Below are 57,091 nucleotides of genomic sequence, written 5' to 3'. Positions count from 1 at the left end.
GCGGAGGTGCGCGGCCACGCGACGGCACCGGCGGTCGCGGCCCGGGTGCTCACCCAGCCACTGCCCGAGCGCCTGGTCGCCGCGGACCTGCGGTACCTCGCCCACGTGGCGCGCGGAGTGCGGCGCTGGGTGCGGGCGGGGCGGATCGTGCCCGAACTGCATCGCGCCGACGGTGAGTGGTGGGTGCGCTGGCGGCTGGTCGGCGGGCAGCGACAGCGTGCGTGGCTCGCCGAACTCGCCGCGGCGATGCCCCCGGCACTGCGCGTACCGGACGCCCGGTCCGCGACGGCGGTGCTCGAGGACCTGGTCACCGAACTCGCCGATCCGCTGACCCGCATGGAGCTCTACACCCGCGAACCCGCCCATCCGCTGCTGGCCGCGCTGGTCGCCGATGTGCCCCTGGACGCGGGCTCCCATCGGGTCGCCTCGGTCCTCGAGCAGTGGCGCACCAGCCTCACCGCCGGTGAACCCGATCTGGTGCTGCGACTGCTGGAACCCGACGACGATCCCGACGACGACCCGCAGGCGATGGCCGCGCTGTGGCGCCTCGAGGTCTGTCTGCGTTCGGAAGGTGAAGCACCGCAACCTGTTCCGATCCAGGGTGATCCGGCCCTGATCCGGCTGGCGGGCGACAGGGTGGCCGCGGCCGTCCAGGCCTATCCGCGCCTGCAGCAGGTGCCGCGTGATCCCTACGGGATGGATTTCCTGCTGCCGACTCCGGTCGTGCAGGAACTGGTGGCGCATGGCGCGAACGCGCTGCGCGAGGCCGGGGTCCAGCTCATGCTGCCGCGGGCATGGCGCATCGTCTCGCCGACCATGCGATTGCGGGTGCGGTCACCGGCCGCCACCGAGACCGCGGTCGGGCTGAGCGGACTGCTGTCCTATCGGTGGGAGCTGGCACTCGGTGACACCGTGCTCACCGCCGAGGAGATGAGCCGGTTGATCCAGGCCAAATCCGATCTGGTCCGGCTGCGCGGTCAATGGGTCCAGGCCGATCAGCGCAGTCTGACCGCTGCCGCGGCCTATCTGGAGGGCCGCACCGACGACCGTCCCGCGACACTGACCCAACTGCTCGGCGAGATCGCGGCCACCCAGGTCCGCAATGTCCCGATCGAGGAGGTGACCGCCACCGGCTGGGTCCGCGAACTGTTCGACGGCGTCCACACCGGTGATCCCGTCGAACCACCCGCCGGGTTGAAGGCGCAGCTGCGCCCCTATCAGCTGCGCGGGCTGTCATGGCTGGCGACGATGAACCGCCTGGGCTGCGGTGCCATCCTCGCCGACGATATGGGTCTCGGCAAGACGGTACAGGTGCTGGCTCTACTGGTGCACGAGAGAGAGTCCGCCACAAGGGGTTGCGCCCCGGCGCCGACCCTGCTGGTCTGCCCGATGTCGGTGGTGGGCAACTGGCAGCGGGAGACCGAACGCTTCGCCCCCGGCCTGCGGGTGCTGGTCCACCACGGCCCGGGGCGGCGATCCGGCGCGGAATTCGATGCGGCCGTGCGTGATTCGGATCTCGTACTCACCACCTACGCGCTGCTGGCCCGCGACGTCGAGGAATTGAAACGACAGCGGTGGGAACGAGTGGTGGTGGACGAGGCTCAGCACATCAAGAACGCCGCCACCCGCCAGGCCCGCGCGGCCCGGGCGGTCGGGGCACGGCATCGCCTGGCGCTCACCGGAACACCGGTGGAGAACCGACTCGAGGAATTACGTTCGATTCTCGATTTCGCCGCTCCCGACATCTTGGGTAAGCCGTCGGAATTCCATTCCCGCTTCGCGGTGCCGATCGAACGTGAGCACGACGAGAACGCGGTGAGCCGCCTGCGCTCCATCACCGCGCCCTTCGTTCTGCGCCGGGTGAAGACCGATCCCTCGGTCATCTCCGATCTGCCCGAGAAGTTCGAGATGACGGTGCGGGCCAACCTCACCGCCGAACAGGCAGCGCTGTACCAGGCCGTCGTCGACGATATGCTCGCGCAGCTGAAGGCCTCGCGCGCAACGGGTTCGACCGCGGTGAACATGGCCCGGCGCGGCGCCGTACTGGCAGCGCTGACCAGACTCAAACAGGTCTGCAATCATCCCGCGCACTACCTCGGCGACGGGTCGGCGCTGATGCGGCGCGGTCGGCACCGATCGGGAAAACTGGCTCTGGTCGAGGATGTGCTGGAATCGGTACTGGCCGAAGGGGAACGGGCCCTGCTGTTCACCCAGTTCCGCGAATTCGGCGATCTGATCACCCCGTATCTGAACGAGCGGTTCGGCACCACCGTTCCGTTTCTGCACGGCGGTGTCGCCAAGAAGCGCCGCGACGGAATGGTCGAACGATTCGCCGAGGCCGACGGCCCGCCCATCATGGTGCTCTCCCTGAAGGCCGGCGGCACCGGGCTCAACCTCACCGCCGCCAATCATGTCGTGCACCTGGATCGCTGGTGGAACCCCGCAGTCGAGAACCAGGCCACCGATCGTGCGTTCCGCATCGGTCAGCGCCGGGATGTGCAGGTGCGAAAGCTGGTGTGTGTGGACACGATCGAGGAACGTATCGACGACATGCTCACCGGCAAACAGGAATTGGCGAATCTGACCGTCGGTGCCGGGGAGAACTGGATCACCGAGCTGAGCACCGACGAGCTGCGGGATCTGTTCGCACTCGGCGCGGAGGCGGTGGGCGAATGAATCCCGATTTCAGCGCCTACGGCACCCGCCGTCCGGTGCGCGGTGGTGTGGAACCCCGCAACCGGCGAGGCTCCTTCGCCCGGACCTGGTGGGGGAAGGCCTTCCTGGAGGCCGTGGAACAGGTCGCCGACGCCGGTCGCCTCTCCCGGGGGCGCACCTACGCTCGGTCGGGGCAGGTGGTCGACTACCACCTGGAGCCCGGTGCGGTGGCGGCCGAGGTCCAGGGCAGCCAGCCGCGCCCGTTCACCGCGGTTCTGACCCTGCGCGTGCTGCGCGACGAGCGGCTCGACGAGCTGGTCGACCAGGTCCGCGGCACGCCGGGCATGCTCGCCCAGCTCGCCTCCGGCGCCCTGCCGCAGGCCCTGGGCCCGCTGCTGTTGCCGAATACCGCCGCCGAACTGGATTTCTCCTGCACCTGCCCGGACGACGGCTGGCCGTGCAAGCACGTGGCCGCGTTGTGCTACATCGTCGCCGAACGGCTCGACGAATCCCCGGTGATCATGCTGACCCTGCGCGGACTGGATCTGGAGACCCTGATCCGGGGTGTTCAGGAGGACCAGGGGCCCACGGTCTCCGACGACATCTACGGCGAGAACCTCGTCCTGCCGGAACTGCCCGCGCCGCGGTTCCGGGCAGCGGTCGAGGACCTGGATCCGCAACCCCTGCGCCAAGCCCTGCGCATGACCAGCGAGGACGAAACGATGGCGGAGACGGGCCTGCGCGAACTCGATGCACTGTTCCGCGCGCTGGAGAGTTCGGGGTAGGCCCGGCTCGCGGACCTCGGGCGCGCGCCGCGTCGATGTCACTATTCTGGCGAGCATGAGCACCGGCCGGTTCGTCGACGATCTCGGGGTTCCCGTGGCGCTGCCGGAATCGGTGCGGCGGGTGGTGTCGCTGGTCCCGTCGCTGACCGAGGCGATCGCGGTCACCCGTCCCGGCCTGCTCGTCGCCGCCACCGAATGGTGTACCCATCCGCCCGGGCTCACCGTCGAACGAGTACGCGGCACAAAGAATCCTAATGTGCGCCGCATCGCCGAGCTGGCGCCGGATCTGGTGGTCTGCAATCAGGAAGAGAACCGCCGTCTCGATGTCGAACGATTGCGTGATGCCGGAATCCCGGTGTGGGTGACCAGGATTCGCACCCTCGACGAAGCCTTCGATTCGATGGCGCGGCTGTTCGCGGTCGCCCTCGACGGCACCGTCCCCGACTGGCTGAGCCGGGCACGCGAGGTCTGGTCGGCCCCGGCGCCGTCGCCGATCGCCGCCGTGATCCCGGTCTGGCGTGATCCCTGGATGGTGGTGGGCCGCGACACCTTCACCGCCGATATCGCCCGCCGACTGGGCCTGCGCCTGGTCCACGCCGAGGGCGGCGACCGCTATCCCACCGTTCCGGAATCCGAACTGACCCGTGGCGTCGAGCTGGCGGTACTACCCGACGAGCCGTATGTGTTCACCGAAACCGATGGGCCCGAGGCATTCCCGGGTATCGCGGTGGCACTGGTGAGCGGCCGCGACCTCACCTGGTACGGCCCGTCGCTCGTCGAGGCCCGCGCCCGCCTCACCGCTCAGCTGGCCGGAGTGCGCGACAGTTGAGCACCCACCGTGGCGAAGGTGTAGTCGCCGAGATCGAAATGCGTGGCCCGCCAGGCCGCTTCGACGGTACTCATCGGCTTCAACGGCACATCGCCGTGTTTGTCGAAGTAGTAACTGTTGGACAACGCGCAGCTGTCCTGCCGGAACACCTGTCCGTCACGCCGGTCGAGCATCTGCCGGAAGTAGCGTTCGTTGGCAGCCGCGGTGACCTCGATGCGATCCGCACGTTTGCTGCGGGCGTGCCGCAGCAGGCGCAGGATGTGCTGGGTCTGCATCTCGATCAGCGTGAAATACGAGGCGCCGTTGTAGCCGTACGGCCCGATGATGGAGAAGAAATTGGGGAATCCCGGCACGCTCACGCCCTCATAGGCCTGCAGCCGGTTCTCGTCCCACCACTTCTCCAGATCGCGCCCATCGACGCCCGTCATATCGAAGGTGGGCATATTGCCCGACTCCATCACCTTGAATCCGGTGGCGAGGATCAGTACGTCGGCCGGATGCTCGGTTCCGGCGGTACGTACACCGGCCGGGGTGATCTCGGTGATCGGATCGGTCTCCAGCGTCACATTGTCGCGATTGAACGTCGGCAGATAGTCGTTGGAGAATCCGGGTCGCTTACAACCCAGCGCATACCGCGGAGTGAGTTCGGCGCGAACCACCGGATCGTGCACCTGTCGCCGCAGATGCGCGAGACCACTGCGTTCGCCCAGCTTCGCCAGTGGCAGCGTCGAATAGTAGTGCGCGGACAGCGGGAAGGTGAGCTCGACGAACGTCTGGCTCGCCAGTCGTGAGATCGCCTGTCCGCCGGGCAGATACCGCAGCGCCCAGCGGGCCGGTGCGGGCAGTGCGCTGTCCGGCCGCGGCAGGCACCAGATCGGGGTGCGCTGGAAGACCGTCAGCTGTGCGACCTCCGGTGCGATCGAGGGCACGATCTGGACCGCGGAGGCGCCGGTGCCGATGATCGCCACCCGCTTACCACGCAGCGACTGCTCGTGATCCCACCGCGAGGTGTGCATCGTGATGCCCGAAAATGATTCCACACCAGGGATATCCGGTAGTTTCGGCCGGGTCAGTACGCCGGTCGCGCCGATCACGTAACGTGCGGTGAGCCGGTCGCCGTCGCTGGTGTGCAGGGTCCACGCCGCCGCGTCGGAATCGAACTCGGCGGCGGTGACCGTGGTGCTGAACCGGATTCGCGGTCGCAGCCCGTATTTGTCCACGCAGTGCTCGGCGTACTCCTTGAGCTCACGGCCGGGTGCGTAGACCCGCGACCACCGCGAACTCTGTTCGAACGAATACTGGTAGCTGAACGACGGAATATCCACGGCGATACCGGGATAGGTGTTCCAATGCCAGGTGCCGCCCACGCCGTCGGCGTCGTCGACGATGAGGAAGTCCCGGAAACCGGCCTCCCGCAATGTGATCGCCACGCCGATACCGGAGAATCCGGCACCGACGATGATCACCTCGTGATCGATGGTCATCGTTGCTCCTGTCTCCTGCGGGGCACCCGCACCCGGTCGCATCGATGACCGGCTGCGCGATTGTGGGTCATCGTTGCTCCTGTCTCCTGCGGGGCACCCGCACCCGGTCGCATCGATGACCGGCTGCGCGATTGTGGGTCATCGTTGCTCCTGTCTCCCGCGGGGCACCCGCACCCGGTCGCCGTGCGCGAAGATGATGCAGTCGACCCGGTGTTCGATGCCGTCGACCGTTCGGATTCCCAGTGGTGCGAGAGTGGCGATGGGCCAGGTCACCAGCCGGCAGTTGGGTTGCTGCAGGGCCCGGTAGTAGTGGCTGTGCCGCCGGATGTCGGTCCCGCCCTCGGGTGTCAGCTGACGCCGTACCCACTTGTCGCGGACCTGGATTCGCAGATTCGCCCGCGCGGCGCAGCGGCTCAGGCGCGCGGGAACGAAGGCGGACAGGCCTGGCATCGGCAACCGCGGCAGCATCCACACCGAATCGTGCTGGAACACCGTGACCTTGCCGGCCTGCGCGACCACGGCCGGCAACACCCGCGCCACCGCCGCGGCCGAACCGACGACAGCCACCCGCCGCCCCCGGAGATCGCGACGGTCGTCCCACCGCTCGCAGTGGATCCGCTCGCCGGTGAAGTCCGATCCGCCGCGCGGTTCGGACACGGCCGCGGCGCCGGTCATTTCGCCACCGGTTCGTAGGTCAGTTCCCGTGACCAGGACGGCGGCGCGCCGAACAGCCGGGCCGGGATACGGTCGATGCCGATATTGAGCACATCGACGGCCAGCTGCACCGGCTGAATCCGGTGAATGGTCATGCGCGCGTGGTAGCGGACCACGTGATACAGCGGCACCCGTCGAATCGCGGGTTTGCGATCACCGAGAGTTTCGTAGCGCCGCACCGCATTCCACAGCTTTTCCTCGTCCAGTCCCAGCGCGACGATATTGGCGGCCATCCGCGACAGCAGCGGTGCGTAGAGCACCGCCCCGAGCGCGAAGGACGGGCGCAGTGCGAATCCGGCCGTCTCGATCGCCAGTCGCCGCACCGGTCCGGCGCCGAGCTGCTCGAGCACCTGGAATCCGACGGCGAGATGGCGCGATTCGTCGCTGTTGATGTGCCGGAAGACCTCGTGGCACAGCGGATCGCGCACCTCGTCGAGCAGGAATTTCACCAGTGCGCCGTCGAGCGCGGTCTCCAGCGACGGGATCACGGTCCCGAGCACCGGCAGGGACAGATCATCGCCGAAACGATCGAGCCACTCGATCACCAGGCGAATATTGTTGTTGGGCACCGGCATCGCGGCGGGAGTGTCAGGCAGCATCCCCCAGCGCCGCATGAGCGCCAGCTCGGCATTGGCGTGCTTCTGCTCCTCGGCGTGGAAATAGCGGTAGATCTCGCGCAGGGCGCCCGGAGGCGCCTTGCGGGTCAGTGCCGCGAAACCGCGCGCTCCGACATGTTCGATCCACACCAGATCGGCCATGAAGGCCGCGAGCCGAGGCCGCTGTTCCGCGGTGATCAGCTCGGCTCCCGGTGCGTCCCAATCGATATCGGCCAGCGACCATTGCCGGTCCTGGACCGTTGCCAGCATGTCCGGATATGCGAACGCCATTGTCCGACCTCCTTGCGGCGGGCTACCGCATCATTCGTTCGAGTAGCCCGGTGACCTGCGTGTAGGGGCTGGGAAGCAGTCGTTTGGACTGCCAGATGAGCTTGGCCTCGATCTGCGGCACGACGTAGAGACGGCCGTGATCGACGGCATCGAGGGTGGTGCGGGCGATCGACTCCGGGGATCGTCCCGTCCAGCGCAGCATCGCATCGCCCAGCCGGGCGATGGTCGGGTCCTCGATCTCGACGCCGGTGAGGATATTGGTGCGCACCGCGGTCGGGCACAACGCCGTGACACTCACACCGGTACCGGCCAGTTCGGCGGACAAGGTCTCCGACAGCGCGAGCACCCCGGCCTTGCTGACGTTGTAGGCGCCCATTCGGGGTGCGGTGCCGAATGCCGCGGCCGAGGCGGTGTTCACGATCGCTCCACGTCCGGCGGCCCGTAGCCGAGGTGCGAAGACATGACAGCCGTGCACCACACCCCACAGATTGACATCGAGTACCTGATGCCACTGTGTCAGCGGAGCCTCGCCGATCACCTCGCCGCCCCGCCCGATTCCGGCGTTGTTGACGACCACCCCGGGCACCGTGCCGAACCAGTCCTCGGCGGTGTCGGCCAGTTCCTCGACCTGTTCGGCCACGCGTACATCGCAGGCGACGGCGAGGGCGTCCGCATCGGATGCCGTGATCTCCCCGGCGACTGCGGCGGCGGCCTCGGCGTCGATGTCGGCACACACCACCCGGCCGCCGCGGCGGGCCAGTTCGACGGCGAATGCCCGGCCGATACCGCTGCCGGCGCCGGTGACCACCGCATCCGCCCGTTCGGTGCGGCGGGGACCGCCGAAGGGATTGAGTCGCATGAGTGAACTCCCGGAGCCGTCGTTGGCCTGCGCGGCAAATTGGCCGCGCCTGCCACCAATTAGGCGCGCGATGGGGGAGAATGTCAACCATGAGTGCGCGACAATCGGCGCATACGTCCCGGCACGATCGGTCCGGCGACGGCAGTGCGCAGCGAGCCGAGACCACCCGCGCGGCGCCGCGTACCTGGGGTGGGCGCACACCGGAACAGCGGCGCGGGGAGCGCCGCGCCCGGCTGCTCGAGGCGGCCCTCGACATCTGGGACGAACACGGCTGGGCGGCGGTCACCATGCGGGGGGTGTGTGCCCGCGCGGGTCTCAACGATCGCTATTTCTACGAACACTTCGCCGACCGCGACGAACTGCTCGCCACCGTCTGGGACGAGGTGTGTATCGAGGTCTTCGGTGAGCTCACGGCGGTGATCGCGGAGAACATCGGCCGGCCGCCCCTGGAGATCCTGCGCACCACGATCGCCCGCGCGGTCGAATTGCAGTTCGACGGCCACGCCCGCATCCTGGCGGCCGACCACGCCGGCAGCGCGATTCTCGAGGCCCGCCGCTCGAAGATGCTCACCGACGCCACCGATTGGCTGATGGCCGCGGCCGAACCCTATCTACGTCCGGGCGTGGACCCGCTGTCACTGCGCATGAGCACGCTCATGGGAATCGGCGGATTCGTGGAACTGCTGTCGGCGTGGCGGGCCGGCACTCTCGATGTCGATGCCGAGCGGCTGGTCGAGCACACCGGTGCGCACGCGGCGGTGCTGTCGGCGCAATATCTGGAGATCACACCGCGGTGATGTGAGAGTTCCTGTGCGCTAAGGCTTTTCGGTCGCGTAGGCGCGCAGGAAGGTGTCCGTCGCGGCGTCGGCGATCGCCTCGAGTTCGCGCGCGCCGACCTTGCGGGTGCCCAGCCGCGAGCGGGCTTCGAGTGGTCCGGTCAGCAACGACAGGAACTGCTCGGCGGCGCACTCGGGATCGGTTCCGCGCAGTCGGCCGTCCAGGGCAAGGCGGGCCAGCCGATCGGCCAGGGCTTCGGCGAGATGCAGTGAGGTGCGTTCCTGGACGGCCAGCACCAGATCCGGGAAGGTGCCCAATTCGGCGTAGGTCAACGCCCGCAGGGCGTGTGCACGCGGACCGGCGCAGATGCGCAGCAGTTCGCGCGCGGTGGTGCGCAGGGCCGGCCCGGGGGCACCGTCGATCCCGCGCAGCGGCTCGATCGTTTGGGCGCACTGTGCGCCGATGTCGTCGGCGGCGGCGATCACGGTGTTGCGGAACAGCGTCTCCTTGTCCCGGAGGTGGTTGTAGACAGTGGGTTTCGCGACTCCGGCTTCGTCCGCGATCTCCTGTACGCAAGCGCGGTCGTAGCCGCGCCGGGCGAACACGGTGAAGGCGACATCGAGAATCGCCTGCCGTTTGTCGATTCGGCCGCGGGGAGCCGTCGCCTTCGTCACCGCCGCATCCTACCGCCGGGTTCGATCCGATGAACCATGTGAGGAGCTCTTGTGAACCTGCCGATCAGTTCACTAGATTGAACCAGTGAGTTCAAATAACAGGAGGGCTTCATGATCGTCCACACACTGCGCTTCGCATTCCGTGAGGAGGCCACCGCGGCGGACCGTGAGCAGGTGCTGACACTGATGCGCCGCACCGCAGCCGTCGATTCGGTGTCGTTCGCCACCGTCGGGCGCACCGTCGTCAGCGATCCGGACAGTGGTTACACGCACGCCTACTGTGTGGGGATCGCGGATCTGGACGCGCTCGAGCGGTACATGTACGACCCGGTCCACCTGGCCGGCGATCCCGAGATCATCCCGCATCTGGCCAAACTGCACATCGGCCCGGATGTTTCCGACGATCCCGACCCGGACCTGAGCGCCAAGATCCTCGCGATCAACGATCGCAAACTCGCGGCCCATCCCGAATGGGCGGAACTGATGGGCACCATCCCGGAGGTGCGCTTCGGCTGACCGGGGCCGCACCCGGGAGCGCTCAGGTCAGCAGTTCGGCGTCGATGCCGTACACCCGCTGGGCATTGGTGCGGAAGACCTGTTCGAGTTCCTCGATGCTGCCGTCCCGGTCGGCGAGGACGTCGATCACCGCCTGGGCACTGTTGGCGATTGTCGTAATCGGTTTGTCCACAGGGTAATTCGAGCCCCAGATCAAACGCTGCGCACCGAAGACATCGAAGGCGTGGTGCAGCAGCGGGGCGGTGCGGTCGAGCAACTCGGCCACCGAGGTGGTGCTGCCGCGCACCGGTACGGGGTGGCCCAGAATCGGCATGGCCAGTCCGCTGACCTTCGCCATCACATTGGGATGGGTTGCGAGCGTGGCGATATCGTCGCGCCACTGCACGAAGAGCTCGCGGCGGCGGCCCGGATTGGTGCCGGTGTCGCGGCCCACCGGTCCGAAGATCCCGGCCGGTGTGCCGAGGTGGTTGAGCACGATGGTCACCTCGGGGTACCGGCTCGCGAGCCGGGTCACCTCCGGGATCTGATGCGAGTAGACCCACGCCTCGAACGACAGTCCGCGTTCGGCGAGCACCGCGAATCCGTCGAGGAAGGCCGGCGCCGACAGCGCGCCCTCGGCCTTGCAGAACGATCGCACTCCCGAATCCGGATGATGGGCGACCATGGTGCGGATACCGCGGAACAGCGGTGACGCCGACTGATGCTTGTCGATCAGTTCCGCGAATCCGAGTGCCGCCGGATCGCCGCTACCCATGATCGCGCCCAGCGCCGGGGTGTCGACACCGAACGGCAGACTCGCCACCCAGCGCGTCTCGTCGGCCTTGGCGTCGGGCGCACGCCCGGCCCATTCGACCTCGATGTGTACCAGTGCCTCCACCGGGACATCGCCGATATCCGCCCGATAGTCCGCGGGCAGATACGGCCGCAGATAGGCATCGGGGTTTCCGACGAAGTCACGATCTCGCTTCGGCGCCAGCCGCGCGGCCCTGTCGACCGACAACGGCACGAACCGGAACAGTTTGGCCAGGGTGCTGAAGTCGCGCGGAGTATTCAGCGGATCCCACTGATGGATATGTGCGTCCACAACGCTGATACCGGCGAGGTCCATGACACCCTTTCGTCGCGGCAGACGGGTCCGATCAGCGCATTGTCACACGCTCGCGCACCCGTGCGGGGCACATCGGACCCCCTCGTCACACATTCCGGCGGTATTGCCCGCCCACGGTGAAGAAGCAGTCGGTGATCTGTTGCAGGGTGCACACCCGGGCGGCATCCATCAGCACCTCGAAGACATTCTCGTCACCGCGCGCGGCGGTCTCCAGCCGGGCCAGCGCCTCCTGCGCGCTGTCGCGATGAGTGGTGGCGAATTCCTCGGTGCGCTGCAACTGGGACTGTTTCTCGGCTTCGGTGCCGCGGGCCAATTCCAGTACCTGATGTGCCTCGCCGTGCGGATTGCGGAAGGTGTTGACACCGATGATCGGCAGCGTGCCGTCGTGTTTGCGGTGTTCGTATCGCATGGACTCGTCCTGGATCCGGCCGCGCTGATAGCCGGTCTCCATCGCGCCCAATACCCCGCCGCGTTCACTGATCCGCTCGAATTCGGTGAGTACCGCCTCCTCCACCAGATCGGTCAGCTCGTCGATGACGAAACTGCCCTGCAGCGGATTCTCGTTCATCGCCAGGCCCCACTCGGAGTTGATGATCAACTGGATGGCCAGGGCGCGGCGTACCGATTCCTCGGTGGGCGTGGTCACCGCCTCGTCGTAGGCATTGGTGTGCAGGCTGTTGCAGTTGTCGTAGATGGCGATCAGCGCCTGCAGCGTGGTGCGAATATCGTTGAAATTCATCTCCTGCGCGTGCAGCGAACGACCCGAGGTCTGAATGTGGTACTTCAGCTTCTGCGATCGATCGTTCGCACCGTATTTGTCACGCATGGTGATTGCCCAGATGCGGCGCGCCACCCGGCCGATCACCGAATACTCCGGATCCATGCCGTTGGAGAAGAAGTAGGACAGATTCGGGGCGAAATCGTCGATATCCATACCGCGTGCGAGGTAGGCCTCCACATAGGTGAATCCGTTGGCCAGGGTGAATGCCAGCTGGCTGATGGGATTGGCCCCCGCCTCGGCGATGTGATAACCCGAGATCGACACCGAGTAGAAGTTGCGAACCTTGTTGCGCACGAACCATTCCTGGATATCGGCCATCATGCGCAGACTGAACTCGGTGGAGAAGATGCAGGTGTTCTGTCCCTGATCTTCCTTGAGGATATCGGCCTGCACGGTGCCGCGAACCGTCGACAGTGTGCGGGCACGAAGTTCCGCGGCCTGGTCGGCATCGGGTTCGCGCCCGGTGTCGTCCCGGAATCGTTGCAGCGCCTGATCCATCGCGGCATTGAGGAAGAAGGCCAGGATCGTCGGTGCCGGACCGTTGATGGTCATCGATACCGAGGTGGTGGGTGCGGCGAGGTCGAAGCCGTCGTAGAGCGCCTTCATATCGTCGACGGTCGCGATGGAAACCCCTGAGGTGCCGACCTTTCCGTAGATATCGGGCCGGGACGCCGGATCGTGGCCGTAGAGGGTCACCGAATCGAACGCTGTCGACAGCCGCTTGGCCTCGGAATGCTCCGAGAGCACCTTGAACCGGCGATTGGTGCGGAACGGATCGCCCTCACCGGCGAACATCCGCGCCGGATCCTCGTTGTCGCGCTTGAACGCGAAGACACCACCGGTGTAGGGGAAATAGCCGGGCAGATTCTCCGCGCGCAGGAAACGCAGCAGCTCACCGTGATCGGTGAACCGCGGCAGCGCCACGCGCGGAATAGAGCTGTCGGACAGGGAGGTCCGGCGCAGTGCGGTACGGATCTCCCGATCGCGGACCCGTACGATCTGCTCCTCACCGCGGTAGGACTCCGCCAGCTGCGGCCAATTCTTCAGCAGCGTGGCCGATTCCGTGCTCAGCTCGCCGGTCGCCTCTTCGAGCAGCCGGGACAGCTCGCCGCGCGCGGCCGAACCTCCGCTGGCCGAACCCGATGTGCTCTCCGGCAACTCCGCCAGGACCTGATCGATGCGCTGCACTCGCTGCGCGGCGGCCACCTGGCGCAGCGTCTCGGCATGGTAATCGCGGACCGTTTCGGCGATCTCGGCCAGATACCGCACCCGGCCGGGCGGAATGATCTGTGCGAATCGCGTGGACGCCCGGGTCTCGACCCGCGGCAGCACGCCCTCCTGCACCGGCAATCCCTGCTCGTTCAGCCGGGTGGCCAGATACTGGTACAGCGCGGTCACACCGTCGTCGTTGAATGTTGCCGCACTGGTACCGAATACCGGCATGTCTTCCGGTGCGGAGCCGAATGCCTCCCGATTACGCACCAGCTGCCGCGAGACATCACGCAGCGCGTCCTCGGCGCCGCGGCGCTCGAACTTGTTGACGGCCACCACATCCGCGAAGTCGAGCATGTCGATCTTCTCGAGCTGGGAGGCCGCGCCGAATTCCGGTGTCATCACATACATGGACAGATCGACGTGATCGACGATCGCGGCGTCACCCTGCCCGATTCCGGGGGTCTCGAGGATCACCAGGTCGTATCCGGCGGCCTTGCAGGCCATGATCATCGCGTCGATGTTCGTGGGCAGTTCGTGGGAGCCCCGGGTGGCCAGTGACCGGAAGTAGATGTGGTCGGCGTCGAGCGAGTTCATCCGGATGCGGTCACCGAGCAGTGCGCCGCCACCACGACGCCGGGTCGGATCCACCGCGAGAATCGCCACCCGCAGTTTGTCCTGCTGATCGGTGCGCAGCCGCCGCACGAGTTCGTCGGTGAGCGAGGACTTTCCGGAGCCGCCGGTGCCGGTGATCCCCAGGACCGGGACACGGCGTCCGGCCGCGGTGGTCCGCAGTCGCTCCAGATCGGCCGCGGGCAGCGCATCGGCCTGCAGGCAGGTCATGGTGCGCGCCAACGCGAATCGCTCACCGGCCAGTACCGCCTCGATCGGCGCCGGATCGGTGGACAGATCCACATCGCAGGCCTGTACCAGTTCGTTGATCATGCCCGGCAGCCCGAGGCGCTGACCGTCCTCGGGGGAGAAGATGCGCACTCCGGCCGCGGCCAGCCGCTCGATCTCCTCGGCCACGATGACCCCGCCGCCGCCACCGAAGATCCGGACGTCACCCGCACCCGCCTCGCGCAACGCGGAGGCCAGATATTCGAAGTATTCGACGTGGCCGCCCTGATACGAGCTGACCGCCACGCCCTGCACGTCCTCGGCCAGGACCGCGTCCACCACCTCGTGCACCGCGCGGTTGTGCCCGAGATGAATCACCTCCGCACCCTGTGACTGCAGGATGCGCCGCATGATGTTGATCGCCGCGTCGTGGCCGTCGAACAGGGCCGCCGACGTGACGAAACGAACGGGGTGGACCGGAACGTGCAGCTCGGCCATGTCATTCTCCAACCAGGGGCCGGCGCGGACCTCCGCGCACCATCAGTTGGCGTCCCGACAGTAGGACGTCATAACAACTCTACTGTGGCGCATGTCGCCTTGCTATATGTGGGATGGATCACAGATAATCCAATACTTGGATGTCCAACTATATGGTGACCTTGTACCGCGTCGTTCCGGCATGGCGGCGGAATCCGAGCACAGGCATCGAGAACAGGACTGAGATGGTTCGCGAACTCAATCACTTCATCGGCGGGCAGCAGGTGCCCGGAACGTCCGGCAAGTTCGGTGACGTCTACGACCCGAGTACCGGGCAGGTGCAGGCGCGGGTACCGCTCGCGAGCGTGTCCGAAGTGGAAGCGGTGATCGCGAACGCCGAGCAGGCGCAGCAGGTCTGGGCGGCGTTCAATCCGCAGAAGCGGGCCCGGGTGCTGATGAAGTTCGTCGCACTGGTGCAGGACGAGATGGAATCCCTGGCCGCGCTGCTGTCCAGCGAGCACGGCAAGACCATCCCCGACGCCAAGGGCGATATCCAGCGCGGACTCGAGGTGATCGAATTCGCCATCGGCATTCCGCACCTGCTCAAGGGCGAGTACACCGAGAGCGCCGGCACCGGCATCGACGTGTACTCGATGCGCCAGCCGCTGGGTGTGGTCGCGGGTATCACCCCGTTCAACTTCCCCGCCATGATTCCGCTGTGGAAGGCCGGTCCCGCGCTGGCCTGCGGTAACGCCTTCGTGCTCAAGCCGTCCGAGCGCGACCCCTCGGTGCCGCTGCGGCTGGCCGAACTGTTCCTGGAGGCCGGGCTGCCGGCGGGTGTTTTCAACGTGATCAACGGCGACAAGGAGGCCGTCGACACGCTGCTCGCCGATGAGCGGATCAAGGCTGTCGGCTTCGTCGGGTCCACCCCGATCGCGCAGTACATCTACGAGACCGCCACCGCCAACGGCAAGCGCGCGCAGTGCTTCGGTGGCGCCAAGAACCACGCGATCGTCATGCCCGACGCCGACCTCGACGATGTGGCCGATCAGCTGATCGGCGCCGGTTACGGCTCGGCCGGTGAACGCTGCATGGCGATCTCGGTGGCCGTGCCGGTCGGTGAGCAGACCGCGGATCGGTTGCGCGTCAAGCTGCTCGAACGCATCGACAAGCTCAACGTCGGCCGGTCCGATGATCCGGGTGCCGACTTCGGCCCGCTGGTCGGCCGCGACGGCGTGGACCGGGTGAACAAATACATCCAGGTCGGTGTCGACGAGGGCGCGGAACTCGTCGTCGACGGCCGCGGACTGACGGTGCCGGGCGCCGAGAACGGATTCTTCGTCGGCGCAACCCTTTTCGACCGTGTCACGCCCGAGATGCGGATCTACACCGAAGAGATCTTCGGCCCGGTGCTCGCCATCGTGCGCGCCGCGGACTACGAGGAGGCGCTGCGGCTGCCGAGCGAGCACGAATTCGGCAACGGGGTAGCCATTTTCACCCGCGACGGCGACACCGCCCGCGATTTCGCGGCCCGGGTCCAGGTCGGCATGGTCGGCGTGAACGTGCCGATCCCGGTGCCGATCGCGTACCACACCTTCGGTGGTTGGAAGGCATCCGGCTTCGGCGATCTCAACCAGCACGGCCCGGACTCGATTCGCTTCTACACCAAGACCAAGACCGTCACCCAGCGCTGGCCACAGGGGTTGCGGACCGCGCCCGCCGCCGACGCGAATGCCGACCACTTCAGCATTCCGACGATGGACTGACCATGTTCACACTCGACGAGGACGAGAAGGCGATCGCCGATACCGCGCGAAGTTTCGCCGACGAGTTGCTCGCCCCGAACGCACTGGAATGGGACGAGCGCAAGCACTTCCCGATCGACGTACTGCGCAAGGCCGGCTCAGTCGGCCTCGGCGGCATCTACGTCGGTGAGGATGTCGGTGGTTCGGGACTGCGCCGCCTGGACGCGGTCCGGATCTTCGAACAGCTGGCCACCGGCTGCCCGGCCATCGCGGCCTACATCTCCATCCACAACATGGCCGCCTGGATGATCGACAGCTACGGCACCGAGGAACAGCGGCATCGCTGGTTGCCGGGACTCACCTCGATGGACTTGCTGGCCAGCTACGCGCTGACCGAGCCGGGTGTCGGCTCGGATGCGGCCGCCCTGAACACCAAGGCCGTTCGTGACGGTGACGACTATCTGCTCACCGGGGTGAAGCAATTCATCTCCGGCGCGGGCAGCACCGATGTGTACGTCCTGATGGCGCGGACCGACGATACGGGTGCGCGCGGCATCTCGGCATTCATCGTGCCGGCCGATGCGCCCGGAATCTCCTTCGGCGCCAACGAGAAGAAGATGGGCTGGAACGCGCAGCCCACCCGGCAGGTCATTCTCGACGAGGCCCGGGTGCCGGCGGCGAATCTGCTCGGCGGTGAGGGCAACGGGTTCCGGATCGCGATGAACGGCCTCAACGGCGGCCGGCTCAACATCGCGGCCTGCTCGCTCGGTGGCGGCCAGACCGCGCTGGACCGGACGGTGTCGTATCTGGCCCAGCGCAAGGCATTCGGGGCCCGGCTGCTCGACAACACCGCGCTGCAGTTCGACCTCGCCGATATGCGCACCTCGCTGGAGGCGGCGCGGACCCTGCTCTGGCGGGCGGCGGACGCACTGGACGCCGATGCCCCCGACAAGGTGGAACTGTGCGCGATGGCCAAGCGCTTCGCCACCGACGCCGGATTCGATGTGGCCAACAAGGCACTGCAATTGCACGGCGGCTATGGCTATCTGGCCGAGTACGGAATCGAGAAGATCGTGCGCGACCTGCGCGTGCACCAGATTCTCGAGGGAACCAACGAGATCATGCGGGTCGTGGTGGCCCGCTCGGTAGTCGGCGCGGCATGAACGGTCGGCGCCCGGAGAAGGCAGCGCGCGTAACCACGGAGGGCGCCCGTTCATGCCGAATCGCTACAGCGTGAAAGGAACCACCATGACCGAGGCGGAAGTCCTGTTCGACAAGCGTGACGGCGTCGGTACGATCACGCTCAACCGGCCCAAGGCCATCAACGCGCTCAATCATCCGATGGCACAGGAGATTCTGGACACCCTGCGGGACTGGGCCATCGACGACGAGGTGCGCACGGTGGTCCTCACCGGCGCCGGTGAGCGTGGCCTGTGCGCCGGTGGCGATATCGTCGCCATCCACACCGATGCGAAGAACGCTGTGGCCAACGGGGTTTCACAGCACGACAGCGCGGATTCGCCCAGCGGCCGGTTCTGGCGCGACGAGTACATTCTCAACGCGTTGATCGGCAACTATCCGAAACCCTATGTGGCCGTGATGGACGGCATCGTGATGGGTGGCGGCGTCGGTCTGTCCGCACACGGCAACCGCCGCATCGTCACCGAACGGTCGATGGTGGGTATGCCCGAGACCGGTATCGGATTCATCCCCGATGTCGGTGGTACCCATCTGTTGTCGCGCGCACCCGGTGAGCTCGGCACGCACGTGGCGCTGACCACCGCTCGGATGGGCGCCGGTGATGCCATCGCGGCCGGTTTCGCCGATCATTTCGTTCCCGCCGAACGGATTCCGGATCTGCTGGCCGAACTGCACCGCACCGATGCCGACACCGCGATCGCGGCCTTCGCGCAGCCCGCGCCGGCCTCCGATCTCGCGGCCCAGCAATCGTGGATCGACGCCTGCTACAGCGCCGGCACGGTCGAGGAGATCGTCGCCCGCCTGCAGGGCTACGACGCTCCCGAAGCGGCCAAGGCCGCCGGTGATGTGCTGGCGAAATCGCCGGTGGCGCTGAAGGTCACCTTGCGGTCGCTGCGCAACGCCCGCGCCGCCGTGAACCTCGAGCAGGCGCTCGACGAGGAGTACCGGGTCTCGGTGGCGGCGCTGACCACGCACGATCTGGTCGAGGGCATCCGCGCCCAGGTGGTCGACAAGGACCGCAACCCCCAGTGGTCGCCCGCGACTCTGTCCGAGGTGTCCGATGCGCTGGTGGACAGTTATTTCGCCGATCTGGGGGACAAGGAACTCGGGCTGAGCGAGACACAGCAGTAATGGTGATCGACAATCGCGCAGCTGGTCGCCGGTGCGACCGGGTGCGGGTGTCCCGCAAATTTCAGGAGCAACGGTGATCGACAATCGCGCAGCTGGTCGCCGGTGCGACCGGGTGCGGGTGTCCCGCAAATTTCAGGAGCAACGATGAGTGTGACGACAAAGGTGGCCTTCCTCGGGCTCGGCCACATGGGCGGCCCGATGGCCGCGAATCTGGTGCGGGCCGGCTATGAGGTGCTTGCCTTCGATCCGGTACCGGCGGCTCAGGAGCAGGCGCGTGCGGACGGCGCGACCGTGCTGGACACCGCCGCCGCGGCGACGGCCGAAGCCGACATCGTGATAACGATGCTGCCCAATGGGCGGATCGTGCTCGACGTCTACGCCGATGTGCTTGCCGCCGCCAAGCCCGGAACCCTGTTCATCGACTGCTCCACCATCGACGTCGCCGATGCCAAGCGGGCCGCGGAAGTGGCTGTGGCAGCGGGACATCGGGCGCTGGACGCTCCGGTGTCCGGCGGTGTCGGTGGTGCCACGGCCGGCACGCTGACCTTCATGGTGGGCGGTGAGGCCGAGGATTTCGGCACGGCGCAGCCGGTCCTGGACGTGATGGGTGGCAAGGTCGTGCACTGCGGCGGTGCCGGTGTGGGCCAGGCCGCCAAGATCTGCAACAACATGATGCTGGGCATCTCGATGATCGGGCTGTCCGAGGCGATCGTGCTGGGGGAGAAGCTGGGCCTGACCCACGACAAGTTCTACGACGTGGTGTCCACCGCCTCGGGCCAGTGCTGGTCGCTGACCACCTATTGCCCGGTCCCCGGCCCGGTGCCGGCCAGCCCGGCCAACAACGACTATCAGCCGGGTTTCGCGACCGCGCTGATGAACAAGGACCTCGGCCTGGCCGCGAATGCCTTGCGCGACAACGGGGTCGAGGGCCGGTTCGGCCTGCTGGCCGCCGATATCTACGAGCAGTTCAACCGGTCGGCGGGTGACAAGGACTTCTCCGCTATCGTCACCGATATTCGCCGCCGTTCCGGCGAGTAGCCGGCGAAAGCCCAGAAAGCACCCGGTATGAGCGGTCGGGGCCCGGAGGCGGCAGCATGCGTCACCACCAGGGCCCGGAGTTTCGTACCGAGAAAGGACACAATGTGACCGACTTCGAGACCATTCTGCTGGAGCGCACCGGACGTGTAGCGGTGATCACCCTCAACCGGCCGAAGGCACTCAACGCGTTGAATTCGCAGGTGCTCGTCGATATCACCGCCGCACTCGACGAACTGGAATCCGACCAGGGCGTCGGTGCGGTCGTGCTGACGGGGTCGGAGAAGGCGTTCGCCGCCGGTGCCGATATCAAGGAGATGCAGTCCAAGTCGTATATGGACATGTTCTTCAGTGATTTCTTCGCCGGCTGGGACCGGCTCACCGCGTTCCGTAAGCCGATCGTCGCGGCGGTATCGGGATATGCGCTGGGCGGCGGTTGTGAACTGGCGATGATGTGCGACATCCTGCTCGCCGCCGACACCGCGAAATTCGGCCAGCCGGAAATCAAGCTGGGCGTGATTCCGGGTATGGGCGGTTCCCAGCGGCTGACTCGCGCGGTCGGGAAGGCCAAGGCCATGGACCTCATTCTCACCGGCCGCAACATGGGCGCCGAGGAGGCCGAGCGGGCCGGTCTGGTGGCCCGTGTGGTGCCGGCCGCGGAATTGCTGTCCACCGCGATGCAGGTCGCCGAGACCATCGCGGGAATGTCGCTGCCGTCGGTGATGATCGCCAAGGAAGCGGTGAACCGCTCCTACGAATCGACCCTCACCGAGGGGCTGCGTTTCGAGCGACGCGTATTCCATTCGCTGTTCGCCACCGACGATCAGACCGAGGGGATGACCGCGTTCGTCGAGAAGCGCGCGCCGAACTTCGAACACCGCTGATCTCCGGATTCGACGAGGGGTCGCCCGGGCCGAGTGCCGGCCGGGGTCGACCCCTTGTCGCATTCCCGAGTGCCGACCGAGTTCGCGGCTCGAAACTACTTGCCCGGCATGGGGTCCGAGCTGGTACCCGCCACCTCCATCGGCCCGGAGGGGATGTCGTTGCGCCCCTGATGTGTCGAGTCGTGGCCCGTCAGCAACAGGCCGGTGACGGTCGCGCCGAGGGCCGTGGTGACCATCAGTGCGGCGACCACCTTGCGGCGCGGCACTCGTGAGCGCGGCGGTGGCGGCGCGAAGCGGATACCCCGCACCCGTCTGGTCGCGGGCTGTTCGGTGGCCATCAGCACCGCACCCCGGACCGAGACGTGATCCGGTTCCGGGTCGTAGACGACGGGCAGGTCCAGCAGGCGGGTGAGCGCTTCGCGGATCCCCGGACTGCGGGTGCATCCGCCCAGCAGTGCCACCGCCCGCGGCGGTACCCCGGTCTCCTCGACCAGCTGCCGCACATACGACACCGAATGATGGATTCCGGCGAGTACCAGATCATGGAAATCACTGCGGGTCAGCACGATCCGCTCTCCGGTGGCGGGATCCCCGGCGGTGAGGACGGGAGTGGAACTCAGTCGTTCCTTGTACGCGCGGCTGGTGCCGATGTCGATATCGACCCCGCTGTGCGCCAGGCGCCAGCGCAACAGCGCATCGTGGCCGTCACCGCCGAGCAGGGTGCTGTGGGTTCCGGCGAGGATGGCCTCGGTGCGGCAGTCGGCCTCGGTGAGGGTCAACCCGGCACTGCCGAGGTCGTAGAGCAGAACCGCCCCGTCGTCGGGGAGCTGCCCGGTGAACCGCAGATAGCGCAACTGCGCCACGGGTTCGTCGATCACGGTGAGCCGGCTGCGCCCGGCCGCGGCCCGGATGGCGTCGGCGTGCAGTGCGCACCGGGCGGTCACGGCGATGCCGGTGACGAACTCGTCGCGTGCGGCCGCGGAGTCGCGCATCGCCGTGATGGCCTCGAAGACCGGTTCCTCGACGCCGGCGCCCGCGCGCCGCGGCACCGCACAGCGATCGATCGGAGGCAGATGCGGCTGATCGGAGTGGGTGAGCATGGCGCGCACGCCACCGGCACCCGCCGACACGCCGAGGACCAGCACCATGCGCTCCATGGTGAACCTTCCGGCCGCCGATGGGAAGGCGGCGGACCGGGATGTCGCCGGCGGAATGCTGAGGGCCGTCAGAGCCAGCGGGTGGGTTCCTCGCCGGAGTCGAAGTCGCCGGCGTCGTGCCGGAATTCCGCCAGCAGGCGCAGGAGCTGTTCGACGCGATCCGGCGGCAGGCCAGGTCGGGCGAAGACCTTCGCGTTCAGTTCACGGGTGGCCGCGGCCGCCAGCTCGCGTCCCGCGTCGGTGATCTCGATGAGGGTTGCCCGGCGATCGCTGGGGTGTGGTACTCGTTTGACCAGTTGAGCGGCCTCGAGCCGGTCCACGGTATTGGTGACACTCGTCGGATGAACCTGCAACCTGGCGCTGGCCGTCGCCATGGGCAGGGCGCCCGACTTGCTGAAACCCAGCAGGGTCAGCAATTCGTAGCGGGAGAAGGTCAGCCCGGACGGGCGCAGAGCCTCGTCCACTCGCGCCATCACGATCTGCTGGGCCCGCACCAGGGAGGTCACCGCGGCCATACCGTCGGCGACATCGCCCCAGCCGTGCGAGGTCCACTGCCGGTGGGCCTCTTCGATGGGATCCAGCGGGAGCGGGCGTGGTGCTGCCATACCGCGAGTGTATTTGCCCGGCTGTCCGAATGGTGTGGTCCGCACTCTCACCACCGGTGAAATCAGGACAGCCCCGAAAGATCTCCGAGCACAACATGGTTGCGATCGGCGGTGGTGCCGAGGGTGTAATCCGGCATCAGGCCCACGTACTCGGCCCGGCTGCGGGTGCTCCAGCGGCGCGCGTCCGGTGTGCGCGTCTTGTGGAAATTGACCATGTAGCCGCCCTCGTACAGGCGCAGCAGGGTATATCCGCCCGGATATTCCTTGACCGCGCCCACTTCCAGAAATTCCACCCGTAGCGGGATATCCGGCCGGGTGCGGCGATTGCGATGAGTGTGGCCCGCGTGATGGAAGAACACCCCCGGTGCCGACTGGTACAGCTGCTGCAGAGTGAGCGCATCGGTTCGGTTCAGCACGAAACCCGGGCCCGCGATATTGGTCAGACCCGATTCGGCCGTCACCGGATGATGGCCGAACACGATCGTGGGCCGGTCCGGATCGCCGCGCAGCGATTCCCGGAGCCGATCGAACTGGCCGGGCCCGATACTGCCGCCGGAGCCGTCCGGTTCGGTGGTGTCGAGTCCGATCAGCCGCAGGCCGCCGAGCCGGTGCTCGGTGGATTGTCCTGGGGGAAGGAAGGATTCGCCCCAGCAGTCGTGATGATCATCGGCCACCACCGGACAGGCTGTGTAGTCGGCGCCGGTATGCGGCCGGTCGTGATTTCCACGCGTCGCGAACCAGTCCCGGCCCGCGACACCCCAGCCATCCAGATGCCGCCGCACCGCGCGGGATTGTTCCGGGGTGGCCTCGGCGGTCAGATCGCCGGCCAGCACCAGCTGATCGGCCGCGCGGTCGGGGCGGCGCAGATCGTCCAGCAGCGCCGTCAGCATCACCTCCGGATATGGCGGCAGTTCCGGTTCCTGATGGACGCCCGGCGGCAGTCCCGCGGCGATCAGGCCGCTGACTTCCTCGCCGAGGTGTACGTCGTTGCACAGTGCGAGGGTGCGCAGCAGCCGGCCGGGTGGCGGGGTGAGCGTGCCGAACTCGCCGGTGCATTCGGGTGCGCCGGGAAGATGGGTGACCAGATCGGCGGCCGGGGCCGCCCGGACGCCGTCCGACCATGCCTCGAAGCGGTAGCGACGGCCCGGTTCCAGTCCCTCGATCTGGGCGTAGTGGTATGGCGTGCGATCGCTGCCGGAGAACGACACCGGTCGCGGCGGTGTCACGGAATCGGCTGGGGCCAGGCGTATTTCGGTGCCGGCCTGCACCGGGACCGGGGTGCCGCCGGTATCGGCCGCCAGGGTGGTCCAGGTGAGCACGGCCGAGGTGTCGGTAACGGTCACCACCTCGAGATCGGTGGCGATCATCGAATTGGCCTGGGCCCGAGCGGAACCGGTGAACGGTACGACCGAGGTGGCCGCGGCGGCGGCGAGGGCGGCCAGTACGCGGCGGCGATCGGTTCCGCAGCAGGTCATCTCGGTGTTCCCTCCGGCGGTCGTGGTCGCGGTCCGCCGCAGACCCTACCGATGCCCGCACACCACGCTTCGACCCGAGCCGCCTGGACCCGGACACGGCCGGCCGGCCGGTGGGTGAGTCCGGACCGGACTAGGCCCCGCGCAGGTCGTAACGGTAGCGGCTGGTCGGGATCACATCGAGATCGCGATCGGCGCCGAAGGTGGCCACACTGGCCATCATTCGCTCGCCCCGGCGCCGCAACTCCTCGGCATCGCCGTCGCTGCCCCAGAACGCGTGCTGATCGGTCATCGCGGCCATCGGGAACAACTCCTCGACCAGGCCGTCCACCCGCGGCCCGGGTGTCACGGCCGCGACCACGGTGTTCTGGACGTAACCGAAGGTCGCCTGGGTTTCGATCGCCACGGTGGTGTGGCGGTCGTGCCAGTTCCGCAGCCACTGCTCGCGGTTCAGTTCGGCCGGAATTCGCAGCAGCGCGATATTGGCCAGCGCATCGTAGCGGGTGCCGTCCGGCGGGCGCGGGGTGTGCAGCGGTTCGCGTTCCTCCACGATCCAGCCGTCGATCCGTTCGGCGACCGTGTTCAGCGCCTCGGTGATCGGCCCGTTGTCGGCCTCACTCCACACGCTCACCACGGCGGCCACCGGTCGGTCGTAGGTGTTGATGCGCAATTGCGCCGCAGCCACATCGGCGTCACAGACGTTGATCTGCAGGTCCGTGGCGCCCGCCGCGGCCAGGCGCCGGTGCAATGCCGGCGCATGCAGCGCGTCGGCGGACTCCAGGCCCCAGAGCAGGTACATCAGTTTCATTCGAATCCTTTCACGGGCGGCGCTGCGCTGCGACGACGCTAGTGTCGTCTACTCCGGACCGCCGTGGATCCGACGCGCGGTCCCGCTCATCGGGACCGATATGCGCGCCGACTGCGCCTACAGTGAGACGTCCATTTCCATGAGAGGAGATCAGGTGCGCCGCATACTGTTCGCGATATCGCTGTGTGCACTCGTCCTGCCCACGTTCGCCTGCTCCGCCGACGCCGATGACCACAATGGCAATTCCGGCACCAGTGCCGCCGCCCCGAGCGCCACCGGTAAGAGCGAGGCCGGCGGCGACAACGGCACGATCGAGGTGGTCGCGACCCACGGTCCGGAGAAGTACGCCGCAGCCGGACTCGTCGTCGGTGTCACCAGCTGTCAGGCGGGTTCGGCGCCGACCACGCTGACCACCGGACGAGACGGTCACGTACACCAGGACTTCGCCGCCGACTGCTATCAGGTCCAGGTGACCTCGGTGCCGATGGGCTGCCGCTTGGGCACCGAAACCGTCCGCCAGGTCGATGTGGTGGCAGGTGGAACGGCCACCGCGGAATTCGGATTGACCTGCGCCTGAGTGTATTTCACCGGTTGGCCAGTTCGGCCATCCGGTAGGCCAGGGCGGTGCGGACCGGCCCGACGCGGGTCGCCAGCCGGATGACGGTGTTGCGCACCGCCCGCGCGGGTCGCTGCCGCAGCGTGGCCATCCGGGTCATGCGATCGGTGAACGACACCACGTCCAGGGCCACCGGCCGCCGGGTCCGCTCGTAGTCGTCGAGCAGCGCCTCGGGCTCGCCGCGCAGTACCCGGGCCAGCAGTGTGCCCAGCAGCGCCGCGTCCTGGATACCGGTGTTCATCCCTTGTCCGCCGGCCGGGCTGTGAACATGGGCGGCATCACCGGCCAGGAAGACCCGTCCCGCGCGATAGTGCTCGGCCAGCCGGTGGTGAACACGGAAACGCGAGCTCCACAGCACTTCCCGCACCCGCGCGCCCGGGCAGCGGTCGTCGAGCAGCGCCTGCACCTGCTCCAAGCTGGGGTGTTCCGGTGCCTCGGCGACGGTGGCCACGATGCGGAACCGGTCCTGTTCGGTATCGGGTAGCGGTGCCACCACGGTCACACCCCCTGGTGACAGATGCAGCGAGACCTGGTCCCGCGGCGCCGGCCAATCCATCCGGACATCGGCCAATATGAACGATTCCCGATAGGTGGCCCCGGTGAATCCGATCCCGGCCGCCTCGCGCACCTGGCTGTGCATCCCGTCCGTGCCGATTACGAACCGCGCCCGGATCGTTCCGGAATTGCCTGCCGGGTCGGTGAATTCGACGACAGCACCGTCCTCGGCCGAAGCGATCGCGGTGACCTCGCAGGGGCGCAGCACCGAACCTCCGGCCGTGTGCAGCCGATCCAGCAGCACCGCCTCGGTGGTCTCCTGGCCGATCATCAAGGTGTAGGGGAACGGTGTGGGCAACCCGGAGAAACCGACGGTCGCCAGCCGGTGGGTGCCGTCCTGCACGACGAAGTGTGAAACCTCGAGGCCCCGCTCCAGCAGAGCCGGGGTGACACCCAGGTCGTCGAGTACCTCCAGGGTGCGGGCGTGCACGACCGCGGCGCGTGAGGTGTTCGCCCCCGCGGCCAGCCGGTCCAGCACGACCACGTCGGCGCCGGCATCGGCGAGGACGATGGCGGCGGTGAGCCCGGCGGGACCGGCTCCGACGATGACGACCTCCGCGGTGGCGGGAACGGTGCTGGTCATGTCGACTCCTCAGTATTGCCAACAGGTGTTTGCCAACGAATGTTGACTTGAGTGTAGGACGGTTCGCGCTGGATAGTCAACAGTTGTTGGCCTACGCTTGTTGGCATGACTTCGGAAACTGTTCCGCGCCGCTCCGACACCACCCGGGCGGCCATCCTCGAGTCGGCACGCCGGCATTTCGCCCGCGGGGGATTCGGTAAGGCGACCATTCGCGCGATCGCCGCCGACGCCGGAATCGATCCGTCGATGGTGATCCGGTACTACGGCAGCAAGGACGGTTTGTTCGATGCCGCGCTGAACGTCGATCTGGGGCTGCCGGATCTGAGTGCGGTGGAGCAGGACGCCCTGGGTGAGACGATCGCTCGGCGCTTCCTGGAATTGTGGGAGACCGCGCCCGGAAATGAGCTGTTGCTGGCGCTGTTGCGCTCCTCGATCTCCGATGGCGCCGTGGCGCAACGCTTTCAGCGCGTCTTCGCCGAGCAGTTGATGCCGATGGTGACCGCCGTCGGTGATCCCGTGGACGCGCCCCGGCGGGCCGGACTGGTGGTCAGCCAGATCATCGGGCTGGCGGTGTGCCGCTATGTACTGCGGCTCGCGCCGGTGGTCGACTTGGCGCCCGAACAGATCGTCACCACGATCGGTGCCACGCTGCAGCGGTACCTGACCTCGTCGCCGGAGTGAAAGATAGTCGGTGGCAGGTCATTTCGGTCCGGATATGAAAAAGCCCCGAGTCCGGTGGGCCGGTCTCGGGGCTTTCGGGGACGACGTGCGGTTGTCGAGTGTCGGCGCACGGCATCTACCTCCGATCTGTCGGTGGAGCTCCTCGTCACGGAATCAGCTGGAGAGCCGGTCGACGAATGCGCTCAGATTGGTGCGCACTCGTTCGGCCTTCTGCTCATCGGTCAGATCCTCGCGATAGCGATTGCCCAGGGCCGGGCGCCGCTTGTTGCGCGCATACAGCGAACACGCGAGATCGGTGCACATGTAGATCCCGACCGTGTTGCCGCGCCGCCCGGACTCGCCGGTCTTCTTCGCGGTGAGCAACGACACCCCGCTGCCGGTGTGGGTGGTGAGGCAGATCGAACAGAGCTGGGCCCGGCCCGATCCGCCTGTTTCGTACCGCAGGGCGATGCCGACCAGCCGGTCTTCATGTGGGGTCACCAGGTAGGCACGGCCCGGCATCGACCGGTCGTTCCAGCCGAAGAAGTCCAGGTCGTCCCACGGTTGATCGTCGAGATCGCGCGGTACGGGCATGCGTTTGGCATCGCCCTTGGAGCAGTTCACGAACGACGAGCGGATCTCGCGTTCGGTCAGAGGTTGCATGGTTGTCACTCCCTTTCCGGATGGATGAATGGAAACGGAGCGAGGCTACGGCCTGCGGTGGTCGCGGGCAATCCAATATCGCGCGTGCCGGGTCTAGTCGCCGGTGCGCAGTCCGGCGAGGGTGACCGCGATGAGCCGGTCGGCGGCCTCGGGCGAGTTGTCGCACGCGACGCCGATGCCGTGGCCCAGTCGCAGCAGATCGCGCGGTTCGAGCTCGGGGCGAACCAGTCCGGCGTCCTGTGCCGGCCGCATCACCGCCGTCGCGGCCTCGGTGATGAGCTTCGAGCACAAGGTGAAGGCTTCCGAGCCGCGGTCGATCGCCGCCTTCAGCGTCACCGCCAGGCTTCGTTTGTCCATCACGTAATCCACCTGGGCGCGGAACCACAACTCCAACGCCTCGCGTGGCGGGTGGGTTTCGATCAGCTGGTAGGCGAGTTCGGCCAGGCCTTCGATGCTGGACCGGTACACGGCCTCGATGAGCGCATCCCGGTTGGGGAAGTGACGGTAGAGGGTGCCCGGCCCCACACCGGCCCGGCGGGCGACATCGTCGAGCGGAGCCTCGGGGCCGTGTTCGGCGAACGCCTCCCGCGCGCATTCGAGAATGCGCTGGTAGTTGCGCCGCGCATCCGCGCGCATCGGTCGTGGCCCCGCAGCGCACGCGGGCCCCTGTGTCGACGGTGCGTTCACGATTCCTCCATTGGAAACGGACGAACTCTCCGATTGGTTCGGCGGCAAGCGGAGAACTTCTCCACATGCTATCTCCATCAAAAGGGGAGACTTCTCTCCGTTTGTACCGCATGCGATGAAGCATCCTTGTCCGCCTTTGTGTCTGCTTCCACGATTTCGCGATCCGAACCGGCGGTGTCCGTCGGCCGCTCGCGGTGCGGGCGTGGTGACGGTCACGGTGCTGCCGTGCCGGCTGATGATCGTCCTCGACATCACGGTCATGAATGTGGCGCTGCCACGTATCCGGCGCGATCCGCACTCCAGCGCCACCGGACTGTGCTGGGTATCCGCCTGCCGCGCGCCGCCGCGTCCTGCCGCGCGCCGCCGCGTCCCGCCGCGTCCCGCCGCCACGCGTCCTGCCGCGTCCCGCTGCCCGCCGCCACGCGCCCGCCGCGTCCCGCCGCGCTCAGTCGGACGTCCCGGTGCGGTGGCCGCGCCCGGTGCGGTGGCCGTGCTGGTGTACGGCTTCATCGGCGCCGTAGTAGGGGCCGGGGCCACCTCGTCGCCGATTTGTCTCCGGCCCGATGGCCGGCACCTCCATGTTCCTCCACCTGGCCCAGTGCCTTTGGGAAGCATGCGGAATGAGCACGCTGGCAATGGGTTTCGCATTCCCACTGACAGCGGTGCCGATGTTCACCATGATCTGTCCGATTCCGGCTGTTGCTGCCGCGACGGGCTCCGCCACGCATGGCGGTCGTCCCGCGCTTCGTGCGCACCGGCCTCCGCGCCACTCACCGAAGATCAACTTCCGACATATCGGACTATTCGAGATTTGTTGTGCCACAGTTACTTAAGCGTTTCCGCGCTCACAGCAACCTTTGAGCTGGGCGTGCGAAGCTCCTCCGCGATGCTCACCTATTTCCAAGCGATGGTGATCGGCGCGGTGCAGGGTTTCACCGAGCTGTTCCCGATCTCGAGTCTCGGACATTCCGTTCTCGTCGCCTCCTGGCTCGGCGGCCGCTGGGCCCGGCTGCCCGGACGTAGTGGAACCGATGCCGCCGCAACCTATCTGGCCTTCGTCGTGGCATTGCATGTGGCGACCGCGGTGGCCCTGCTGATCTACTACTGGCGTGACTGGTACGCCATCGTCACCGGATTCCTGACCATGGTGCGCACCCGGCGGCTGGAGACGGTGTCGCAACGACTGGCCCGGCTGATCATGCTCGCCACCGTCCCGATCGCGGTCCTCGGCCCGATCCTCGGGCATCTACTGCACGAGTTGTTCGCGGCGCCGTTGTTCGCCGCGATATTCCTGACGCTCAACGGCGTGGTCCTGATCGTCGGCGAGGGATTGCGCCGCCGCAACGAACCCACCCTCGCCGAATACGGCCGCCGCTTCGCATTGGGCAAGGTCCACCGCGGAACCCGCACCGTCACAACGAGTTCGATCCGCCAAACCGACCGCCGCCTGGCCGCATTGGACGTGGACGACGCGCTGGCGATCGGCTTCACCCAGGCCGGTGCCCTGTTGACCGGATTCAGCCGAGCCGGTCTGACCATGGTCGGCGGTCTGTGGCGTGGCCTCGAACACGAGCACGCCGCCAAATTCGCCTTCCTGCTCGCCACCCCCGCCATCTTCGGCGCGGGCATCGTCGACCTTCCGGACCTGGTGACGCCGAAGGCCGAGGTGATCTGGGGCCCGATCCTGCTGGGCGCCATCGTCTCCGGCATCACCTCCTGGCTCGCGGTGCGCTATCTGGAGCACTACTTCCGGACCCGCACCCTGCTGCCATTCGCGGTGTACTGCCTGATCGCCGGGGTGCTGTCGATCGTCCACTTCGGATGATCACGGGTTCGTCCGCGTGCGGCCGGGGTCCGGTGGCGAGCGTGAGTTCGGCATCAATCCCCGTGAAATGGCTTGTGGCAGAACAGACATGGTGGCATGGGAGAGCTCGCTGACGGCGGACCGTCGTGCGGAACCGGCCGGGGTGCTGGGCGATGAACGCCGCCCCGGTTCTGTGACGGCCGGCCGCCGGTGGAACTCGGTGCCGGTCGCGGCTACTGGTCGGCCCAGGATGCGGCGGCCGGAGCGCCGGTCGCCGCATACGACGCCGAGCCACCGGACCCGGACCGACAATTCCTCGTTCACCCGGTCAACCGGACGTGTGGCTGCCCGTCGGCGACCGCGACGAGTACACGGCCCACCCGGCCGGCGCCCCCGACGTGCTGCTGTCCCGGCCTCCGGGATGGGGAAGCGCCATGGCATCGCGGGGGCCGCCGGATGGAGTCCGAGTTCCGAGGATCCGCAGTTTCGTGGGGGAATCTGCCGGACAGGGCCGAAGGCTGGGTGCGGAAGTAGGTACGTGCGCGAACCGCGGAACGAACTCGTGACATTCGGGCCGGCCGAGGTCGCAAACCAGCAAGGCCCCCGACCGGTGAATCACCGGTCGGGGGCCTTCGTCAACTGTGCCCTCGGCAGGAATCGAACCTGCGGCCTTCTGCTCCGGAGGCAGACGCTCTATCCCCTGAGCTACGAGGGCGGGGATTGGACCCGGTCGACATCGGTTTGCACGTCGTCCGATCGGGCGGAGAAAGCGTATCGCATCACACCGCGTGTACCAAAAGGCCGCTCCGAGCAGGGATGCAGCGGGTCCGAACGAGCGTGCACGCCGCGACGAATCGGGGAAAGGCCCCCACACGGTGGAGTTCGAACGGTCGGGTCGGTGAGAACGCAATGTCCGACCGGTGGCGCTGCTAGCCGGTGGGCATCGGTTCGCCGGGCATGGGTACGCCGGGCATACCGGGGATGCCGGGAATTCCCGGAATGCCGCCGGGAAGTTCGCCGTCCATCTGGCCGGTGGGGGACTGATCGGACTTGTCCTTGTCGGCGTGGTGGCGCGATTTCGGGATCAGATAGACCGCCAGCACGACGACGAGCGCCACGATCACCAGCACCGCGCCGATCAGCCACCAGGGGATGCGGGACCGGGGATCGTCGCCGTTGACCGCCCCGCCGGGGGCGGATTTGGCGGCGGCGCGGATCGCCTTCGCGGATTTGGCGCTGGTGTTCGGCATCGGCGTTTGCGCTCTCTTCGTCGTATCGGAAGGTATCGCGGGGGTTCGCGAGGTTTCGCCCGGATGCCGGGGGTGCCGTGGCGGGTCCCCGCTGGTAGCGCGCACCCGCTCGGACCATAGGATGGACACTCGTGACTCCAGCTGACCTTGCAGATCTCCTTCGCGCGACCGCGGCGAAGGTGCTCGTCGAACGTGGATCCGACCCTTCGGTCCTGCCCGACGAGGTCAAAGTGGAGCGCCCCCGTAATCCGGAACACGGAGACTATGCCACGAATGTGGCCATGCAGGTGGGCAAGAAGGCGGGAATGAATCCGCGCGAGCTGGCCGGTCTGCTGGCCGAAGCGCTGGCCGCCACCGAGGGAATCGAATCGGCCGATGTGGCGGGTCCGGGCTTTCTCAACATCCGGCTCGCCGCGGCGGCACAGGGCGCGATCGTCGAGGAGATCCTGGCGGCGGGCACGGACTACGGCACCACGCGGTCGCTCGCCGGGACGAAGATCAATCTGGAATTCGTCTCCGCCAACCCCACCGGCCCGGTCCATCTCGGTGGTACCCGCTGGGCATCGGTCGGTGACGCGCTGGGGCGCATCCTGGCCGCACAGGGCGCCGACGTCACCCGCGAGTACTACTTCAACGATCACGGCGCCCAGATCGACCGGTTCGCCGAATCGCTGGTGGCCGCTGCGACCGGTGCGCCGACTCCCGAGAACGGTTATGCCGGTGCGTATATCGGTGAGATCGCCGAGCAGATCACCACCGCGCACCCCGATGCGGCGAACCTGCCGGCCGAACAGCGCCACGAACTGTTCCGGCACGAGGGCGTCGAGCTGATGTTCGCCCACATCAAGCAGACGCTGCACGATTTCGGCACCGACTTCGACGTCTACTTCAACGAGAGTTCGCTGTTCGAATCCGGTGCCGTCGAGAAGGCGCTGGAACAGCTCAAGGCCTCGGGCAATCTGTACGAGAAGGATGGCGCCTGGTGGATCGCGAGTACCGAATACGGTGACGACAAGGACCGCGTCGTCATCAAGAGCGACGGCAAATCCGCCTACATCGGTGGCGATATCGCGTACTTCCAGAACAAGCGCGCCCGCGGCTTCGATCTGTGCATCTACATGCTCGGCGCCGACCACCACGGCTACATCGGCCGGCTCAAGGCCGCCGCGGCCGCCTTCGGCGACGATCCGGACACCGTCGAGGTGCTGATCGGCCAGATGGTGAATCTGGTGCGCGACGGGGTTGCGGTGCGGATGAGCAAGCGCGCCGGCACCGTGGTGACCCTCGACGATCTGGTCGAGGCGATCGGCGTCGACGCTTCCAGGTACGTGCTGGTGCGCAGCTCGGTCAACTCCGGTATCGATATCGACCTGGATCTGTGGACCAAGCAGAGCAGCGAGAATCCGGTCTATTACGTGCAGTACGCGCACGCCCGCACCTGCGCGGTGGCGCGCAATGCCACGGAGTTCGGATTCGCCGGTGTCGCACCGGATCTGAGCCTTCTCGTCGCCGACGAGGAAGGTGAGCTCATCCGTACCCTCGGCGAGTTCCCCGCCGTCGTCGCCAGTGCCGCGACCCTGCGCGAGCCGCATCGTGTCGCCCGGTATCTGGAGGAACTGGCGGGCGCCTACCACCGCTTCCAGACCAACAAGACCCTGCGGATCCTGCCGCAGAACGACGACCCGGTGCAGCCGGTCAACGCCGCTCGCCTGCAACTGGTCGACGCCACCCGCCAGGTGCTGTCCAACGGCCTCGCCCTGCTGGGCGTTTCCGCACCGGAGCGCATGTGAACGCCGGGAACGGCCGCCGCCGTTCCGGTGATCGTGCGAGGAAGGAATTACTGTGAGTGCGCATCCGGCCGGTCCGCGGCACGCCGAGATCCCCCATGCTCCGAATCTCCCGGAGCGGCCTGCCGACCCCCGCGAGATGATCGATCTGCCCGAGAAGGTGTGGCCGCGCAACGCGTCCCGAGACGCCGACGGACAGGTACGGCTGGCCGGAGTGCCGGTCACCGCCCTCGCGGCCGAATTCGGCACGCCGCTGTTCGTCGTGGACGAGGACGACTTCCGCTCCCGGTGCCGCGACATGGTCCGCGCGTTCGGGCCCGGCGCACGAGTTCACTACGCCTCCAAGGCTTTTCTCTGCGGCGAGATCGCGCGCTGGGTGCGTGACGAGGGGCTGCATCTGGATGTGTGTTCCGGCGGTGAACTGGCTGTCGCGCTGAACGGCGGGTTTCCGGCCGAGCGAATCGCGTTGCACGGCAACAACAAATCGGTGGGGGAGCTGGAGTTCGCGGTGACCGCGGGCGTCGGGCACATCGTGGTCGACTCGCTGATCGAGATCGAGCGCCTGGAAGAGGTCGCCGCACTCGCCGGGGTGGTCCAGGACGTCCTGGTTCGAGTCACCGTAGGCGTGGAAGCCCATACCCACGAATACATTTCGACCGCACACGAGGATCAGAAGTTCGGCTTCTCGATCGCCGGGGGCGATGCGATGGAGGCGCTGGCGCGGGTGTTCGAGGCGCGTAATCTGCGCCTGGTCGGCCTGCACAGCCACATCGGCTCGCAGATCTTCGACATCGACGGTTTCGAGATCTCCGCGCGGCGCATGCTGCGGTTGCTGCACGAGGCGATCGAGAAGTTCGGCGTCGAGCGCACCGAACAGATCGCGATTCTGGATCTCGGTGGCGGACTCGGTATTTCATACCTGCCGAGCGACGATCCGCCGCCGCTGGACGAGTTCGCGGGCAAGGTTCGCGACCTGGTCGAGGCCGAGGCCACGCAGATCGGACTGCGCACCCCGACCATCGCCGTCGAACCGGGCCGCGCGATCGCCGGTCCGGGCACGGTCACGCTCTACGAGGTGGGCACGACCAAGGACGTCACCCTCGATGCCGGTGCGCAGCGCCGTTACGTCAGCGTCGACGGTGGCATGAGTGACAACATCCGGCCCGCGCTGTATCAGGCCGACTACGACTGCCGGTTGGTCTCTCGCTCCAGCGAGGCCGCCCCGGTCGTGGCGCGTGTGGTCGGAAAGCATTGCGAGAGTGGCGATATCGTCATCCGCGATACCTGGATGCCGGCCGATGTCGGCCCCGGGGATCTGGTTGCGGTCGCGGCCACCGGCGCGTACTGCTATTCGATGGCCAGCCGCTACAACATGCTCACTCGTCCGGCTGTCGTCGCGGTTCGCGACGGCCGGGCCCGGCTGGTGTTGCGCCGGGAGACGGTGGCGGATCTGATGAGCCTGGAAGCGACGGAGGTGCAATCATGACCGAGGCGGCCAACCAGGTCCGCGGCGGTTTCGGCGTCGAACATCCCATCGGCGTGGCGGTGCTCGGCATGGGCAACGTCGGTACCGAGGTGGTGCGGATTCTGCGCGAGCACAGCGATGACCTGCGCTCGCGGGTGGGCGCGCCGGTCGTGCTGCGCGGTGTGGCGGTACGCCGCCTCGACGTCGACCGCGGCATCCCGGCCGAACTGCTCACCACCGATGCCGAGGCGCTGGTCGCCCGCGACGACGTCGATCTCGTCGTCGAGGTGATGGGCGGTATCGATCCCGCGCGCAAGCTGATCCTGGCCGCGCTCACCGGCGGCAAATCGGTGGTGACCGCGAACAAGGCGCTGCTGGCCGACTACACCGGCGAGCTGGCGGCGGCGGCCGAGGGCAGTCGCGCCGATCTGTACTTCGAGGCCGCGGTCGCCGGTGCCATCCCCGTGGTGCGCCCGCTGATCCAGTCGATGTCCGGCGACCGGGTGAACCGGGTGGTCGGAATCGTCAACGGCACAACGAATTTCATTCTCTCGGCGATGGACGAGACCGGCGCCGACTACAGCGGCACGCTGGCGGAGGCGACCCGGCTCGGGTACGCCGAGGCCGATCCGACCGCCGATGTCGAGGGGTACGACGCCGCCGCCAAGGCCGCGATCCTGGCCTCGCTGGCCTTCCACACCCGCGTCACCGCCGCCGATGTCTACCGCGAGGGCATCTCGAAGATCACCTCCGAGGATCTCGAAACCGCCGATGCCGTCGGCTGCACCGTGAAACTGCTGGCCATCTGCGAGCGGATGCCCGGCAGCGAGCGGCTGTCGATGGACGGTTCGCCGGTCGACGCCCCCGAAGGCACCGCACGTCCCGACGGCAAGGACCGGGTTTCGGTGCGGGTCTATCCGGCGCTGATTCCGCGCAAGCATCCGCTCTCCTCGGTCGACGGCGCGTTCAACGCGGTGGTGGTCGAGGCCGAGAACGCGGGCCGGTTGATGTTCTACGGCCAGGGCGCAGGCGGTGCGCCGACGGCCTCGGCTGTCATGGGCGATCTGGTGATGGCGGCCCGGAACAAGTTCTACGGTGGCCGCGCACCGGGCGAATCGGTCTATGCTGAGCTGCCGATCGCTCCGATCGGTGACATCCCGACCCGCTATCACGTGAATCTGCAGGTTGCCGACCGCACCGGGGTTCTGCAGGCGGTGTCCGGCAAATTCGCCGAACACGGTGTCAGCATCTCGACGGTCCGCCAGGAGGGATACGACGAGGGCGCCCGACTTGTCGTGGTCACCCACCACGCACCGGAGTCGGCGCTGGCCGATACCGTGTCAGCACTTGCCGAATTGGATTCCGTCACGTCCGTGACCAGCGTCTTGAGATTGGAAGGCACCGAGGAATGAGTCAGACAGGAGCGCTGCCGTCGGCCGTGCACACGCCCTGGCCGGGACTGATCGCCGCGTACCGGGATCGGCTCGCGGTCGGCGCCGATTGGGAGCCGGTCACGTTGTTCGAGGGCGGCACCCCGCTGGTGCCCGCGCATCACCTGTCGGAGCTCACCGGCTGTGAGGTGTATCTCAAGGTCGAGGGCCTGAACCCGACCGGATCGTTCAAGGATCGCGGCATGACCATGGCGATGACCGATGCCAAGGCTCGTGGCCAGAAGGCGGTGCTGTGCGCCTCCACCGGCAACACCTCGGCATCGGCGGCCGCCTATGCCACCCGCGCCGGTATGCACTGCGCCGTGCTGATCCCGCAGGGCAAGATCGCGATGGGCAAACTGGCCCAGGCGGTCATGCTCGGCGCCAAGATCATCCAGGTCGAGGGCAATTTCGACGACTGCCTCGAACTGGCGCGCAAGGTCACCTCCGATTTTCCGGAGGTCGGCCTGGTGAACTCGGTCAATCCGGCCCGCATCGAGGGCCAGAAGACCGCGGCCTTCGAGATCTGCGATGTGCTGGGCAAGGCGCCCGATGTGCACGCGCTGCCGGTGGGTAACGCGGGCAACATCACCGCGTACTGGCGGGGCTACAGCGAGTATCACGCCGACGGTCTCACCTCGAGCCGTCCGCGCATGCTGGGCGTGCAGGCCGCCGGGGCCGCGCCGCTGGTCAATGGCGCACCTGTGAAAGACCCCGAAACCATCGCGACCGCCATCCGCATCGGCGCACCGGCGTCCTGGAACAGCGCGGTGGCCGCGAAGGAGGAGTCCGGCGGCGCCTTCCGCGCCGCCACCGACGACGAGATCTTGGCCGCGTACCGCCTGGTGGCGGGCACCGAGGGTGTGTTCGTGGAGCCCGCATCGGCCGCCAGCGTCGCGGGTCTGCTGGCCGCGCGCGCCGAGGGCTGGCTCGAGCCCGGTCTCACCGTCGTGTGCACCGTGACCGGTAACGGCCTCAAGGACCCCGACACCGCGCTGCTGGGGATGCCGCAGGTACAGGCGATCTCGGTGGACCCGGTGGCGGTGGCGCGCGAGCTCGAGTTGGCCTGAGTTGAGCTCGCGCGAAGGTCAGTTGATGACGCGGACGCTCCCGGCCGGTATCACCGTCACCGCGCGGGTACCGGCCTCGAGCGCCAACCTCGGCCCCGGTTTCGACTCACTCGGTATCGCTTTGGGGCTGTACGACGAGATCGTCGTGCGCACCACCGATTCGGGGCTTACCATTCGAGTGGAAGGTGAGGGCGCCGACGACGTTCCTTGGGGCCCTTCGCATCTCGTGGTTCGCGCGATCGAACGGGGGCTGGAGGCGGCCGGAGTCTGGGCCGATGGCCTGGACGTGTTGTGCCGCAATGTGATTCCGCATTCGAGAGGTTTGGGTTCGTCGGCCTCGGCCGTGGTCGGCGGGCTGGCGGCCGCGCGCGGCCTGGCCGCGAAATTCGACCCGGCGCTCACCGGTTCGGATGCCGAATTGGTGCAACTGGCTTCGGAATTCGAGGGTCATCCCGACAACGCGGCGGCCAGCGTGCTCGGCGGAATCGTGGTGTCGTGGACCGAGTCCGATCGGGCCGCCGAGGTCGACGCGAGTATGTCCGTCGAGCACCACCAGCGGCTTTACCGCGCGGTGCGGCTGGATCCGCATCCGAGCCTGCGTGCCACGGTGCTGATCCCGGAGGAGCGCTCCTCGACCGCGCACACCCGCGGCCTGCTGCCGGAGATGGTGCCGCATCACGATGCCGCCTTCAATGCCAGCCGGTCGGCCCTGGCCGTGGTCGCGCTCACCGATCGTCCCGATCTGCTGCTGCCGGCCACCCAGGATCGGTTGCATCAGAGCTATCGATCCTCGGCGCTGCCGCTGACCACCACCTGGATCGCTCGTCTGCGCACGGCGGGTCTTGCCGCGACGGTGTCGGGCGCGGGCCCGACCATCCTTGCGCTGGGCACCGAAGAATTTCCGGATGACCTGCGGAAACTGGCAACCGACGACGGCCTGCGCGTGGTCGAACCGGATATTTCCGCAGGCGTACGCGTGGATTGACGGCGTGGCTGCCTTGCTGACCTGATCAGACAGAGCTATCCTGAGCGAGTCCGTACATCGTGCGCGTCAGACGCCGGTGCTTCATCAGGGCAATCGCTCCAGCAGGCTCCTTGCTCAGGCTCGGTGGCTCGGGGGCTCGAATCACTCGGGACTTCGACCTCGATTCGGGGGACAGCGACTGGAATGATCAATCCCATTCAATGAACCGGTGGCCGTGACCAGGTGGTTGTTCCATCGGTCCGGCGGGGCAGGCGATACGGCATCCGAGCTCGGCACGGTGATCGGGCTTCGGGACGAACCCTCGAATATGCACACGGCAATCGAGGGAAGGAAAGGATCTCCGTGACAGATACGGACCTGCTCGCGACACCCGGGGTGGACACCACAGCTGATCCCTCGGCCGGCCGCGAAAGTGACTCCGGACAGATTTCGAAGATGAGCGAACATACCGACGTCGCACGATCGGGGCTGACTGGAATGTTGTTGCCGCAGTTGCGTGCGCTTGCCGGAGAGCTCGGTATCCGAGGCACATCCGGAATGCGTAAGGGCGATCTCATCGCCGCCATCAAGGAAAACCAGGCCTCCGCCGGCAAGCCCGCGCGCGGTGGCCGAGGCGATGCGAAATCCGCCGATGCCGGCGCGGCTCCCGCGTCGAATGCCGACGTAGCGACCGAGTCCGGTGCGCCGTCGAAGAACGAGACCTCCAAGACCGCCGAGACGGGCGGTAAGGATCGCGCCAAGAACCGCAACGGTGCCGCGCGCGGGCAGCAGCAGACGCTCGACGGTGTCGCCGATTCCGCGTCGGCCGAGGCCGCCCCTGCGAAGACGGAGGCGCCCGCGAAGGCGGACAATGCGGAATCCGCTGCGCGCCCGGCCGATTCGGGTGACGACTCCGGCCGGGACGGTGGCCAGCGTGGCCGTGGCCGGCAGCGTCGTGGTCGCGATCAGCGTGGCGAGGGCGGTGACAACCGCGGTGAGCGCGGTGACAACCGTGGCGAGCGCGCCGAGACCAAGGGCGAGTCGAAGAACGAGAACGCCGGCGACACCAAGTCGGATCAGGATTCGGGCGAGCGCCGCCGCGACCGTAACCAGGCCGGTGGTCAGAACCAGTCCGGCCAGAACGGTTCCGCACGTGGCGGTGACCGCGGTGGTGACGACGAGGAAGGCGGGCGCGGTCGCCGCGGACGCCGGTTCCGGGAGCGTCGTCGTGGTGGTCGCGATCGCGACGGTGGCGAGAGCCGCGATGTCGAGCTGCGCGATGACGATGTCCTGCAGCCGGTCGCGGGCATCCTCGATGTCCTCGACAACTACGCGTTCGTGCGGACCTCGGGCTACCTGGCCGGTTCGAACGACGTGTATGTGTCGATGAACCTGGTCCGTAAGAACGGCCTGCGCCGCGGTGACGCGATCACCGGTGCGGTCCGCGCGCCGCGTGAGGGTGACCAGAGCAATCAGCGCCAGAAGTTCGATCCGCTGGTGCGGCTGGACACGGTCAACGGCTCGGATATCGAATCCTCCAAGCGCCGCCCGGAATTCAACAAGCTGACTCCGCTGTATCCGAACCAGCGGCTGCGGCTCGAGACCGCGCAGAACAAGCTGACCACCCGTGTGATCGATCTGATCATGCCGATCGGTAAGGGACAGCGTGCCCTGATCGTGTCGCCGCCGAAGGCCGGTAAGACCACGATCCTGCAGGACATCGCGAACGCGATCGCCACCAACAACCCGGAGTGCTACCTGATGGTGGTGCTGGTGGACGAACGTCCCGAAGAGGTCACCGATATGCAGCGCTCGGTGCGCGGCGAGGTGATCGCCTCCACGTTCGACCGTCCGCCGGGCGATCACACCTCGGTCGCCGAGCTCGCCATCGAGCGTGCCAAGCGCCTGGTCGAGATGGGTCAGGACGTCGTGGTTCTGCTCGACTCGATCACCCGTCTGGGTCGTGCGTACAACAACTCCTCGCCGGCCTCTGGTCGCATCCTGTCCGGTGGTGTGGACTCCACCGCGCTGTACCCGCCCAAGCGGTTCCTCGGCGCGGCCCGCAACATCGAGAACGGTGGCTCGCTGACCATCATCGCGACCGCGATGGTGGAGACCGGTTCCACCGGTGACACGGTCATCTTCGAGGAGTTCAAGGGCACCGGTAACGCGGAGCTCAAGCTCGATCGCAAGATCGCCGAGCGGCGCGTGTTCCCGGCCGTCGACATCAACCCCTCCAGCACCCGCCACGACGAGCTGCTCATGTCGCCCGACGAGATGGCGGTCATTCACAAGCTGCGCAGGGTGTTGTCGGGTCTGGATTCGCAGCAGGCGATCGATCTGCTCATCGACCGTCTGAAGAAGTCGAAGAGCAACGTCGAATTCTTGATGACGGTCTCGAAGACCGCACCGGGTGCACTGGACGAGTAAAGGCAGTACCACCGCAATACCGCCTCGCCTTGCGAGAACTTCCTGTGCGGCCCCGCTTCGGCGGGGCCGCGCAGGTGTCTGACGGGTGTCGCCGGGTCCGGCCGTCGCCCTTCGACCCGGACCGTGGCGGACGTGGTGAGTAGAGCAGCATTCCCACGACGGCGCCACCCGCGATCAAGCCGATCAGGATCAGGGCGGTGGCCCCGGTGATCGAGCCGGTGTAGACCGAGGTCGCGGCGAAGTCGTAGGCCGGCGCGTCGGCGGGTGGTGGCGTGGGTGCCGGAGCGGGCCGCGCCGATGCGGTGATCCAGCCGGCCGCCACCATCATGGCCAAGACCGCCAAGACGGCGCCGGCGTAGATCTCCTTCGCGTGCGTACCCCCCGGCAGCACGCGCCTGCGGTGCGATTCCGGCGCATCTCGCGCCGGTGCTCTGGACCTGGTCACCCCCCGTACGACCTGGAAAATCACTGCTGTACCTCGCGTCGTCGGTTCGTTCGGCATGGGCCTGTACTCCTGAAACGAATCTACGAACAAAGGTGTTCACATTCCCGAGTAGGTCACTACTCGTTTTCCGCGTCGCTCGAGGGCCGAAAAGCTGCGTGCCGTGACTTCCTGGGGCCTGGATTTCGAGGGCGACCATGGCGCGAGGCGGGAGGGAACAATTCCCGTGCGGGGTGCGTTGTGCGTGCGTATCGGCGGTTCTGGCATACTGGATCGCCGGTGCGTCTGCGATCGGCAGACCATCCCGCCTAGTCGGTTCCGGTTCACGTCCATCGAGGTCGCACAGCAGATGCTGTGGGCCGGGCGACCCGGGGCCATGCAGAGAGGACACCCATGAAGGCAGGAATTCACCCGGCATACGTGCCGACCACCGTTGTCTGCGGTTGCGGCAACACCTTCCAGACTCACAGCACCAAGGAGTCGGGCCACATCACCGTCGAGGTCTGCTCGCAGTGCCACCCGTTCTACACGGGCAAGCAGAAGATCCTCGACACCGGCGGCCGCGTCGCCCGCTTCGAGGCCCGCTACGGCAAGCGCGCCAAGAAGGCCGAGGCCGCGCAGTCCGAGAGTTCGGAAGCCAAGTAGCTACCCCGCCAACGCCCGTCCTGCCTCCGCAGGCCGGGCGTTGGTGTGTTTCTGGTGTCCGATACTCCGAGCAGGAGGCATAACCGCCATGGCCGACAAGATCACGGCCCCATCCGCCATCGACGACATCCTGGCCGAACACGCCGGCCTGGAGACGCAGCTGTCCGATCCGGCGCTGCACAACGACCCGGCCGAGGCCCGGCGCGTCGGTAAGCGGTTCGCCGAATTGGCGCCGGTCATGTCGACATACTCCAAGCTCACGACGGCCCGCGACGATCTGGCCGCCGCCCGTGAACTCGCGGCCGACGATGCGTCCTTCGCTGCCGAGGTGCCCGGCCTCGAACAGCAGGTGGAGGAGCTCGAGAAGATCCTCACCGACCTGCTCGCACCGCGCGATCCGCACGATTCCGACGATGTCGTCCTCGAGGTGAAGTCGGGTGAGGGCGGTGAGGAGTCGGCACTGTTCGCCGCCGACCTGGCGCGCATGTACGTCCGCTACGCCGAACGGCACGGATGGAAGGTCGAGATTCTCGACACCAACGTCTCCGACCTGGGCGGATACAAAGAGGCGACCCTGTCGATCAAGAGCCGCGAGCCCAGTCGCGACGGTGTCTGGTCGAGGTTCAAATTCGAGGGCGGGGTACATCGCGTGCAGCGGGTGCCGGTCACCGAATCCCAGGGCCGTATCCACACCTCCGCGGCCGGCGTCCTGATCTATCCGGAACCGGACGAGGTCGAACAGGTGCAGATCGACGAATCCGATCTGCGCATCGACGTCTATCGGTCCTCCGGTAAGGGTGGTCAGGGTGTGAACACCACCGACTCGGCCGTCCGTATCACTCATCTGCCGACCGGCATCGTCGTGACCTGCCAGAACGAGCGTTCACAGCTACAGAACAAGCTGCGTGCCATGCAGGTGCTGTCCGCGCGGCTGCAAGCGCTCGCCGAGGAACAGGCCGATGCCGACGCCGCCGCCGGTCGTGCGTCGCAGATCCGCACGGTCGACCGCTCCGAGCGCATCCGCACCTACAACTTCCCGGAGAACCGCATCACCGATCACCGCATCGGTTTCAAGGCGCACAACCTCGATTCGGTTCTCGACGGCGAACTCGACGCTCTGCTCGACGCGCTCGGCGAGGCGGATCGCGCCGCCCGTCTGGCCGCGGAGTAGGAAGCGAGGCCCGCGGATGGGCACCAACACAGCAGAGGCGGGGCAGCACCGGGTCGCGTTGCGCCCCGCGATCATCGAGGCCGCGCGCGATCTGGCCGCGGCCGGTGTGCCCAGCCCGCAGATCGATGCCGAGTATCTGGCCGCGCACATCCTCGAGGTGGAGCGCTCGCGACTGGCGCTGATTCCGATGGTGACCCCGCAACAGCTCGATCGGTTCCACCGGCTGGTGGCCCGTCGCGCACAGCGGGTGCCGCTGCAGCATCTGACCGGCCTCGCGTCCATGGGGGAGGTGGATCTGGAGGTCGGTCCGGGGGTTTTCGTTCCACGCCCGGAGACCGAGCTGATCTTCGCGTGGGCGCTGGCTCGGCTCGAAGCCGCCGGACACGAGCATCCGCCGATCGCGGTCGATCTGTGCACGGGATCGGGTGCGCTCGCGCTGGCGATCGCCAATGCCCGTCCGGACGCCCAGGTGCACGCGGTCGAAATCGACCCCGCCGCACGGCACTGGGCGCAACGCAACGCCGATCGGCAAGCGGCGCAGGGGGATACGCCGATCTCGGTGCACGCCGGAGATGTCACCGACTCCGGGGTGCTGGCCGCGCTGAACGGCCGGGCCGACGTGGTCGTCGCGAATCCGCCCTACATACCGGCCGATACCCGGCTGGATCCCGAAGTGGCCGAACATGATCCGCATCTGGCGCTGTTCGGCGGCCCGGACGGGCTGTCGGTGATCGCGCCGATGATCGACACCATCGCCCGCTTGCTGCGCCCCGCGGGTGTCGCCGCCGTCGAACATGACGATTCCCACGGTCCGCAGGTTGCCGCGCTGTTCGAGCGACAGGGTGGGTTCACCGACATCGTCGAACATCCCGATCTGGCCGGGCGGCCGCGCTTCGTCGCGGCGCGGCGGCGAGACCGATAGGCGCTCATCCGCGGACATCGGATCGTGGCGTCGGAAGGCATCGATCGCACGGGCCGTCCGGCACGCTCATCCGGCAGGGTGTGGTCCGATCGAACCCGAGAATCGCCAGTGTGCCCACTGGTTGCTGTCCGTGCCGTCGATGGTTGCTTTCCAGGGACAACGGGGGCAACAGAATGTGCCCGATGGTTTCTGGCGCCCGATACCTGCCACGCGACCGTCGATTCGATCCGTGCCGTCGGGCCCGGGCCCGACGCCGGACAACGTGCCACGAGACACATTCAATAGACTCACCGCCGTGAGTACCGTCTACGACTGCTCCGATCCCGATTCTCGTGCCGCTGGGCTGACCGCCGCGCGCACGACCCTGAAATCCGGACGGCTGGCCGTCATTCCCACCGATACGGTCTACGGAATCGCCGCGGACGCGTTCGATTCCGCGGCCGTGGCCGCCCTGCTCGCGGCCAAGCGGCGCGGGCGCGACATGCCGGTTCCGGTGCTGGTGGGTTCGTGGAACACCATCGACGGACTCGTGTTCTCCGTGCAACCACAGGCGCGTGACCTGATCCGTGCCTTCTGGCCCGGCGGCCTGAGTCTGGTCGTGCAGCAGGCGCCGTCGCTGGCGTGGGATCTCGGCGACGCCCGCGGCACGGTGATGTTGCGCATGCCGCTGCACCCGATCGCGCTGGAACTGCTGCGCGAGGTGGGGCCCATGGCGGTGTCGAGCGCGAACGTGTCGGGGCAGCCGCCCGCGGCGACGGTGGCCGAGGCCCGTGCCCAGCTGGGGGAGCAGGTGGGCGTGTATCTGGACGGCGGGCAGGCCGAACACGGCGTGCCCTCCACGATCGTGGACCTGACCGGTGATCGGCCGCGGGTGCTGCGGGCCGGTGCGGTGACCACCGATCGGGTGGCCGAGGTTCTCGGCATGTCACCGGACGAACTCGCTCCCGAGACCACCCGCTGACGGCCTGGTAGATGGTATTCAGTCAGGGCGCCGTCGTCCCGCTGCGCGAACTCCTTCTGGTCCTGCTGGTGTCCGCGGTGGTGACCATGCTGTCCACCGGTGGAATCCGGCTGCTGGCCATCGGATTCGGTGCCATCGCGGTGCCGCGCGATCGCGATGTCCACCTCGAGCCGATTCCGCGGATGGGCGGGGTCGGCATCTATCTGGGCGTCCTGGCCGCGGCGCTGTTCGCTCATCAACTGCCCGCCCTGCGCCGTGGCTTCGACTACCCACGCGATATTCCGGCGGTCCTGGTGGCCGGAACCCTGATCGTGCTGGTCGGCATCGTCGACGACCGCTGGGGGCTGGACGCGCTCACCAAATTCGTCGGCCAGATCACCGCTGCCGGAGTCATGGCGGTCATGGGACTGAGCTGGGTGGCCATCTACAACCCGTTCAGCAACACCACCGTGGTGCTCGATCAATTGCAGGGCGGCGTGGTGACGGTGGCCATCACGGTCACCATGATCAACGCGATGAATTTCGTCGACGGCCTCGACGGCCTGGCCGCCGGTCTGGGCCTGATCGCCGCGGCCGCCGTCTTCGTATTCACCGTGGGGTTGCTCTACCAGCAGGGCGGGGCCACCGACGGCTATCCGCCGGCCCTGCTCGCGGCCGCGCTGGCCGGTGGGTGTCTGGGATTTCTGCCACACAATTTCAATCCGGCCCGAATATTCATGGGCGATTCCGGATCGATGTTGATCGGTTTGTTGCTCGCCGCGGTATCCACCGGTGCCTCCGGTCGAATTCCGCTCACCGGATACGGGCCGCACGACATCGTGGGTCTGTTGTCACCGCTGTTGCTCGTGGGAGCGGTGATGTTCATTCCGGTCCTGGATCTGGTACTGGCAATCGTCCGTCGTGTGCGGGCGGGCGTGAGTTTCTCCACACCGGACAAAATGCATCTGCACCACCGTTTGTTGCAGATCGGGCATTCTCATCGCCGCGTGGTCTTGTTGATCTATCTATGGGTCGGCGTCCTCGCATTCGCGGCGGTCGGTACGTCGTTGATGGACCGGCGGGTGGTTGTTCTGCTGTTCGCGGCTGGTTTGTTATTCGCTCTCGTTGTGACGGCGGTCCCATCTCTGCGGTCCCTTCCCGGGCTCCGCAGCGTCGCAGGTAAGGACCGAGTAAAGTAGCCAACCGTGAGCACGGCACCCGAATTGCACCCCGATGCCCCGCTACGCGCAGCGCTGCGTTACGGCATCGCCGGATTGTGCGTCCTGGTCCTGGTTTCGGTCGTCGTCGGCTCGATAGTCGCGGGCTGGGCCGGTTTCTGGGGGGCGTTGATCGGCTCGGCCATCGGTGGATTCTTCATTCTGACCACCGCCGCCCTCGTCCTCTTCAGTGCGAAATTGGAGTCCGGTATTCAGGGCATGGTGATGCTGGCGAGCTGGATCGGCAAACTTCTGGTCGTGATGGTCGTCGTGGCGATCTTGCACCGGTTCGATTTCTACAGCCCCGGCACGCTGTTCCTGACCGTCGTCGGTGCGTTGCTGATTGTTCTCGGGGCGGAGACGTACGGACTTCTGCGCCAACGAGTTCCGGTGATCGATCCGCCGGCGGGGTCCGCGGATCAAGATCGTTCGAACGTTTGAGCCGACCCCCTACACGTTGTCGTAGATAGCTTGGTAAACTCTTTACCGTAAGCAACCGATCCGCAGGGGCGATCGCATCGTTACCGGTGGTAGAGGTTATGCTTGCTGCCGTGCCGGACCTTCGGTGAGAAGTGCCGGCCCTGCACCGTCGACGATGTCGCCGACGTACAGACGCCACGGCGGGTCTTCCCGCGCAGCTGCTGACGAACTTCGAGCCGACCTGAGTCGACCACCTGATCGTCAATGTCCGATCGAACCGTGGGATGGAACGTGTCCCACGGCCGAACACGGGAGAGAATGCTGAGCGTCACCACTCTGGCGGGCGAGTTCCACGCGCCTTCGCTACAAGACTTCTTCCCTGATGCACTGCTGTTCGGGGGGACACCTTTCGAGATCGACCGGTTGATGATGGTTCGCCTCATCATGGCGGCGGTGCTGATTGCGGTCATGTTGCTCGCCTTCCGCAGCCCTCGCCTCGTTCCTCGCGGTCTGCAGAACATCGCGGAAATCGGCCTGTTGTTCGTTCGTGAGCAGATCTGCGATGAAGTGCTCGGCAAGAAGACCGGCCGCAGGTTTTTCCCGCTGATCGCCACGATCTTCTTCACAGTGCTGTTCCTGAACTTCTCCAGCGTCATACCGCTGTTGAACATTTCCTCGAACGCACGTGTCGGAATGCCGATCGTGCTGGCGGCCATCGCTTACATCACGTTCAACTACGTGGGTATCCGGAAGTACGGCTTCTGGAAATACATGCGCTCGTCGGTCGTCGTCCCGAATGTGCCGGTTGCGCTACATGTGCTGCTGATCCCGATCGAGTTCGTCTCGACCTTCATCCTGCGCCCGTTCACGCTGACCGTCCGACTCATGGCCAACATGCTGTCCGGTCACATCATGCTGGTGCTGTTCTTCAGCGCCACCCAGTTCTTCCTCTTCGACGCCGCTTCGTGGATGAAGGTCTTCTCGCCGTTCTCCTTGCTCGCGGGATTCGGATTCACCCTGTTCGAGCTTCTGGTGATCTTCCTGCAGGCCTACGTGTTCGCGCTGTTGACCGCTGTGTACATCAGCCTCGCCGAGCACGCCGACTCGCACTGACCGCACAACCGCACAAAAACTGCCCCGCACGCCGCCTGGCGGGTGGGCAACAGAAAGGGAAAGAAATCTCATGAGCCTCTCCTACGTGGCCGCCGAACTCGCCCAGACCTCGGATCGTGTCAAGGGCTACGGCGCTATCGGTTACGGTCTGGCCGCCATCGGCCCGGGTGTCGGCGTCGGCATCGTCGTCGGTAAGGCGATCGAGGGCATCGCCCGTCAGCCCGAGCTGCAGGGCACCATCCGGACCAACATGTTCCTGGGTATCGCGTTCACCGAGGCCCTGGCTCTGATCGGTCTCGTCGCCGGCTTCATCTTCTGATTCCGATGAACAGCATGTATTTGCTCGCCGAGAATGCAGAGGACAAGAACCCTCTCATTCCGGAGCCATACGACATCGTCTGGTCGTTGGTGTGCGTTGTCGTCATCGGGGTCCTGTTCTACAAGTACGTGGTTCCTCGGTTGACCAAGGTGCTCGACGAGCGCTCGGAGAAGATCGAAGGCGGCATGGCCAAGGCCGAGGTCGCTCAGGCCGAGGCTCAGGAGACCCTGCAGCAGTACCAGCAGCAGCTGGCGGAGGCCCGGCTCGAGGCGGCACGCATCCGTGAGGAAGCGCGCACCCAGGGCCAGCAGATCCTCGCTCAGCTGCGGTCGGAGGCGCAGGCCGAGGCAGATCGCATCGTGACCGCGGGGCACGCCCAGCTGGACGCGCAGCGTCAGCAGATCGTGACCGAGCTCCGGTCCGAGCTCGGCCGTACCGCGGTCGACCTGGCCGAAAAGATCATCGGACAGTCCGTGGCGGACGAAGCCAAGCAGGCGGCGTCCATCGATCGGTTCCTGACCGAGCTGGATCAGACGGCCAGTATCGGGGTCGGAAGGTAACCTGCGCCTGAGAGGTCTTGTCCGGTGATGCAAGTCACCGGCACGACCACACCGGGCCCCGGAATTCAACACAGTGAAAGTGGGAAGCATGTACGCAGCGAGCCGCGAGGCGAGTTCCCGTGCGCGGGAGGCTCTTTCGGCCGCACTCACCGGGAGTGACTCCGTCGCCGCCACGACGGGCTCCGAACTGTTCGCCGTAGTCGCCGTGCTCGACGACCAGCGTTCGCTGCGTGTGGCGCTCGCGGATAAGTCGGTGGCGAGTTCGGTGCGCGCCGATCTGGCCGAGCGTGTGTTCGGCGGCAAGATCAGCGCGGCCACCCAGGCCGTGCTGACCACTGCCGTCGCGCAGAACTGGTCCCGTACCCGGGATCTGGTCGACACGCTGGTGCTGCTCGGGCAGGAGGCGCTGTTGCGGTCCGCGGCCGACCGCGGACGCATCGACGCCGTCGAGGACGAACTCTTCCGGCTGGGTCGCACCGTCGAGGACAACCCGGATCTGGAGCAGGCGCTCACCGACCGCGGCAAGCCGGCACAGGCCAAGCGGGATCTACTGGCGCGGCTGCTCACCGGCAAGGTCGAAGACGTCACCATGCAGCTGGCCGAGCAGGCGGTCGGTCGCTCGCACGGTGATGTCGGCGTCGCCTTCGACCAGCTGTCCGATCTGGCGGCGTCGCTGCGCAAGCAGATCGTCGCGCACGTTCGTTCGGCGACGGCCCTCACGCCGCAGCAGCGGGATCAACTCGCCGCATCGCTGCAGCGCATCTACGACAAGCCGGTCACCATCCACGTGCAGGTCGACCCGGCCCTGCTGGCCGGCGTCGTCGTGCACATCGGCGACGACGTCATCGACGGCAGCGCCGTCGGCCGACTGCAGCGTTTGCGCCAAGCCCTGGCGTAGGCCGGACCCAGCCGAATCGGCCCGGCACCCACCCCGACATTCCAGACCACAGCGAGAGCAGGAAGAACCATGGCGGAGCTGACGATCTCCCCCGATGAGATCCGTAGCGCGATCGAGAGCTACACCCAGAGCTACACCCCCGAGACCTCCATCGAGGAGATCGGTACGGTCACCGACACCAGTGACGGCATCGCGCACGTCAGTGGCCTGCCGTCGGCGATGACCAACGAGATCCTCGAATTCCCCGGCGGTGTGCTGGGCGTCGCGCTGAACCTCGACCCGGACGAGATCGGTGCGGTCATCCTGGGCGAGTTCGACGGCATCGAAGAGGGCCAGCAGGTCCGCCGCACCGGTGACGTGCTCTCGGTGCCGGTCGGCGACAAGTTCCTCGGCCGCGTCATCGACCCGCTCGGCAAGCCGATCGACGGCCTGGGCGACATCGAGTCCGATGAGCGCCGCGTGCTGGAGCTGCAGGCCGCGACCGTGCTGGAGCGCCAGCCGGTCGAGGAGCCGATGGCCACCGGCATCACCGCCATCGACGCGCTGACCGCCATCGGCCGTGGCCAGCGTCAGCTGGTCATCGGCGACCGCAAGACCGGTAAGACCGCGGTCTGCATCGACGCCATCCTGAACCAGAAGGCCAACTGGGAGTCCGGCGATCCGACCAAGCAGATGCGCTGCATCTACGTCGCGATCGGCCAGAAGGGCTCCACCATCGCCGGTGTGAAGTCCGCGCTCGAGGCGCACGGCGCGATGGAATACACCACGATTGTTGCCGCGCCCGCATCCGACTCCGCCGGTTTCAAGTGGCTCGCGCCCTACACCGGTTCCGCGCTCGGCCAGCACTGGATGTACCAGGGCAAGCACGTCCTGATCGTGTTCGACGACCTGTCCAAGCAGGCCGAGGCCTACCGCGCCATCTCGCTGCTGCTGCGCCGCCCGCCGGGCCGCGAGGCGTACCCCGGTGACGTCTTCTACCTGCACTCCCGTCTGCTGGAGCGTTGTGCGAAGCTGTCCGACGCGATGGGCGCGGGTTCGATGACGGGTCTGCCGATCATCGAGACCAAGGCCAACGACATCTCGGCCTTCATCCCGACCAACGTCATCTCCATCACCGACGGTCAGGTCTTCCTCGAGTCCGACCTGTTCAACAAGGGTGTGCGACCGGCCATCAACGTCGGTACCTCCGTCTCCCGTGTCGGTGGCGCCGCCCAGACCAAGGCGATGAAGGCAGTCGCCGGTTCGCTGCGTCTGGAGCTGGCCTCCTACCGTGAGCTCGAGGCGTTCTCCGCCTTCGCCTCCGACCTGGACGCGGCCTCCCTGGCACAGCTCGAGCGCGGTGCGCGCTGGGTGGAGCTGCTCAAGCAGGACCAGTACTCGCCGGTCGCCGTCGAGAACCAGATCGTGTCGATCTACCTGGTCGACGCCGGTTACTTCGACTCGGTTCCGGTCGCCGACGTGCGGCGCTTCAACACCGAGCTGCTCGAGCACCTGCACAACAAGGCGCAGGGTTCCTTCGATGCCCTCCAGGGTGGTTCGAAGAAGCTCGAAGGTGAGCCCGCCGATGCCCTCAAGGCCGAGACCGAGCGTTTCAAGCAGGGCTTCCTGGCTTCGGACGGCAGTCGTGTGGTGAACGAGGCCGACGCCGGCGAGCTGGATCACGAAGAGGTCGAGTCGCTGTCGGTCACCCGCAAGCACGTCGAGAAGTAAGCCGGGTCCGACGATGCGTACCGATCCGACGCGCGGCATGCGCGATGGGTGCGAAGGAGGCAGCGTGGGTGACCACGTAGCGCCCCGCGCCATGCCGCAATCAGATACCGAAGGGAGTGTGAACCGCTGATGGCAAACTTGCGTGAATTGCGCTCCCGTATTCGTGGCGTGAGCTCGATCAAGAAGATCACCAAGGCCCAGGAACTGATCGCGACCTCGCGAATCAGCAAGGCCCAGGCCCGGGTTGCTGCCGCGAAGCCTTATGCGGAAGAGATCACGAAGGTGCTCGGCGAACTGGCCGGCGCGTCCTCGAATCTCAACCATCCGCTGCTCACCGAGCGGCCATCCGCGCGCCGTGCCGCCATCCTGGTCATCACCAGTGACAGCGGTATGTGTGGTGGCTACAACTCCAATGTGCTCAAGCGCGCCGAAGAGCTGATGACGACGCTGCGCTCCGAGGGCAAGGAGCCGGTGCTGTATGTGATGGGCAACAAGGGCCTGACCTACTACACGTTCCGCCGCCGTTCGGTGTCCGGATCGTGGACCGGTTTCTCGCAGCAGCCGCACTACACCGACGCCTCGTCCGCGTGCCGGCACCTGGTGGATGTGTTCATGGCGGGTTCGGACAGTGAGGTCGCCGCACCGAACGGAGCGGGCACGATCGAGGGTGTGGACGAGATCCACATCGTCTACACGCGCTTCGTGTCGATGCTCTCGCAGGTTCCCGAGGTACGCCGGCTGGCTCCGATCCAGGTGAGTTTCGTCGACGAGAACTTCGAACTCGGCGAGGACATGCTGACCGACTCGCCCGATGCGACCATCACGTCGCTGTACGAGTTCGAACCGGATGCGGACAAGCTGCTCGGCGCCTTGCTGCCGAAGTACATCAACACCCGCATCTACTCGTCGTTGCTCGAGGCCGCGGCCTCGGAGTCGGCCGCGCGCCGCACCGCAATGAAGGCCGCCACCGACAACGCCACCGATCTGGTCAACAACCTGACCCGTCAGGCGAACTCGATCCGGCAGGCCAACATCACGCAGGAAATCAGTGAAATTGTCGGCGGTGCGAACGCGCTGGCGAGCTCGGATCGCGACTAGACCACGCGCCCACCGCGGTATGAGCGACGGGCCCGAAGGAGGAAGCTTGCGTAACCACGTAGGGCCCCGCGAATGCCGCAATCAACTCGGAGAGAAAAGATGACCGCAGCTGTCACACAAGAAAACACGAGCCGGGCGGGCGCTGGCACAGGCCGCGTCGTCCGGGTCGCCGGCCCCGTCGTCGACGTCGAGTTCCCGCGCGGCGCGATCCCGGAGCTGTTCAACGCTCTGCACGCCGACATCACCCTGCCGTCGGTGGCCAAGACCCTGACCCTCGAGGTCGCGCAGCACCTGGGCGACAACATCGTCCGCACCATTTCGATGCAGCCGACCGACGGCCTGGTTCGCGGCGTTCCGGTGTCCGACACCGGTAAGCCGATCTCGGTCCCCGTCGGTGACATCACCAAGGGCCACGTCTTCAACGCCCTCGGCGACTGCCTCGACACCCCCGGCCTGGGCCGCGACGGCGAGCAGTGGGGCATCCACCGCCAGCCGCCGGCTTTCGACCAGCTCGAGGGCAAGACCGAGATCCTGGAAACGGGCATCAAGGTCATCGACCTGCTGACCCCGTACGTCAAGGGCGGCAAGATCGGTCTGTTCGGTGGTGCCGGTGTCGGCAAGACCGTTCTGATCCAGGAGATGATCACCCGTATCGCGCGTGAGTTCTCCGGCACGTCGGTGTTCGCCGGCGTCGGTGAGCGCACCCGTGAGGGCACCGACCTCCACCTGGAAATGGAAGAGATGGGCGTCCTTCAGGACACCGCCCTCGTCTTCGGCCAGATGGACGAGCCGCCGGGCACCCGTATGCGTGTGGCGCTGTCCGCGCTGACCATGGCGGAGTACTTCCGCGATGTGCAGGGCCAGGACGTGCTGCTGTTCATCGACAACATCTTCCGTTTCACCCAGGCCGGTTCCGAGGTCTCGACCCTGCTGGGTCGTATGCCTTCGGCCGTCGGTTACCAGCCGACCCTGGCGGACGAGATGGGTCAGCTGCAGGAGCGCATCACCTCGACCCGTGGTCGTTCGATCACCTCGATGCAGGCGATCTACGTTCCCGCCGACGACTACACCGACCCGGCGCCGGCGACCACCTTCGCCCACCTGGATGCGACCACCGAGCTTTCCCGCCCGATTTCGCAGAAGGGTATCTACCCGGCCGTCGACCCGCTGACCTCGACCTCTCGTATCCTCGAGGCCTCGATCGTCGGCGAGCGACACTTCGCGGTGGCCAACGAGGTCAAGCGCATCCTGCAGAAGTACAAGGAACTGCAGGACATCATCGCCATCCTCGGTATGGACGAGCTCTCCGAAGAGGACAAGGTCCTCGTCGGCCGCGCCCGTCGTCTGGAGAAGTTCCTCGGCCAGAACTTCATCGTGGCCGAGAAGTTCACCGGCCAGCCGGGTTCGGTCGTGCCGCTGGAGCAGACCATCGACGACTTCGAGCGGGTCTGCAAGGGCGAGTTCGACCACCTGCCAGAGCAGGCGTTCAACTCCTGCGGTGGCCTGGACGACGTCGAGGCGGCCGCGAAGAAGATCGCCGGGAAGTAGTCACCATGGCAGACATGTCAGTTGATCTGGTCGCCATCGAACGGCGGCTGTGGTCGGGCCAGGCGAGTTTCGTCAGCGCCCAGACCACGGAAGGTCAGATCGGTATTCTGCACGGTCACGAGCCCGTCCTCGGCCAGCTGGTCGAGGGTGGCATCGTGACCATCGAGAGCGCCGAAGGTGAGCGGATCGTCGCCGCCGTGCACGGTGGGTTCTTCTCCTGCACGGGTGCGGCCGTCCGGATTCTCGCCGAGTCGGCCGAATTCGCGGGCGATGTCGACATCGATGCCGCACGTGCGGTGCTGGCCGATCCGAATGCCTCCGAACAGGAGCAGAATGCGGCGACCGCGCGGGTGCGCGCGGTCGAGGCGGCGAATTCCTGATTCGCTGCCGCGAACAATCACGACGTGTGGCGGTCCGGGTATCCCCGGGCCGCCACACGGTCGTTCAGGGCGGCGGACGGCCTTCTCGCCCGCTGTGCTGAAGCCCGGTGTCACCGGTCTCCGAGGACATTCGACACCGGTTCTGAATGTCGTTGCGCCACTGTGCTTCCCATCACCTTCCTCCGAATTGCCGAATCGGCCGATATTCTCGTTTGTGGAACGGATGTACCGGCTGTGTGCCATCTCGCCCCGGTTTGTAGACTCGCAGCCGGAGCGGCCTTGTACGGGGATGGCACGGCGCTGGCGACGGCACAGGGGCGAATCGAAGGGACGGGCCTGGATTGCGGACCGGGATGGTGCTTCTGATCATTCTGGTGCTGCTGCTGGTCGGCGTGGCGCTGGTATCGCTGTATCGCTTGATCATGTTGCGCCGGGGCGGCACCGCGGCAATTCTGCGCGTACTTCCGGCCGATGGTGGCCAGGGTTGGCGGCACGGTCTGATTCGATACGGCGAATCCCGCCTGGTCTTCTACAAACTCACCAGTCTGAAGCTGGGGCCGGACTCGACCATCCGGCGACTGGGCATCGAGGTGGTCGATCGGCGTTCCCCGGTGGGGGACGAGTACGACATCATGACCGACGACATCGTCGTGATCGCGGTCTCCGACGGTGACGGCAGCTACGAATTGGCACTGGACCGCCCCGCCCTGACGGCGTTCCTGTCCTGGGTCGAATCGCGGCCCTCCGAACGTATCCGGCGCCGACCGGGACGTTGACCGAAAAATAGGTGATCACCAGCTATGAGTGTGCATCTGACGAAGATCTATACCCGCACCGGCGACGACGGAACCACCGGTCTGAGTGACTTCTCCCGGGTGTCGAAGACCGATGCGCGTCTGGTTGCCTACGCCGATTGCGACGAGACCAACGCCGCACTGGGTGTCGCCCTCGCGCTGGGCGACCCGGAGCCGCGCATCGCCGAGGTGTTGCGCCGGGTGCAGAACGATCTGTTCGATGCCGGCGCCGATCTGTCCACGCCGGTGGTGGCGGAACCGAAGTATCCGCCGCTGCGCATCACACAGGACTACATCGATCGGCTCGAGCAGTGGTGTGACGAGTTCAATTCCGAACTGGCGCCGCTGAATTCGTTCATCCTGCCCGGCGGGACCCCCTTGGCCGCGCTGCTGCACACCGCGCGCACGGTGGCGCGCCGTGCGGAACGCTCGGCTTGGGCGGCAGTCGACGAGCATCCCGACGACATCGGCGCCCTGCCGGCGAAGTACCTCAATCGCCTGTCCGATCTGCTGTTCATTCTCGGCCGGGTGGCCAATCCGGACGGTGATGTGCTCTGGCGTCCGGGGGGAGCGGAGACCGGCGGACCTGCCGCGACCGATCAGTCGTCCCGTTAGGCTGGCCCCCGTGAGCGAGCTTGCGAGCGAACAATTGACACAGCGTGCGACACGCACAGCACCGTCGAGCGTCGGCGAGGAGGCGCTGTGAGTGAACGGTTTCTGGTGACCGGCGGCAATCGCCTGGTCGGTGAGGTCTCGGTGGGGGGCGCGAAAAACAGCGTGCTCAAGCTGATGGCCGCCGCCCTGCTGGCTGAAGGTACGACCACCATCACGAACTGCCCGGACATCCTGGATGTCCCGTTGATGGCCGAGGTGTTGCGTGGCCTGGGCTGCGATGTCACCGTCGACGGTTCGGTGGTGACGATCACGACTCCCGCCGAACCGAAGTACCACGCCGATTTTCCCGCCGTGACCCAGTTCCGGGCGTCGGTCTGTGTACTGGGGCCGCTGATGGCGCGTTGCAAACGTGCCGTGGTCGCCCTGCCCGGTGGCGACGCGATCGGCTCCCGTCCGCTGGATATGCACCAGGCCGGTCTGCGGCTGCTCGGTGCGACCAGCGAGATCGAACATGGTTGCCTGGTCGCTCGCGCCGACGAACTGCAGGGCGCCCGTATCCGGCTGGACTTCCCATCGGTCGGCGCCACGGAGAACATCCTGATGGCCGCGGTGCTCGCCGAAGGCGAGACGGTCATCGACAATGCCGCGCGTGAGCCGGAGATCGTGGACCTGTGCACGATGCTCGCCCGTATGGGTGCGCGCATCGACGGCGCCGGCACCTCGGTCCTGACGATCACCGGGGTACGCAAGCTCGCCCCCACCACGCATCAGGTCATCGGCGACCGGATCGTGGCCGCGACCTGGGGCATCGCCGCCGCCATGACGAGGGGCGATGTGCGGGTCACCGGACTGAACCCCAAGCACCTGTCCCTGGTGCTGGACAAGCTGCGTTCCGCCGGGGCGCGAGTGTCGTTCGAACCCAACGGTTTCCGGATCGAGCAGCCCGAGCGGCCGACCGCGGTCAACTTCTCGACCCTGCCGTTTCCCGGATTCCCCACCGACCTGCAGCCGATGGCCATCGGTCTGGCGACCATCGCCGACGGCACGTCGATGATCACCGAGAACATCTTCGAGGCACGTTTCCGTTTCGTCGAAGAGATGATCCGATTGGGCGCCGACGCGCGCACCGACGGCCATCACGCGGTGGTGCGGGGAATTCCGCGACTGTCCAGCGCTCCGGTCTGGTCGTCGGATATCCGCGCCGGCGCCGGGCTGGTGCTCGCGGGTCTGGTCGCCGACGGCGTGACCGAGGTCCACGATGTCTTCCACATCGACCGCGGCTATCCCCAGTTCGTGGAGAATCTGCGATCCCTGGGCGCCATGGTCGAGCGGGTCGGCACCTCGGCGTAGCCGGGAAGACATCCAAACGTCTTCCTGACCAGGCGATTTGACATAGATTCCACCGCCACGTAACTTATTCCAGGTCAGAGCGACACGGACACCGACCCGGAGCCGAGAGGCAAGGGGAAAACGAGGTCGTACGGAGAGCGCCTGACGATCACACTGGCTCAACCGAGACCCTCGATTTGGTTCGAGGCGAATGGCTGAGCTAAGCTGGAAAAGTTGCCTCACCGATCAAGCAGATGACAATCTGGGCGATGGTGTGTGCGTGTGTTCTTTGAGAACTCAATAGTGTGTCGATGAATGTCAGTGCCAAATATTTATTTTGGTTCCGATTCTCGCCCCCCGTGTGAGGGTCG

General features: G+C 66.8%; 51 protein-coding genes and 1 tRNA gene (1 of these 52 cut by a window edge). 36 read left to right on the top strand and 16 right to left on the bottom strand.

What is annotated here, in order from left to right:
- The 3 genes in view from AB0L57_RS24960 to AB0L57_RS24950 are tightly spaced (at most 55 nt apart) and all read left to right on the top strand, a layout consistent with a single transcriptional unit that may run on beyond the window.
- A protein-coding gene (locus AB0L57_RS24960) for a DEAD/DEAH box helicase (protein ID WP_364966668.1) crosses the window boundary here: on the top strand, positions 1-2,676 show its 3' portion. Its footprint begins 183 nt before the window's first position; 2,676 of the gene's 2,859 nt are visible here — the last part of the coding sequence; its start codon lies beyond the left edge, outside the window; its stop codon occupies positions 2,674-2,676.
- On the top strand, positions 2,673-3,440 hold the full coding sequence (locus tag AB0L57_RS24955) for an SWIM zinc finger family protein (RefSeq protein WP_364966665.1): 768 nt from the start codon (positions 2,673-2,675) through the stop codon (positions 3,438-3,440). Before AB0L57_RS24960 ends, AB0L57_RS24955 begins: the two co-directional genes overlap by 4 nt.
- Before the next feature lie 55 nt (positions 3,441-3,495).
- Positions 3,496-4,269, top strand: a complete 774-nt coding sequence (locus AB0L57_RS24950) for a helical backbone metal receptor (protein WP_364966662.1) — start codon at positions 3,496-3,498, stop codon at positions 4,267-4,269.
- On the opposite strand, the gene AB0L57_RS24945 is transcribed toward AB0L57_RS24950, so the two are convergent.
- The 4 genes from AB0L57_RS24945 to AB0L57_RS24930 form a co-directional block, all read right to left on the bottom strand.
- Positions 4,242-5,753, bottom strand: a complete 1,512-nt coding sequence (locus AB0L57_RS24945; RefSeq protein WP_364966659.1) for an NAD(P)/FAD-dependent oxidoreductase — start codon at positions 5,751-5,753, stop codon at positions 4,242-4,244. The genes AB0L57_RS24950 and AB0L57_RS24945 overlap by 28 nt on opposite strands.
- A 138-nt stretch (positions 5,754-5,891) precedes the next feature.
- The gene (locus AB0L57_RS24940; RefSeq protein ID WP_364966656.1) at positions 5,892-6,428 is read right to left on the bottom strand and encodes an NAD(P)/FAD-dependent oxidoreductase; all 537 of its coding nucleotides are present in this window, start codon (positions 6,426-6,428) and stop codon (positions 5,892-5,894) included.
- The gene (locus AB0L57_RS24935; RefSeq protein WP_364966653.1) at positions 6,425-7,354 is read right to left on the bottom strand and encodes a ferritin-like domain-containing protein; all 930 of its coding nucleotides are present in this window, start codon (positions 7,352-7,354) and stop codon (positions 6,425-6,427) included. Before AB0L57_RS24935 ends, AB0L57_RS24940 begins: the two co-directional genes overlap by 4 nt.
- Before the next feature lie 22 nt (positions 7,355-7,376).
- Positions 7,377-8,213 carry an SDR family NAD(P)-dependent oxidoreductase gene (locus AB0L57_RS24930; protein ID WP_364966651.1) on the bottom strand — a complete coding sequence of 279 codons (837 nt, stop codon included), beginning with the start codon at positions 8,211-8,213 and terminating at the stop codon, positions 7,377-7,379.
- An 89-nt stretch (positions 8,214-8,302) separates the two neighbouring features.
- Here AB0L57_RS24930 and AB0L57_RS24925 point away from each other — a divergent pair, with 89 nt between their 5' ends.
- Positions 8,303-9,010, top strand: coding sequence for a TetR/AcrR family transcriptional regulator (locus AB0L57_RS24925; RefSeq protein WP_364966648.1), 708 nt, complete (start codon positions 8,303-8,305; stop codon positions 9,008-9,010).
- 18 nt (positions 9,011-9,028) lie between these two features.
- Here the strand turns inward: AB0L57_RS24925 and AB0L57_RS24920 are convergent, their stop codons facing one another.
- On the bottom strand, positions 9,029-9,664 hold the full coding sequence (locus tag AB0L57_RS24920) for a TetR/AcrR family transcriptional regulator (protein ID WP_364966645.1): 636 nt from the start codon (positions 9,662-9,664) through the stop codon (positions 9,029-9,031).
- Positions 9,665-9,775: 111 nt separating this feature from the next.
- On the opposite strand from AB0L57_RS24920, the gene AB0L57_RS24915 reads away from it, so the two are divergent.
- A complete protein-coding gene (locus AB0L57_RS24915; protein ID WP_364966642.1) occupies positions 9,776-10,180 on the top strand; it encodes a Dabb family protein in 405 nt (134 codons plus the stop codon).
- Positions 10,181-10,202: 22 nt separating this feature from the next.
- Here AB0L57_RS24915 and AB0L57_RS24910 read toward each other — a convergent pair whose 3' ends face one another.
- Positions 10,203-11,288, bottom strand: coding sequence for an amidohydrolase family protein (locus tag AB0L57_RS24910; protein ID WP_364966639.1), 1,086 nt, complete (start codon positions 11,286-11,288; stop codon positions 10,203-10,205).
- Positions 11,289-11,373: 85 nt separating this feature from the next.
- The gene (icmF, locus tag AB0L57_RS24905; RefSeq protein ID WP_364966637.1) at positions 11,374-14,619 is read right to left on the bottom strand and encodes a fused isobutyryl-CoA mutase/GTPase IcmF; all 3,246 of its coding nucleotides are present in this window, start codon (positions 14,617-14,619) and stop codon (positions 11,374-11,376) included.
- A 224-nt stretch (positions 14,620-14,843) separates the two neighbouring features.
- On the opposite strand from icmF, the gene AB0L57_RS24900 reads away from it, so the two are divergent.
- From AB0L57_RS24900 to AB0L57_RS24880, 5 genes are all read left to right on the top strand, one after another.
- On the top strand, positions 14,844-16,364 hold the full coding sequence (locus tag AB0L57_RS24900) for a CoA-acylating methylmalonate-semialdehyde dehydrogenase (protein WP_364966634.1): 1,521 nt from the start codon (positions 14,844-14,846) through the stop codon (positions 16,362-16,364).
- 2 nt (positions 16,365-16,366) lie between these two features.
- Positions 16,367-17,506, top strand: coding sequence for an acyl-CoA dehydrogenase family protein (locus tag AB0L57_RS24895; RefSeq protein WP_364966631.1), 1,140 nt, complete (start codon positions 16,367-16,369; stop codon positions 17,504-17,506).
- A gap of 85 nt (positions 17,507-17,591) precedes the next feature.
- Positions 17,592-18,674 (top strand): enoyl-CoA hydratase/isomerase family protein, encoded by a 1,083-nt coding sequence (locus AB0L57_RS24890; RefSeq protein WP_364966629.1) that lies wholly within the window; start codon positions 17,592-17,594, stop codon positions 18,672-18,674.
- A 144-nt stretch (positions 18,675-18,818) separates the two neighbouring features.
- On the top strand, positions 18,819-19,712 hold the full coding sequence (gene mmsB / locus AB0L57_RS24885) for a 3-hydroxyisobutyrate dehydrogenase (RefSeq protein WP_364966627.1): 894 nt from the start codon (positions 18,819-18,821) through the stop codon (positions 19,710-19,712).
- A 104-nt stretch (positions 19,713-19,816) separates the two neighbouring features.
- The gene (locus AB0L57_RS24880; protein ID WP_364966624.1) at positions 19,817-20,593 is read left to right on the top strand and encodes an enoyl-CoA hydratase; all 777 of its coding nucleotides are present in this window, start codon (positions 19,817-19,819) and stop codon (positions 20,591-20,593) included.
- A 95-nt stretch (positions 20,594-20,688) separates the two neighbouring features.
- Here AB0L57_RS24880 and AB0L57_RS24875 read toward each other — a convergent pair whose 3' ends face one another.
- From AB0L57_RS24875 to AB0L57_RS24860, 4 genes are all read right to left on the bottom strand, one after another.
- Entirely contained in the window at positions 20,689-21,750 is a 1,062-nt protein-coding gene (locus tag AB0L57_RS24875; protein ID WP_364966621.1) for a hypothetical protein, read from the bottom strand.
- A gap of 68 nt (positions 21,751-21,818) precedes the next feature.
- Positions 21,819-22,355, bottom strand: coding sequence for a MarR family transcriptional regulator (locus AB0L57_RS24870; RefSeq protein ID WP_364966618.1), 537 nt, complete (start codon positions 22,353-22,355; stop codon positions 21,819-21,821).
- A 62-nt stretch (positions 22,356-22,417) separates the two neighbouring features.
- Positions 22,418-23,830: a metallophosphoesterase gene (locus AB0L57_RS24865; RefSeq protein ID WP_364966615.1), complete on the bottom strand. Its 1,413-nt coding sequence runs from the start codon at positions 23,828-23,830 to the stop codon at positions 22,418-22,420.
- Between the two features lie 130 nt (positions 23,831-23,960).
- The gene (locus AB0L57_RS24860; RefSeq protein ID WP_364966614.1) at positions 23,961-24,635 is read right to left on the bottom strand and encodes a hypothetical protein; all 675 of its coding nucleotides are present in this window, start codon (positions 24,633-24,635) and stop codon (positions 23,961-23,963) included.
- A 154-nt stretch (positions 24,636-24,789) separates the two neighbouring features.
- Between AB0L57_RS24860 and AB0L57_RS24855 the strand changes: the two genes are divergently transcribed.
- Entirely contained in the window at positions 24,790-25,212 is a 423-nt protein-coding gene (locus tag AB0L57_RS24855) for a hypothetical protein (protein WP_364966612.1), read from the top strand.
- Positions 25,213-25,219: 7 nt separating this feature from the next.
- Here AB0L57_RS24855 and AB0L57_RS24850 read toward each other — a convergent pair whose 3' ends face one another.
- Complete coding sequence (locus AB0L57_RS24850) at positions 25,220-26,389, bottom strand: FAD-dependent oxidoreductase (protein ID WP_364966609.1); 1,170 nt, start codon at positions 26,387-26,389, stop codon at positions 25,220-25,222.
- 105 nt (positions 26,390-26,494) lie between these two features.
- On the opposite strand from AB0L57_RS24850, the gene AB0L57_RS24845 reads away from it, so the two are divergent.
- Complete coding sequence (locus AB0L57_RS24845; RefSeq protein WP_364966608.1) at positions 26,495-27,070, top strand: TetR family transcriptional regulator; 576 nt, start codon at positions 26,495-26,497, stop codon at positions 27,068-27,070.
- A 153-nt stretch (positions 27,071-27,223) separates the two neighbouring features.
- Here the strand turns inward: AB0L57_RS24845 and AB0L57_RS24840 are convergent, their stop codons facing one another.
- Both AB0L57_RS24840 and AB0L57_RS24835 read right to left on the bottom strand, forming a co-directional pair.
- Positions 27,224-27,712 (bottom strand): FBP domain-containing protein, encoded by a 489-nt coding sequence (locus tag AB0L57_RS24840; protein WP_364966605.1) that lies wholly within the window; start codon positions 27,710-27,712, stop codon positions 27,224-27,226.
- A 93-nt stretch (positions 27,713-27,805) separates the two neighbouring features.
- A complete protein-coding gene (locus AB0L57_RS24835; protein WP_364966603.1) occupies positions 27,806-28,399 on the bottom strand; it encodes a TetR/AcrR family transcriptional regulator in 594 nt (197 codons plus the stop codon).
- Positions 28,400-29,285: 886 nt separating this feature from the next.
- Between AB0L57_RS24835 and AB0L57_RS24830 the strand changes: the two genes are divergently transcribed.
- Positions 29,286-30,224: an undecaprenyl-diphosphate phosphatase gene (locus tag AB0L57_RS24830; protein ID WP_364967039.1), complete on the top strand. Its 939-nt coding sequence runs from the start codon at positions 29,286-29,288 to the stop codon at positions 30,222-30,224.
- A 621-nt stretch (positions 30,225-30,845) separates the two neighbouring features.
- Here the strand turns inward: AB0L57_RS24830 and AB0L57_RS24825 are convergent.
- Positions 30,846-30,918, bottom strand: a tRNA-Arg gene (locus AB0L57_RS24825).
- A gap of 214 nt (positions 30,919-31,132) precedes the next feature.
- On the bottom strand, positions 31,133-31,453 hold the full coding sequence (locus AB0L57_RS24820) for a hypothetical protein (RefSeq protein WP_364966600.1): 321 nt from the start codon (positions 31,451-31,453) through the stop codon (positions 31,133-31,135).
- 131 nt (positions 31,454-31,584) lie between these two features.
- Here AB0L57_RS24820 and argS point away from each other — a divergent pair, with 131 nt between their 5' ends.
- The 23 genes from argS to murA all read left to right on the top strand — a co-directional run bounded on the left by argS (position 31,585) and on the right by murA (position 56,741).
- Positions 31,585-33,243: an arginine--tRNA ligase gene (argS, locus tag AB0L57_RS24815; protein ID WP_364966598.1), complete on the top strand. Its 1,659-nt coding sequence runs from the start codon at positions 31,585-31,587 to the stop codon at positions 33,241-33,243.
- 52 nt (positions 33,244-33,295) lie between these two features.
- Positions 33,296-34,726 (top strand): diaminopimelate decarboxylase, encoded by a 1,431-nt coding sequence (gene lysA, locus AB0L57_RS24810; RefSeq protein ID WP_364966595.1) that lies wholly within the window; start codon positions 33,296-33,298, stop codon positions 34,724-34,726.
- Positions 34,723-36,117, top strand: a complete 1,395-nt coding sequence (locus tag AB0L57_RS24805) for a homoserine dehydrogenase (RefSeq protein WP_364966592.1) — start codon at positions 34,723-34,725, stop codon at positions 36,115-36,117. Before lysA ends, AB0L57_RS24805 begins: the two co-directional genes overlap by 4 nt.
- Positions 36,114-37,205: a threonine synthase gene (thrC, locus tag AB0L57_RS24800; RefSeq protein ID WP_364966589.1), complete on the top strand. Its 1,092-nt coding sequence runs from the start codon at positions 36,114-36,116 to the stop codon at positions 37,203-37,205. The genes AB0L57_RS24805 and thrC overlap by 4 nt, the downstream gene beginning before the upstream one ends.
- Before the next feature lie 25 nt (positions 37,206-37,230).
- Complete coding sequence (thrB, locus tag AB0L57_RS24795; protein ID WP_364966586.1) at positions 37,231-38,190, top strand: homoserine kinase; 960 nt, start codon at positions 37,231-37,233, stop codon at positions 38,188-38,190.
- Positions 38,191-38,532: 342 nt separating this feature from the next.
- Entirely contained in the window at positions 38,533-40,599 is a 2,067-nt protein-coding gene (gene rho, locus AB0L57_RS24790) for a transcription termination factor Rho (RefSeq protein WP_364966584.1), read from the top strand.
- Between the two features lie 835 nt (positions 40,600-41,434).
- Positions 41,435-41,686, top strand: a complete 252-nt coding sequence (gene rpmE / locus AB0L57_RS24785) for a 50S ribosomal protein L31 (RefSeq protein ID WP_025347573.1) — start codon at positions 41,435-41,437, stop codon at positions 41,684-41,686.
- Between the two features lie 88 nt (positions 41,687-41,774).
- Positions 41,775-42,857 carry a peptide chain release factor 1 gene (gene prfA, locus AB0L57_RS24780; RefSeq protein WP_364966581.1) on the top strand — a complete coding sequence of 361 codons (1,083 nt, stop codon included), beginning with the start codon at positions 41,775-41,777 and terminating at the stop codon, positions 42,855-42,857.
- 16 nt (positions 42,858-42,873) lie between these two features.
- On the top strand, positions 42,874-43,779 hold the full coding sequence (gene prmC / locus AB0L57_RS24775; RefSeq protein WP_364966579.1) for a peptide chain release factor N(5)-glutamine methyltransferase: 906 nt from the start codon (positions 42,874-42,876) through the stop codon (positions 43,777-43,779).
- A gap of 295 nt (positions 43,780-44,074) precedes the next feature.
- Complete coding sequence (locus AB0L57_RS24770) at positions 44,075-44,740, top strand: L-threonylcarbamoyladenylate synthase (protein ID WP_364966577.1); 666 nt, start codon at positions 44,075-44,077, stop codon at positions 44,738-44,740.
- Between the two features lie 11 nt (positions 44,741-44,751).
- Complete coding sequence (locus AB0L57_RS24765; protein WP_364966575.1) at positions 44,752-45,918, top strand: MraY family glycosyltransferase; 1,167 nt, start codon at positions 44,752-44,754, stop codon at positions 45,916-45,918.
- A gap of 6 nt (positions 45,919-45,924) precedes the next feature.
- On the top strand, positions 45,925-46,377 hold the full coding sequence (locus tag AB0L57_RS24760; protein WP_237755111.1) for a hypothetical protein: 453 nt from the start codon (positions 45,925-45,927) through the stop codon (positions 46,375-46,377).
- A 297-nt stretch (positions 46,378-46,674) separates the two neighbouring features.
- Entirely contained in the window at positions 46,675-47,469 is a 795-nt protein-coding gene (gene atpB / locus AB0L57_RS24755) for a F0F1 ATP synthase subunit A (RefSeq protein ID WP_364966573.1), read from the top strand.
- Positions 47,470-47,539: 70 nt separating this feature from the next.
- Complete coding sequence (locus AB0L57_RS24750; protein ID WP_025347580.1) at positions 47,540-47,788, top strand: ATP synthase F0 subunit C; 249 nt, start codon at positions 47,540-47,542, stop codon at positions 47,786-47,788.
- Between the two features lie 5 nt (positions 47,789-47,793).
- Positions 47,794-48,348, top strand: a complete 555-nt coding sequence (locus AB0L57_RS24745) for a F0F1 ATP synthase subunit B (protein ID WP_364966570.1) — start codon at positions 47,794-47,796, stop codon at positions 48,346-48,348.
- A gap of 88 nt (positions 48,349-48,436) precedes the next feature.
- Positions 48,437-49,246 (top strand): F0F1 ATP synthase subunit delta, encoded by an 810-nt coding sequence (locus AB0L57_RS24740; protein ID WP_364966568.1) that lies wholly within the window; start codon positions 48,437-48,439, stop codon positions 49,244-49,246.
- A gap of 69 nt (positions 49,247-49,315) precedes the next feature.
- Positions 49,316-50,956: a F0F1 ATP synthase subunit alpha gene (gene atpA / locus AB0L57_RS24735; protein ID WP_364966566.1), complete on the top strand. Its 1,641-nt coding sequence runs from the start codon at positions 49,316-49,318 to the stop codon at positions 50,954-50,956.
- Between the two features lie 129 nt (positions 50,957-51,085).
- Positions 51,086-52,054 carry a F0F1 ATP synthase subunit gamma gene (locus AB0L57_RS24730; protein ID WP_364966563.1) on the top strand — a complete coding sequence of 323 codons (969 nt, stop codon included), beginning with the start codon at positions 51,086-51,088 and terminating at the stop codon, positions 52,052-52,054.
- A gap of 99 nt (positions 52,055-52,153) precedes the next feature.
- Positions 52,154-53,602: a F0F1 ATP synthase subunit beta gene (gene atpD / locus AB0L57_RS24725; RefSeq protein WP_364966560.1), complete on the top strand. Its 1,449-nt coding sequence runs from the start codon at positions 52,154-52,156 to the stop codon at positions 53,600-53,602.
- A 5-nt stretch (positions 53,603-53,607) separates the two neighbouring features.
- A complete protein-coding gene (locus AB0L57_RS24720) occupies positions 53,608-53,982 on the top strand; it encodes a F0F1 ATP synthase subunit epsilon (protein WP_364966559.1) in 375 nt (124 codons plus the stop codon).
- Between the two features lie 353 nt (positions 53,983-54,335).
- Complete coding sequence (locus AB0L57_RS24715) at positions 54,336-54,758, top strand: DUF2550 domain-containing protein (RefSeq protein ID WP_364966556.1); 423 nt, start codon at positions 54,336-54,338, stop codon at positions 54,756-54,758.
- 24 nt (positions 54,759-54,782) lie between these two features.
- Positions 54,783-55,391 carry a cob(I)yrinic acid a,c-diamide adenosyltransferase gene (locus AB0L57_RS24710; RefSeq protein WP_364966554.1) on the top strand — a complete coding sequence of 203 codons (609 nt, stop codon included), beginning with the start codon at positions 54,783-54,785 and terminating at the stop codon, positions 55,389-55,391.
- Between the two features lie 87 nt (positions 55,392-55,478).
- A complete protein-coding gene (murA, locus tag AB0L57_RS24705) occupies positions 55,479-56,741 on the top strand; it encodes a UDP-N-acetylglucosamine 1-carboxyvinyltransferase (RefSeq protein ID WP_364966552.1) in 1,263 nt (420 codons plus the stop codon).
- Positions 56,742-57,091 lie beyond the last annotated feature (350 nt).

Origin of the sequence: Nocardia sp. NPDC052254 (assembly GCF_040679495.1) — a bacterium.
Taxonomy (GTDB): domain Bacteria; phylum Actinomycetota; class Actinomycetes; order Mycobacteriales; family Mycobacteriaceae; genus Nocardia.
The sequence above is the reverse complement of the archived record's forward strand: the minus strand, read 5'-3'. Positions and strand labels throughout refer to the sequence as shown.

Excerpts from the sequence above, each read along its gene's own strand:
- AB0L57_RS24955 (WP_364966665.1), top strand. The coding sequence starts at position 2,673 with ATGAATCCCGATTTCAGCGCCTACGGCACCCGCCGTCCGGTGCGCGGT.
- AB0L57_RS24950 (WP_364966662.1), top strand. The coding sequence starts at position 3,496 with ATGAGCACCGGCCGGTTCGTCGACGATCTCGGGGTTCCCGTGGCGCTG.
- AB0L57_RS24945 (WP_364966659.1), bottom strand. The coding sequence starts at position 5,753 with ATGACCATCGATCACGAGGTGATCATCGTCGGTGCCGGATTCTCCGGT.
- AB0L57_RS24940 (WP_364966656.1), bottom strand. The coding sequence starts at position 6,428 with ATGACCGGCGCCGCGGCCGTGTCCGAACCGCGCGGCGGATCGGACTTC.
- AB0L57_RS24935 (WP_364966653.1), bottom strand. The coding sequence starts at position 7,354 with ATGGCGTTCGCATATCCGGACATGCTGGCAACGGTCCAGGACCGGCAA.
- AB0L57_RS24930 (WP_364966651.1), bottom strand. The coding sequence starts at position 8,213 with ATGCGACTCAATCCCTTCGGCGGTCCCCGCCGCACCGAACGGGCGGAT.
- AB0L57_RS24925 (WP_364966648.1), top strand. The coding sequence starts at position 8,303 with ATGAGTGCGCGACAATCGGCGCATACGTCCCGGCACGATCGGTCCGGC.
- AB0L57_RS24915 (WP_364966642.1), top strand. The coding sequence starts at position 9,776 with ATGATCGTCCACACACTGCGCTTCGCATTCCGTGAGGAGGCCACCGCG.
- AB0L57_RS24910 (WP_364966639.1), bottom strand. The coding sequence starts at position 11,288 with ATGGACCTCGCCGGTATCAGCGTTGTGGACGCACATATCCATCAGTGG.
- icmF (WP_364966637.1), bottom strand. The coding sequence starts at position 14,619 with ATGGCCGAGCTGCACGTTCCGGTCCACCCCGTTCGTTTCGTCACGTCG.
- AB0L57_RS24900 (WP_364966634.1), top strand. The coding sequence starts at position 14,844 with ATGGTTCGCGAACTCAATCACTTCATCGGCGGGCAGCAGGTGCCCGGA.
- AB0L57_RS24895 (WP_364966631.1), top strand. The coding sequence starts at position 16,367 with ATGTTCACACTCGACGAGGACGAGAAGGCGATCGCCGATACCGCGCGA.
- AB0L57_RS24890 (WP_364966629.1), top strand. The coding sequence starts at position 17,592 with ATGACCGAGGCGGAAGTCCTGTTCGACAAGCGTGACGGCGTCGGTACG.
- mmsB (WP_364966627.1), top strand. The coding sequence starts at position 18,819 with ATGAGTGTGACGACAAAGGTGGCCTTCCTCGGGCTCGGCCACATGGGC.
- AB0L57_RS24875 (WP_364966621.1), bottom strand. The coding sequence starts at position 21,750 with ATGGAGCGCATGGTGCTGGTCCTCGGCGTGTCGGCGGGTGCCGGTGGC.
- AB0L57_RS24870 (WP_364966618.1), bottom strand. The coding sequence starts at position 22,355 with ATGGCAGCACCACGCCCGCTCCCGCTGGATCCCATCGAAGAGGCCCAC.
- AB0L57_RS24865 (WP_364966615.1), bottom strand. The coding sequence starts at position 23,830 with ATGACCTGCTGCGGAACCGATCGCCGCCGCGTACTGGCCGCCCTCGCC.
- AB0L57_RS24860 (WP_364966614.1), bottom strand. The coding sequence starts at position 24,635 with ATGAAACTGATGTACCTGCTCTGGGGCCTGGAGTCCGCCGACGCGCTG.
- AB0L57_RS24850 (WP_364966609.1), bottom strand. The coding sequence starts at position 26,389 with ATGACCAGCACCGTTCCCGCCACCGCGGAGGTCGTCATCGTCGGAGCC.
- AB0L57_RS24845 (WP_364966608.1), top strand. The coding sequence starts at position 26,495 with ATGACTTCGGAAACTGTTCCGCGCCGCTCCGACACCACCCGGGCGGCC.
- AB0L57_RS24840 (WP_364966605.1), bottom strand. The coding sequence starts at position 27,712 with ATGCAACCTCTGACCGAACGCGAGATCCGCTCGTCGTTCGTGAACTGC.
- AB0L57_RS24830 (WP_364967039.1), top strand. The coding sequence starts at position 29,286 with ATGCTCACCTATTTCCAAGCGATGGTGATCGGCGCGGTGCAGGGTTTC.
- AB0L57_RS24820 (WP_364966600.1), bottom strand. The coding sequence starts at position 31,453 with ATGCCGAACACCAGCGCCAAATCCGCGAAGGCGATCCGCGCCGCCGCC.
- AB0L57_RS24805 (WP_364966592.1), top strand. The coding sequence starts at position 34,723 with ATGACCGAGGCGGCCAACCAGGTCCGCGGCGGTTTCGGCGTCGAACAT.
- thrC (WP_364966589.1), top strand. The coding sequence starts at position 36,114 with ATGAGTCAGACAGGAGCGCTGCCGTCGGCCGTGCACACGCCCTGGCCG.
- thrB (WP_364966586.1), top strand. The coding sequence starts at position 37,231 with ATGACGCGGACGCTCCCGGCCGGTATCACCGTCACCGCGCGGGTACCG.
- rpmE (WP_025347573.1), top strand. The coding sequence starts at position 41,435 with ATGAAGGCAGGAATTCACCCGGCATACGTGCCGACCACCGTTGTCTGC.
- prfA (WP_364966581.1), top strand. The coding sequence starts at position 41,775 with ATGGCCGACAAGATCACGGCCCCATCCGCCATCGACGACATCCTGGCC.
- prmC (WP_364966579.1), top strand. The coding sequence starts at position 42,874 with ATGGGCACCAACACAGCAGAGGCGGGGCAGCACCGGGTCGCGTTGCGC.
- AB0L57_RS24765 (WP_364966575.1), top strand. The coding sequence starts at position 44,752 with ATGGTATTCAGTCAGGGCGCCGTCGTCCCGCTGCGCGAACTCCTTCTG.
- atpB (WP_364966573.1), top strand. The coding sequence starts at position 46,675 with ATGCTGAGCGTCACCACTCTGGCGGGCGAGTTCCACGCGCCTTCGCTA.
- AB0L57_RS24750 (WP_025347580.1), top strand. The coding sequence starts at position 47,540 with ATGAGCCTCTCCTACGTGGCCGCCGAACTCGCCCAGACCTCGGATCGT.
- AB0L57_RS24745 (WP_364966570.1), top strand. The coding sequence starts at position 47,794 with ATGAACAGCATGTATTTGCTCGCCGAGAATGCAGAGGACAAGAACCCT.
- AB0L57_RS24740 (WP_364966568.1), top strand. The coding sequence starts at position 48,437 with ATGTACGCAGCGAGCCGCGAGGCGAGTTCCCGTGCGCGGGAGGCTCTT.
- atpA (WP_364966566.1), top strand. The coding sequence starts at position 49,316 with ATGGCGGAGCTGACGATCTCCCCCGATGAGATCCGTAGCGCGATCGAG.
- AB0L57_RS24730 (WP_364966563.1), top strand. The coding sequence starts at position 51,086 with ATGGCAAACTTGCGTGAATTGCGCTCCCGTATTCGTGGCGTGAGCTCG.
- atpD (WP_364966560.1), top strand. The coding sequence starts at position 52,154 with ATGACCGCAGCTGTCACACAAGAAAACACGAGCCGGGCGGGCGCTGGC.
- AB0L57_RS24720 (WP_364966559.1), top strand. The coding sequence starts at position 53,608 with ATGGCAGACATGTCAGTTGATCTGGTCGCCATCGAACGGCGGCTGTGG.
- AB0L57_RS24715 (WP_364966556.1), top strand. The coding sequence starts at position 54,336 with ATGGTGCTTCTGATCATTCTGGTGCTGCTGCTGGTCGGCGTGGCGCTG.
- AB0L57_RS24710 (WP_364966554.1), top strand. The coding sequence starts at position 54,783 with ATGAGTGTGCATCTGACGAAGATCTATACCCGCACCGGCGACGACGGA.